Annotated in this window: 57 protein-coding genes (1 of these 57 running past the window's edge); 11 read left to right on the forward strand and 46 right to left on the reverse strand. The window is 36.0% G+C overall.

Features of this window, described 5'->3' with window-relative positions; translation table 11 throughout:
* The 4 genes from B3L86_RS08920 to B3L86_RS08935 all read left to right on the forward strand — a co-directional run.
* Positions 1–952 (forward strand): CBS domain-containing protein (locus B3L86_RS08920; protein ID WP_349679488.1); only part of this gene is annotated, 952 nt, incomplete at its 5' end.
* A gap of 6 nt (positions 953–958) precedes the next feature.
* Positions 959–3958 carry a type I restriction endonuclease subunit R gene (locus B3L86_RS08925; protein WP_291117887.1) on the forward strand — a complete coding sequence of 1000 codons (3000 nt, stop codon included), beginning with the start codon at positions 959–961 and terminating at the stop codon, positions 3956–3958.
* The gene (locus B3L86_RS08930; protein WP_291117889.1) at positions 3942–4580 is read left to right on the forward strand and encodes a hypothetical protein; all 639 of its coding nucleotides are present in this window, start codon (positions 3942–3944) and stop codon (positions 4578–4580) included. The genes B3L86_RS08925 and B3L86_RS08930 overlap by 17 nt, the downstream gene beginning before the upstream one ends.
* A gap of 74 nt (positions 4581–4654) precedes the next feature.
* Entirely contained in the window at positions 4655–5776 is a 1122-nt protein-coding gene (locus B3L86_RS08935) for a DUF4268 domain-containing protein (RefSeq protein ID WP_291117892.1), read from the forward strand.
* A 355-nt stretch (positions 5777–6131) separates the two neighbouring features.
* On the opposite strand, the gene B3L86_RS08940 is transcribed toward B3L86_RS08935, so the two are convergent.
* Together B3L86_RS08940 and B3L86_RS08945 are read right to left on the reverse strand one after the other, a co-directional pair.
* Positions 6132–9128, reverse strand: a complete 2997-nt coding sequence (locus B3L86_RS08940) for a DEAD/DEAH box helicase (protein ID WP_291117894.1) — start codon at positions 9126–9128, stop codon at positions 6132–6134.
* A gap of 154 nt (positions 9129–9282) precedes the next feature.
* The gene (locus B3L86_RS08945) at positions 9283–9861 is read right to left on the reverse strand and encodes a hypothetical protein (RefSeq protein WP_291117897.1); all 579 of its coding nucleotides are present in this window, start codon (positions 9859–9861) and stop codon (positions 9283–9285) included.
* A 321-nt stretch (positions 9862–10182) separates the two neighbouring features.
* Between B3L86_RS08945 and B3L86_RS08950 the strand changes: the two genes are divergently transcribed.
* On the forward strand, positions 10183–10794 hold the full coding sequence (locus tag B3L86_RS08950; protein ID WP_291117900.1) for a hypothetical protein: 612 nt from the start codon (positions 10183–10185) through the stop codon (positions 10792–10794).
* A gap of 51 nt (positions 10795–10845) precedes the next feature.
* On the opposite strand, the gene B3L86_RS08955 is transcribed toward B3L86_RS08950, so the two are convergent.
* The 9 genes from B3L86_RS08955 to B3L86_RS08995 all read right to left on the reverse strand — a co-directional run bounded on the left by B3L86_RS08955 (position 10846) and on the right by B3L86_RS08995 (position 16621).
* Positions 10846–11037: a hypothetical protein gene (locus tag B3L86_RS08955; protein ID WP_291117903.1), complete on the reverse strand. Its 192-nt coding sequence runs from the start codon at positions 11035–11037 to the stop codon at positions 10846–10848.
* Between the two features lie 186 nt (positions 11038–11223).
* Complete coding sequence (locus B3L86_RS08960) at positions 11224–12006, reverse strand: hypothetical protein (protein ID WP_291117906.1); 783 nt, start codon at positions 12004–12006, stop codon at positions 11224–11226.
* A 190-nt stretch (positions 12007–12196) separates the two neighbouring features.
* Entirely contained in the window at positions 12197–12970 is a 774-nt protein-coding gene (locus B3L86_RS08965; protein ID WP_291117908.1) for an XAC2610-related protein, read from the reverse strand.
* A 295-nt stretch (positions 12971–13265) separates the two neighbouring features.
* Positions 13266–13643 carry a TonB family protein gene (locus B3L86_RS08970; protein ID WP_291117911.1) on the reverse strand — a complete coding sequence of 126 codons (378 nt, stop codon included), beginning with the start codon at positions 13641–13643 and terminating at the stop codon, positions 13266–13268.
* A 438-nt stretch (positions 13644–14081) separates the two neighbouring features.
* A complete protein-coding gene (locus tag B3L86_RS08975; protein WP_291117913.1) occupies positions 14082–14498 on the reverse strand; it encodes a hypothetical protein in 417 nt (138 codons plus the stop codon).
* Between the two features lie 69 nt (positions 14499–14567).
* The gene (locus tag B3L86_RS08980; protein WP_291117915.1) at positions 14568–14690 is read right to left on the reverse strand and encodes a hypothetical protein; all 123 of its coding nucleotides are present in this window, start codon (positions 14688–14690) and stop codon (positions 14568–14570) included.
* Positions 14691–14704: 14 nt separating this feature from the next.
* Positions 14705–15325: a hypothetical protein gene (locus tag B3L86_RS08985; RefSeq protein ID WP_291117917.1), complete on the reverse strand. Its 621-nt coding sequence runs from the start codon at positions 15323–15325 to the stop codon at positions 14705–14707.
* Between the two features lie 162 nt (positions 15326–15487).
* Entirely contained in the window at positions 15488–16225 is a 738-nt protein-coding gene (locus B3L86_RS08990) for a hypothetical protein (protein ID WP_291117920.1), read from the reverse strand.
* Between the two features lie 168 nt (positions 16226–16393).
* Positions 16394–16621, reverse strand: coding sequence for a hypothetical protein (locus B3L86_RS08995; protein ID WP_291117923.1), 228 nt, complete (start codon positions 16619–16621; stop codon positions 16394–16396).
* Between the two features lie 728 nt (positions 16622–17349).
* Between B3L86_RS08995 and B3L86_RS09000 the strand changes: the two genes are divergently transcribed.
* The 6 genes from B3L86_RS09000 (at position 17350) to B3L86_RS09025 (ending at position 23318) form a co-directional block, all read left to right on the forward strand.
* On the forward strand, positions 17350–17556 hold the full coding sequence (locus B3L86_RS09000) for a YqaE/Pmp3 family membrane protein (RefSeq protein ID WP_291117926.1): 207 nt from the start codon (positions 17350–17352) through the stop codon (positions 17554–17556).
* A 59-nt stretch (positions 17557–17615) separates the two neighbouring features.
* Complete coding sequence (locus B3L86_RS09005; RefSeq protein WP_291117928.1) at positions 17616–18644, forward strand: hypothetical protein; 1029 nt, start codon at positions 17616–17618, stop codon at positions 18642–18644.
* A 249-nt stretch (positions 18645–18893) separates the two neighbouring features.
* A complete protein-coding gene (locus B3L86_RS09010; RefSeq protein WP_291117931.1) occupies positions 18894–19490 on the forward strand; it encodes a Crp/Fnr family transcriptional regulator in 597 nt (198 codons plus the stop codon).
* Complete coding sequence (locus B3L86_RS09015; RefSeq protein WP_291117934.1) at positions 19490–20704, forward strand: hypothetical protein; 1215 nt, start codon at positions 19490–19492, stop codon at positions 20702–20704. The genes B3L86_RS09010 and B3L86_RS09015 overlap by 1 nt, the downstream gene beginning before the upstream one ends.
* 85 nt (positions 20705–20789) lie before the next feature.
* Positions 20790–21344, forward strand: coding sequence for a fasciclin domain-containing protein (locus B3L86_RS09020; RefSeq protein WP_188362989.1), 555 nt, complete (start codon positions 20790–20792; stop codon positions 21342–21344).
* A gap of 171 nt (positions 21345–21515) precedes the next feature.
* Positions 21516–23318, forward strand: a complete 1803-nt coding sequence (locus B3L86_RS09025; RefSeq protein ID WP_291117938.1) for a hypothetical protein — start codon at positions 21516–21518, stop codon at positions 23316–23318.
* 4 nt (positions 23319–23322) lie between these two features.
* Here the strand turns inward: B3L86_RS09025 and B3L86_RS09030 are convergent, their stop codons facing one another.
* The 35 genes from B3L86_RS09030 to B3L86_RS09200 form a co-directional block, all read right to left on the reverse strand.
* Complete coding sequence (locus tag B3L86_RS09030; RefSeq protein WP_291117941.1) at positions 23323–23757, reverse strand: RrF2 family transcriptional regulator; 435 nt, start codon at positions 23755–23757, stop codon at positions 23323–23325.
* 59 nt (positions 23758–23816) lie between these two features.
* On the reverse strand, positions 23817–24257 hold the full coding sequence (locus B3L86_RS09035) for a hypothetical protein (RefSeq protein ID WP_291117944.1): 441 nt from the start codon (positions 24255–24257) through the stop codon (positions 23817–23819).
* A gap of 77 nt (positions 24258–24334) precedes the next feature.
* Positions 24335–25060, reverse strand: a complete 726-nt coding sequence (gene ric / locus B3L86_RS09040) for an iron-sulfur cluster repair di-iron protein (protein WP_414655129.1) — start codon at positions 25058–25060, stop codon at positions 24335–24337.
* Between the two features lie 93 nt (positions 25061–25153).
* On the reverse strand, positions 25154–28267 hold the full coding sequence (ccsA, locus tag B3L86_RS09045) for a cytochrome c biogenesis protein (RefSeq protein WP_291117947.1): 3114 nt from the start codon (positions 28265–28267) through the stop codon (positions 25154–25156).
* 22 nt (positions 28268–28289) lie between these two features.
* Positions 28290–29600 carry an alginate export family protein gene (locus tag B3L86_RS09050; protein WP_291117950.1) on the reverse strand — a complete coding sequence of 437 codons (1311 nt, stop codon included), beginning with the start codon at positions 29598–29600 and terminating at the stop codon, positions 28290–28292.
* Positions 29601–29618: 18 nt separating this feature from the next.
* Positions 29619–31106, reverse strand: a complete 1488-nt coding sequence (gene nrfA, locus B3L86_RS09055) for an ammonia-forming cytochrome c nitrite reductase (protein WP_291117954.1) — start codon at positions 31104–31106, stop codon at positions 29619–29621.
* Positions 31107–31113: 7 nt separating this feature from the next.
* A complete protein-coding gene (nrfH, locus tag B3L86_RS09060) occupies positions 31114–31767 on the reverse strand; it encodes a cytochrome c nitrite reductase small subunit (protein ID WP_291117957.1) in 654 nt (217 codons plus the stop codon).
* 71 nt (positions 31768–31838) lie between these two features.
* On the reverse strand, positions 31839–32753 hold the full coding sequence (moaCB, locus tag B3L86_RS09065; RefSeq protein WP_291117960.1) for a bifunctional molybdenum cofactor biosynthesis protein MoaC/MoaB: 915 nt from the start codon (positions 32751–32753) through the stop codon (positions 31839–31841).
* Positions 32754–32755: 2 nt separating this feature from the next.
* Entirely contained in the window at positions 32756–33196 is a 441-nt protein-coding gene (locus B3L86_RS09070; protein WP_291117963.1) for a molybdenum cofactor biosynthesis protein MoaE, read from the reverse strand.
* The gene (locus B3L86_RS09075) at positions 33189–34271 is read right to left on the reverse strand and encodes a HesA/MoeB/ThiF family protein (RefSeq protein ID WP_291117966.1); all 1083 of its coding nucleotides are present in this window, start codon (positions 34269–34271) and stop codon (positions 33189–33191) included. Before B3L86_RS09075 ends, B3L86_RS09070 begins: the two co-directional genes overlap by 8 nt.
* 1 nt (position 34272) lies before the next feature.
* Entirely contained in the window at positions 34273–34500 is a 228-nt protein-coding gene (locus B3L86_RS09080) for a MoaD/ThiS family protein (RefSeq protein ID WP_035655384.1), read from the reverse strand.
* A gap of 87 nt (positions 34501–34587) precedes the next feature.
* Entirely contained in the window at positions 34588–35178 is a 591-nt protein-coding gene (gene mobA / locus B3L86_RS09085) for a molybdenum cofactor guanylyltransferase (protein WP_291117972.1), read from the reverse strand.
* A complete protein-coding gene (locus B3L86_RS09090; protein WP_291117975.1) occupies positions 35169–35894 on the reverse strand; it encodes a sulfite exporter TauE/SafE family protein in 726 nt (241 codons plus the stop codon). Before B3L86_RS09090 ends, mobA begins: the two co-directional genes overlap by 10 nt.
* Positions 35895–35896: 2 nt before the next feature.
* Positions 35897–37084: a molybdopterin molybdotransferase MoeA gene (locus tag B3L86_RS09095; RefSeq protein ID WP_291117978.1), complete on the reverse strand. Its 1188-nt coding sequence runs from the start codon at positions 37082–37084 to the stop codon at positions 35897–35899.
* On the reverse strand, positions 37084–38064 hold the full coding sequence (gene moaA / locus B3L86_RS09100) for a GTP 3',8-cyclase MoaA (protein ID WP_291117980.1): 981 nt from the start codon (positions 38062–38064) through the stop codon (positions 37084–37086). Before moaA ends, B3L86_RS09095 begins: the two co-directional genes overlap by 1 nt.
* Complete coding sequence (locus tag B3L86_RS09105) at positions 38051–38320, reverse strand: DUF6755 family protein (RefSeq protein ID WP_026710009.1); 270 nt, start codon at positions 38318–38320, stop codon at positions 38051–38053. Before B3L86_RS09105 ends, moaA begins: the two co-directional genes overlap by 14 nt.
* Positions 38321–38331: 11 nt before the next feature.
* Positions 38332–38847 (reverse strand): Rieske (2Fe-2S) protein, encoded by a 516-nt coding sequence (locus B3L86_RS09110; protein ID WP_291117985.1) that lies wholly within the window; start codon positions 38845–38847, stop codon positions 38332–38334.
* Between the two features lie 9 nt (positions 38848–38856).
* A complete protein-coding gene (locus tag B3L86_RS09115) occupies positions 38857–39429 on the reverse strand; it encodes a 4Fe-4S dicluster domain-containing protein (protein ID WP_026710007.1) in 573 nt (190 codons plus the stop codon).
* A gap of 11 nt (positions 39430–39440) precedes the next feature.
* Complete coding sequence (locus B3L86_RS09120; RefSeq protein ID WP_291117989.1) at positions 39441–41657, reverse strand: molybdopterin oxidoreductase family protein; 2217 nt, start codon at positions 41655–41657, stop codon at positions 39441–39443.
* Positions 41658–41668: 11 nt separating this feature from the next.
* Entirely contained in the window at positions 41669–42724 is a 1056-nt protein-coding gene (locus tag B3L86_RS09125; protein ID WP_291117992.1) for an MFS transporter, read from the reverse strand.
* Positions 42725–42763: 39 nt separating this feature from the next.
* Positions 42764–44089: an MFS transporter gene (locus B3L86_RS09130; protein ID WP_291117995.1), complete on the reverse strand. Its 1326-nt coding sequence runs from the start codon at positions 44087–44089 to the stop codon at positions 42764–42766.
* Positions 44090–44117: 28 nt separating this feature from the next.
* Complete coding sequence (locus tag B3L86_RS09135; RefSeq protein ID WP_291117997.1) at positions 44118–45578, reverse strand: MFS transporter; 1461 nt, start codon at positions 45576–45578, stop codon at positions 44118–44120.
* Positions 45579–45659: 81 nt separating this feature from the next.
* The gene (locus tag B3L86_RS09140; protein ID WP_291117999.1) at positions 45660–46031 is read right to left on the reverse strand and encodes a group III truncated hemoglobin; all 372 of its coding nucleotides are present in this window, start codon (positions 46029–46031) and stop codon (positions 45660–45662) included.
* 19 nt (positions 46032–46050) lie between these two features.
* Positions 46051–46818: an ABC transporter permease subunit gene (locus B3L86_RS09145; protein WP_291118002.1), complete on the reverse strand. Its 768-nt coding sequence runs from the start codon at positions 46816–46818 to the stop codon at positions 46051–46053.
* Positions 46815–47522 (reverse strand): ABC transporter ATP-binding protein, encoded by a 708-nt coding sequence (locus B3L86_RS09150; protein WP_291118005.1) that lies wholly within the window; start codon positions 47520–47522, stop codon positions 46815–46817. The genes B3L86_RS09145 and B3L86_RS09150 overlap by 4 nt, the downstream gene beginning before the upstream one ends.
* Complete coding sequence (locus B3L86_RS09155) at positions 47519–48748, reverse strand: nitrous oxide reductase family maturation protein NosD (protein WP_291118008.1); 1230 nt, start codon at positions 48746–48748, stop codon at positions 47519–47521. The genes B3L86_RS09150 and B3L86_RS09155 overlap by 4 nt, the downstream gene beginning before the upstream one ends.
* A gap of 8 nt (positions 48749–48756) precedes the next feature.
* Positions 48757–49767, reverse strand: a complete 1011-nt coding sequence (locus B3L86_RS09160) for a nitrous oxide reductase accessory protein NosL (protein WP_291118011.1) — start codon at positions 49765–49767, stop codon at positions 48757–48759.
* A 50-nt stretch (positions 49768–49817) separates the two neighbouring features.
* Positions 49818–51794 carry a Sec-dependent nitrous-oxide reductase gene (gene nosZ / locus B3L86_RS09165; protein WP_291118013.1) on the reverse strand — a complete coding sequence of 659 codons (1977 nt, stop codon included), beginning with the start codon at positions 51792–51794 and terminating at the stop codon, positions 49818–49820.
* Positions 51795–51831: 37 nt separating this feature from the next.
* The gene (locus tag B3L86_RS09170) at positions 51832–52302 is read right to left on the reverse strand and encodes a c-type cytochrome (protein ID WP_291118017.1); all 471 of its coding nucleotides are present in this window, start codon (positions 52300–52302) and stop codon (positions 51832–51834) included.
* Positions 52303–52865: 563 nt separating this feature from the next.
* Positions 52866–54197, reverse strand: a complete 1332-nt coding sequence (locus B3L86_RS09175; RefSeq protein WP_291118019.1) for a cbb3-type cytochrome c oxidase subunit I — start codon at positions 54195–54197, stop codon at positions 52866–52868.
* A 2-nt stretch (positions 54198–54199) separates the two neighbouring features.
* Positions 54200–54628 (reverse strand): c-type cytochrome, encoded by a 429-nt coding sequence (locus B3L86_RS09180; RefSeq protein ID WP_291118022.1) that lies wholly within the window; start codon positions 54626–54628, stop codon positions 54200–54202.
* Positions 54615–56156, reverse strand: a complete 1542-nt coding sequence (gene nadB, locus B3L86_RS09185) for an L-aspartate oxidase (protein WP_291118025.1) — start codon at positions 56154–56156, stop codon at positions 54615–54617. The genes B3L86_RS09180 and nadB overlap by 14 nt, the downstream gene beginning before the upstream one ends.
* Positions 56157–56160: 4 nt before the next feature.
* Positions 56161–57093 carry a quinolinate synthase NadA gene (gene nadA, locus B3L86_RS09190; RefSeq protein WP_291118026.1) on the reverse strand — a complete coding sequence of 311 codons (933 nt, stop codon included), beginning with the start codon at positions 57091–57093 and terminating at the stop codon, positions 56161–56163.
* 39 nt (positions 57094–57132) lie between these two features.
* Positions 57133–57567 (reverse strand): RrF2 family transcriptional regulator, encoded by a 435-nt coding sequence (locus B3L86_RS09195; RefSeq protein WP_291118029.1) that lies wholly within the window; start codon positions 57565–57567, stop codon positions 57133–57135.
* 88 nt (positions 57568–57655) lie between these two features.
* Positions 57656–57671 carry the 3' end of an anaerobic ribonucleoside-triphosphate reductase activating protein gene (locus B3L86_RS09200; protein WP_291118032.1) on the reverse strand. The gene runs 668 nt beyond the window's last position, so only the last 16 of its 684 coding nucleotides appear in the window; its start codon lies off the right edge, out of view — the gene reads right to left on this strand; its stop codon occupies positions 57656–57658.

Genomic DNA, 57671 nt, shown 5'->3' on the forward strand with positions numbered 1-57671 from the left:
CCAATTTAGTTTGAAGATATACAGTAAAGAGTTTGAAATTACACCAAGAGAATTATTGAATTTTTTTGGATGTGAAAAACGAACTACAGGCAATGTTGCTTATATAAATAGATTCCTTAATGAAAATCAATTAGAAACAGAACCAAATTTTGTAAATGGATGGATTGATGGGGATATCGTAATTAAGCATAAAAAAAAGGCAACAACAAAAAATGAAGTTGACCCAATTCAAAGAATTAAATTACTTCCATCTTCAAACAGAGAACCAATTTCAATTACAAAAGAAGCATCACTAAAAGAAGCTATTACATTGATGATGATGCATAATTATTCTCAACTACCAGTAATGAGTGGTTCACGAAACGTTATTGGGTTTATTAGTTGGGAAACAATCGGTTATGCTTTAACAAATGGATGTAAATCTGACGACGCAAAAGATTATATCAATACAAATATTTCACTTCTTAGTTATGAAACACCTTTAATGGAAGCTATTAACATAGTCATTGATAAAGAATTTGTTTTGGTATATAAAAGTGATAAAACTATAACCGGAATAGTTACAATTGCAGATATCAGCTCACAATTTTTATCTGTTACTGAGCCTTTTCTATTGTTAGAACAAATTGAAAATCACATTAGACAAATCTTAAATAACAAGTTTTTAATTGCTGACTTAATTGATTTTTGTAAAACTGAAGAATACGATAGAAATATTGAGTTTATTGACGATTTAAATTTTGGTGACTATATTAGAATTGTTGGTAAACCTGAAAATTGGGAAAAACTTAATTTATCAATAGAAAGGACTCCTTTTATCAAACAACTAGACAAAATTAGAATAATTAGAAATGATGTAATGCACTTTGATCCTGAAGGTATAACTCAAGAACAAAGAAAAGATTTAGTTAAAATGGCAAAATTCTTAATGGAATTGAGAAAATTCAACTAACTATTTATGACAACAGAAGCAGTGATAGAACAGGCCACCATTGAATGGCTAACCGATTTGGGCTATACGCACGTTAAAGGAACCGATCTTCCTGAAAATGGCGTGGGTGTCATTTTACGTGAACAACTCAAGGCTTTTATCTTAAAACAATACGGTCATGTACCGGAAGAAATACAGGAATTAGCCATTGCCGATTTTTGTAATAATCCCGGAGCTGAACTTGACTACCGCAACCGCAGTTTTCATTTAAAGTTAACCAAAGGCTTAGACTATGAATACAAAGACGCCGATGGAAACGAAAAAGCGGTTCATATCTATCCGATCGATTTTGAAAACGCAACCAACAACACCTTTTGGTGTGTCAACCAATTTAGCATCGTAGGCAAAAACAAACGACGACCCGATATTATTATCTATATCAACGGAATTCCTTTGGTTCTTTTTGAACTCAAAAATTGGTTTGATGAAAATACTACCATAGCCGAGGCGTTTAACCAACTACAACATTATCAAAAAGACATTCCGCTGTTGTTTGAATACAATGCCTTAACCATTGTTAGCGACGGTAACGAAGCACAACACGGTATGTTTAACAGCAACGCCGAATGGTTTGCCGCTTGGAAAAGCATCGACGGTACAACCATTATTGAAGATGATTTTCAAATGCATACGTTGCTGCATGGATTGTTTGTGAAAGAACGATTGCTTAATTATATCAAAAACTTTATCTTTTTTGAAGACCATAATGGTACTTTAATCAAAAAAGGAGCTAAATACCATCAATATTTCGGGGTAAACTTTGCGGTGGAAGCCGCCAAAAAAGCCATTAAACCTTATGGTGATGGTCGCATCGGTGTCATTTGGCACACCCAAGGTAGTGGCAAAAGTATATCGATGGCCATCTATGCCGGAATTTTACGAAGCTTACCCGAATTGAAAAATCCAACCATAGTAGTGCAAGTGGACCGAAGTGATTTGGATTTTCAGTTGTATGAAAACTTTGTCTTGGCAAAAGATTTAGTGGGCGATGTGCAACATGCCGATTCAACAGATGATTTACGACGTTTACTTTCTACCGGAAGCGGTGGCGTTATATTTACCACCATTGAGAAATTCCGTTTAAAAGGCGGAACAGATAATCAACTGGGCGAAATTGAGCATCCGATACTTTCGGAACGGGAAAACATCATCGTAATGGCAGATGAAGCCCACAGAACCCAATATGGGTTGTTGGATGGCTTTGCGTCCAACCTCCGAAAAGCATTACCCAATGCGTCTTTTATTGGATTTACGGGAACACCAGTTGACAGTAAAGATGCCGATACACAAGCCGTTTTTGGCGAGACTATTCACATTTATGACATCAAACAAGCGGTGGATGATAAAGCCACTGTACCGATTTATTACGAACCCCGCTTGGCAAAACTCCATTTGTGGAACGAAAATATTGACGCCGAAGTAGATGCTATCACTGCAGATGTTGAAGATGACAGCAGTTTGAAATGGGCCGCTATTGAAGATGCCGCAGGTTCTGAAGAACGAGTAGCTAAAATAGCAAAAGACATCTTGCAACATTTTACCAACCGCACGGAAACCTTACCCGGAAAAGCGATGATTGTTTGTATGAGTCGCCGTAACAGTGTGAAAATGTTTGATGCGTTAAAAGCCTTGCCGGGTTGTCCGGAAATTGCGGTGGTAATGACCGGAAATATATCCACTGACCCCATCGCTTGGAATGAGCACCTGCGAACACAAGACGCAACGGAGGCTTTAAAAAAACGTTTCCGAAATCCGAAAGACCCTTTGGAAATTGTCATTGTTCGCGATATGTGGTTAACCGGATTTGATGCACCTTGTGTGCATACGATGTATGTAGATAAAATCATGCGAGGGCATAGTTTGATGCAAGCAATCACCCGAACCAATCGTGTTTTTAAAGACAAACCTTCGGGAGTGATTGTGGATTATATCGGTATTGGAGATCAATTAAAATCGGCAACCTCAAAATACACCGGCGGTGGCGGAAAAGGAAGACCTACGATTGATATCCAACAAGCATTGGAAATGTTTTACAACCAAGTCGCTATTTGTCAAAACTTATTACCTGAAGGAACCGAATATGAAAATTGGAAAGGTTTACGAGATAGTGATAAAATACTGTTGGTAAAAAAAGCTCTGAACAACATTATTAAAAATGATGAAACCTCCAACCAATTCATGTTGGAAGAAAAAAAACTGACCGGTTTACTATCGATTGTTAAATCGCAACCTGAAATACAGGAATACAGTGTCGATGTGTTGTTTATGCAACATTTATCAAAAGCCATCCGCAATGCCAAATCGGTAAAAAGCAGTAAAGGCAATCAGAAAGAACAAATCAAAGAGTTAATCAGTCGCAGTATTGAGTCGGATGACATTGTTGATGTATTTGCAATGGCAGGATTGGAGCGAGCCGATATTTCCATCTTAAATGAAGATTTTTTACTAGGAGCCAAACAAGAAAAAGACAGTATCGACATCAAAATTGCTTTGCTGCGTTCCATTTTGTTAGACGAAGTAAAATTGCGTTTGCACAAAAACATCAAAAAATATACTTCCTTGAAAGAAGAATTGGAAAAAGTAATTGAACGTTACCATACCAATGCTATTGATTCGTATACCACCATTGCCGAATTAATTGAACGAGCCAAACAATTACAGGAGGAAGACCACCGCACCAAGGAATTGGGACTTAGTGATGAGGAATTGGCTTTTTATGATATTCTTTCTTCCAAAAAAGAATTGATTAATGAGAGTGGCTTAATTCAAGACATCGTTCACGGTGTGGTCAATGCCGTCAAAAGCAATTTACAAATTGACTGGATGAAAAAAGAAGATGCCAAAGCCGCTATTCGACTAGCCGTAAAAAAAGAGCTGCGTGGTAAAGTCAGCATGGCAGACCTAAATAGTATTTTATTGGAAATTATGGAACAAGCGGAAGGACAATTTAGTGAATGGAGGGCTTAGTATGCAGGATGATTTTATAAAAGCAGAATTAAACAAGTATAAGCAAGTGCTTGAAGCACAAGTTGAGAAATTATCAATTCAACATCCAATAAAAATTGATGAACATTTTCTATTCAATAAAGAAAGTAAATCAACAGAAGAAAAGGCATCCATGATTGCCAAAAACAGATTGGAAAAGATCAAAAATAGTCCTGCATTGTATTGGATAACTTTTGAAAATAAGGAATATGATAAAGCTACGATTTATGATTTATATTGTAAAAAGGTTGAAAATAATTTACTTGAAGAATTTAAAACCGGAAAAGAATTTTATAGTGATAATGAATTAAAATGTAGACGAGTTTTTTCATCCTATAAATCAAAAAACGAGCAAGATTTTGGTACTCAAACATTGTATGTTGGTAAAGTAGAAAATAATTTATGGGGTCGCTTGGCGGTTCATTCCGGTTGGGGAACAAGCCCAAAAACAGCAGGTTTGCAACTGCGGTATTGGTATGATTTTCATTCCTTTGGAGACTTAACTTTTAATTACATCGTTTTTGATAATCAACTAAAATATTTTGTAGAGGTGTTGGAAAAAGAATTAAGAAATAAACTAAATCCTTTGCTGGGGAAAAAATAATTACAATGAAAAATACACTAGGCTTTCTCTGAAAACTCCTGTGACTATTAAACCAACAAAAAACAAAAGAGAATATGTATATAATTGATCGAGAAAAAAATAGAATAAGTAAAATAGATAAAATTAAGTTTTCAGATCTAGAATTTACAGAACGTTATCATTTACAAGAATGGATTGCAAATGACCCAACATCTCTTGGCGAAGACTTACTTATTATTCAAAAAGAATTTAGTGGTTTCAGTGAAACTAATGAAAGACTCGATTTACTGGCATTAGATAAATTTGGAAATTTGGTTGTAATTGAAAATAAACTCGATGACAGTGGAAAAGATGTTACCTGGCAAATAATAAAATATTGTTCTTATTGCTCAAGTTTATCTAAAAAAGACATTATAAAAATATATCAAGATTACCTTGGAAAAAGTGGTGTAGCAGAAGATAATATTTCGGAATTTTTTGATGGTAAAGATATAGAAGAAATAAATTTAAATACTGGGTTAACATCTCAAAGGTTAATATTGGTAGCAGCAAACTTTAGAAAAGAAGTAACCTCTTCTATTTTATGGCTATTAAATTTTAACATGCGTATTCAATGTTTTGAAGTAACTCCTTTTTCATTTGGTGACCAACTCCTGTTAACTTTTGAGCAAATTCTACCAATTAAAAGTAGCGAAAATTATGCTATAAGTATGGCGACAAAAGCTCAAGATGAAATAAAAGTACAAGAAACTACCAAGAACCGACACAACGTTAGACAAGAATTTTGGCAACAATTTATTACTGAAAATTATAAAAGAAATGGAATATTTAAAGATAACTCTCCAGCAAAAGAAAATTGGATTTGCAAGGGAATTGGATTGAGTGGCGTAAATTTAAATGTTGTTGTAAGTAATAAATATTGTAGATGTGAAATAACATTTAATACAGGTGATAAAGAAAACAATGAAAAACTATTTGATTTTGTATATAATTCAAAAGACAAAATTGAGACCATTTTTGGAGATTCCTTGACATGGGAAAGAATGGATGAAAATGTGACTTGTAGAATTAAATATCAAAAAGATGATTTATCATATTTTGAAAAGAATGATTGGAATGCTATAAATGATTTCTTGATCGAAAACTCTTTAAATATGGAAAAAGCTTTCTCTGAAGTATTGAAAAATTTAATAAAATATTCAAAGCAAAATAAATAATAAAATCAGCCGAAACCCTATACAACTATCCAAGTCTATTATTTAGCAAGGTAGTCAGTGTATTGCATGACCTTGTATAAAAAATAAAATTTATATGAAAAATGTGAAACGATACGGACTTAAGATATTTCCATAAAAAGCAGAAGCCAAACGATTGTTTGGCTTCTGTTCGACCGGGGACACCCCAATCCTTTTATCATTGATTTTGATTCTCAATTTGATAGTACAAAGATATTAAAATATTTTCTAATTACAAATAAACACTAATTGAAAGCTAACAATAGCTACTACTTTTAAAAAATAGAAACCCAATCTTAAAACTATTTTAATTTAAAAAGATACTCTTTTTAATTATTTAACCAATACTATCGTATCCATCAAACAACGTTTTTTGAAACACATTCCCATTAAACTTATTAATTAATTCTCTAATAAATTCGTAGTGCTTCACATATTGATTGGGGATCGGTAGTAAATGTATTTTTTTTCTATCAAGTAAATCCTTTTTTATTTTATCTGATTGAATGGTCTTTTTGTTTTGGTAATGTTCTCGGCCATTTAATTCAAAAACCACTTTTGGGATGTTGTTTTGATAAAGTACGCCATCAAATTCTTTTTTATTGACCAGTGGGTTGTTGCTTTCTTCCGGAAATAAAGCAGCTACCTTTATATTTCTCGCAAACTTGGCATCTTTTGAGGAACAAAAATGTTGCATGGTTATGTAGAATTCATCCTCAAACTTGGAATTGTTGGAGAAGCCTATGGTAAACTTATTGACGGTACTTTTCGCTATTTCAGTGGTTCCGTTTTTAGCGGCATATTCTATTAAGGCATACAAATCATCGTCTTTTCGGGATAAACTATCTATTGCTTTTTTGTCGGTGACCACAATTAAATTTTCTTTTGCTCTGGTAACACCCACATTGATTAATTGGCTGTTGTTTTTAATCCAGTCGTAGGTTCTAGGTGTTGTTTTCGTTGAAATAGCGGTGGATATGATGATGGTTTTATTTTCTTGTCCTTGTACTTTGTGTATTGTACCGCAACTTACTGAACTAGCTATCGCCCCTACTCCTTTTGCTTCAGCTAAATAATGATTGATAACCTCTTCCTGATTTCTAAATGGCGTCAGTATGAAAACATCTGTTAGGTTATTGTCTTTTATATACTTTACAATTTCCGTTGCTTCTTCTATCTGTGCATTTTTTTTCTTCTGATTGGCGTTATTTACTTCCAGCAATTTCAACGTACCGTTTGCTGTAATAGCGGTGAGGTTAAGTTTTTGTTCATAAAAACGCCTGTTAGAATAATCGATAATTTTCTTGCCACAGCGGTAATGGTAACTTAATAAAATTTCCCTTGAAATGCTGTCAATATTTTTATAAACGGACAGTATGGAGTTGTTGTAATAATCATACTCTTTACTGATATTGAATTGCTGCATTAATTTTTCGTTCTTGCTTTCTTCAAAAATGATGATGGGTTTTAGTTGGTTGGTATCCCCTATCAACACCATGTTTTTACATTTAGAAATCGGAATTAAGCTGGTTGGAATGTCGCATTGACCCGCTTCATCAATCGTCAACAAATCAAATTTAAATTTGTATCCCAATCGACGGCTTGAAATATTGGTTGTTAGTATGATTGGGAATACTTTGGTGAACTTTTCTAGGTTTTTGTCGCTTCCCATCCATGCATTGAACTCTTTTACTTGTTCGTCTTCGGACAGATAGAGTATTTCAATTAATTCATGGTAGTCTTTGCTTTTTAAGCGTTTGATGTATTTTAAGGATTCATAGTAGAAAAATTGAAGGAGCTTGTGATTGCCTTGTATGCTTTCAAAGATTCCTTTTACATTATCATCGGTAGTTTCGGGAATGGAATTTATTTTCTTTATCAGTTTCTCCTTTTCTTGTTCGAGTAGCCAATAGTTTCCTTTTTTCAACAGCTCATTTATAAATTCCAGATTTTGCTCTAAGTCCGTTCTTTCTTCGTAGTTGTGTAATTTATCCAGTAATTGTTGGTTTTTCTCTTTTGAGTTTTCTTTTAGATTGAGTAATAAGGACTCTTTTGGAACGTCTGTTGTTTCGAACTCATAGAGCTTTTTAATTGTTGCTAATGCCTCTAGGGTGCATTGTTTATTCCCAAGTCGAATAAAGGGTAACAAAATCTCTTTATCTCTATACTTTCCCAATACCAATTTATCTTTAATTCCATCGATTGGGATGTTGTTGTTAGACGTAATCAAAAGTGTTTTGTTGTTTGTCAAACAGTTGACTACGATATTTAAAATGGTTTGTGTTTTTCCTGTTCCTGGTGGTCCTTGAACGTAGGTAATGGGGTATTTTAACGCATTATAAATCGTACGAAGTTGGTCGATATTTACATTGTTGTCATAGAGCACGATGTGTGGTTCTTTTCTGTTTTTTCTGTCTAATAAGGACGTGTTTCTAAAGAATGCCTTCAAAGGAATTTGCATTTCATCGTTTTTGTGCTCCGAATTTATACCCTCGTAAATAGCCGTGATGTCTATTCGTGCATAGCCTAAAATGACCACTTCGGGTCGGGTGTTGGGTAACTCCCCTGATTTAAAATTATCCTGTAGCATTTCGATAGTGCCGGCTCGGTCATTCAAATAAGACTTTTCAAAATCTGCACTGCTTATATCCGTATAATAGGACAAGGTGTATTTTACATCTTTTACAAAAAAATTGGGGTTAAAATGCGTTTTTTCACTGATTTGAATGGTTCTTTTTACGGGGTCGTAGGTTAATTCCCTGTACGCTACCACAAATTTTCCTTTGGATTCTAAATCAATTGAAAATTCACATAGAGCGAGTTTGTAATCGTGGAATTTGCTGTACTCATTTTGATATATCTCCTTGATCATGTGCCGTTGTTGCTCTAAGGATAGCTGGTACGGGTTCTGCTTGACCAACTCTGTTACATCAATTTCAGGAATTAAATGGGATCTATGAAGAAAGGGGTCTTTATTGGCTTTGTAGCATTCTAAGTAGTAGTTTACTATGTTGTTGTCGTATTGGTCAAATTCGTAGTGTTGTAAACTTTCATCCTCTTCTATTTTTTTTATCAGTTTATCCGGAACATCGTAATGGGAGAACTTTAGTAGTTCCGCCGTTTGGATTGCAGAAATGGAAATGGGCGTGTTTAGTATGGGCTCGTCTTTCATGACGTTGAACATGTCGACTACTATTTTGTCATTAGCGGTAATGTCCGTAATGCAAATCCAAAAAGGTTTTATCTCCCCTTGCTTGTTTTTGTAGTGGATGCTTAGGTATTTACCTTCTCTAATGGCGGCTCCTATACTTGCTGTAATTTTTTTGTTGCTCATTTGAATTGGTTTGCGAGGGGTTTGGGTGGCTTATAGAGAGGAATATCAAATATACGAGATTATCTTTGAATTTGAACCCTCGAAGGGTGTTGAACCCTTCGAGGGTGGAGATGCTGAAACAAGTTCAGCAGGACAGAGAGGGAGTTAATTGGGCTTATTTTACTATTTCAATCAAATAAACAATTCCGAATATCCAACCCACATAGCATATCGTGTAAGTCAGCGAGTAAACAAATGAAATTCCGATATCCCCTTTTGTGTCCTTTGATTTGCTAAAAACCATTTTTAACGCTCTAAAGAAAACCCAATACATCATTGCTAAAATTATAAAAAGCGAAAACCAAAAAACAGCTTCCAAAACGATTAGCAAAATTAGAATCAAAATAGTCATTCCAATCCAGAGTAAAATTGATAAAACCAGTCCTCCAATTCCATCTCCAACTGAAATACTTGGTGTGTCAAAAGTAGGTGTTGCATTTGCCATTACCTCTCCCCTTTTAAAATTACGATATTTTGGAAAATTGTCAATTAGTCCAATTCCGTAATAAAGTCCGTAAGTCATAAAAAGAAATAATGCAGTAGCAATAATTCCGAGAGACAAATAAAGGTTTGATGTCAGACTTCGGTTGTAATTAATACCGGACAGGTAAACAGTCAGTATTGTAATTCCGATTACGAGTAATGAAACAATGAAAACGGATTTTCCTTTTAAATAATACTGTTTACTTTTCAATTCAGAGGTTTTTGTTAGTTTGATGATAACTTATAAATATATTCAAAAATATAGAACTCTTTTAACACATCCCAAGGTTGGTTTTTCCATTTCATTCTAATTCTACCAAATTTCTCTCGGTTGGTCGGTTTTCGTTCACCCTCGAAGGTTTCTCCCACCCTCGAAGGGTTTTGAACCCTTCGAGGGTGGGAGAACTTCTTCGAATCGAAAAAAATTTCTTTGAAAAGTTCAGAATCTTTATTAGTTTTGATTTGTTAATCTAAAAAGTTTCCAAAACTTTTAAGTAATTAACAATTATCTATACGCCAAACAAAACTAATTATGGAAGTAAAAACACCTTTACTCCACGGACATTATTATCACATCTATAACCGTGGAAACAACAGCTCTCCCATTTTCTTTGAAAATGAAAACTATTACCATTTTCTTCGCTTGTATGCCAAGTATATCGACCCCATCGCAGAAACGTATGCCTGGTGTTTACTGAAAAATCACTTTCACATTTTGGTCAGAATCAAAGAAAAAAATGAAATTATTGAAAGTGATTTGACTTACAATACTACTGCAAAACCAAAGACAATTGAACCGTATCGGCAGTTTTCGCATTTGTTTAATGCCTATACGCAGTCCATAAACAAACGCCACCAACGCACGGGTAGCTTATTTGAAAACAAATTTGAACGAAAAATGGTCACTTCTGAAAACTATTTTCAACAATTGATTTTTTACATTCACAACAATCCTGTTCATCATGGTTTGGTAAAACAAATGAGTTTGTATCCCTGGTCCTCCTTTGAATCCATGCTTTCCCAAAAACCCACCATGCTGAAAAGAGAGGAGGTTATGGAACTGTTTGGTGATAGAGAACATTTTATTGACTATCACAATCAGGAACAAACTGAGGATGGGATTTTGGATTTGATTATCGAATGACTTGAAGGGGGTAACCCTCGAAGGGTTTAAAACCCTTCGAGGGTTGAGGGTTTAGCCTAATTTATTGATGTAACTGCTGTATAAATCTTTGAATTGATAACCCTCTGCTACTCTATCTTTGCTTAGTTTATTGTATTCAACTAATCCCCAAAGCAGTAACTCTTTCAGGAAATACTTGTCTTCTTTGGAAAACTCAGGTTGGTATTTTTGAATGAGGTCTTCTAAGGGTTGAATGACATCCAATTGCTTTTGGTAGGTTTCGTCTGTTGCTTCATCTATAAATTTTTATAGTCTAAGTACTTATCAAATTCCTCATCATTCATCTTGAACAGAATCTTAGAATATTCCCTTGAATTAAAAATTCCAATCTCCAAAGTGTGCACTGTGCTCTGCGAATGTCTCTGACTCGGCTTTTTTATTCATCGTTTGTTAGTTTTTATCATTATGGTTTGCTCTGGAAATTACTTTAACATGTTCTTTTTCAAAAACAAATTGTCCATTGACGTATTTAAGTTGCCCTTGTCTTATTGTGTCATTATCAATCCCTTGAGAATAAGCATAATTATTCCCATAATGATAAGTAAGTAATTTTTTGTCTGCGTTATACTTTATATAAGGACTTTCATCCATTTCAACGCCATTTTCTTGGCAAAAACCAAAATACGTTTCTTGTTTTGATGTACCAATGGCATGGGTTATCATAGCATCCGAAGAAAACGAAATGAGATGTGCTCTTTCGCAGTAAACAGTCAGTACAGATGCCGGTCTTCTCCCACTTTTATCTATAATCAAGTAGTTATGATCCGGAAGTTTGTAGATAGTGTCAATGGTTGTAAAATCAACTTCTTCACTATTTTCTTTACCTGTAAGGTTGTAATGAATCCAAGATTTCCATTCTGAATTACAATAAGCACCGCATCCTTCAATTTCTATTGTAAAAATTTTAAAAGAATGGTCCGGTGCATAAAAAACCTTACTGTTTGCAATGCTAATTCTACTTTCATATAGAACACTGTCTATTTGTTCTGTTGTCAATGCCTCGGCATCTTCAACATAGTCTTTTAGTATTTCGTATTTATATTTTGCTAAAAGTAAAGAGTCTGATGGATTCGTAGAAGATGTATTGTCTTGAAAAATGGGAACTGATGTTGAGGAACATTTCAAAAGAGTAACGGCAAGTGTCAAAATGAATATTTTCAAAGATGTTGTCATGGTTTACGGGTCTGTTTTTGTGTCTATGTCTTTTTCATTGCTCTTTAAGCTTGTGACTAACGGCAGTTCATCAAAAAAACCGCGATTAGAGGTGTGCATACTGCTTAGCTTGCGTACACTCGGTGGTGTAAAAGGCTCTCCTTGTCAGTTTCTGGCAGGGCAGTCTTCCCGCCTATAGCCAGTACTTCTGTTAGTAACCTTCAAATTTGATAGTGTCAATTTCTGTTTTACTTGTTTTCCCATTAACAATTTTTTTGTAAGTTGTTTGAAGTAAACTTGCTGTATCTCCGGCAATTACTTCCCGAGTTGTAATTTCAGTAAATTTTATTTCCCCGTTTTTATCGAAATGATGAACCCGACTTGAGTTCCAACCTACACCCATTTTCCAATAAGTGGAAACCGTTTTGTCTGTTTCGTTTATTTCAAATTCGCCACCCGATAATTCATCTGATAATTCAAATATATTTTTCTTTTTGTTGAACAAATAAACATTAAACGCACTGCCCCCACTTCCTGAACCTGTCCTGTTATAAACAATGAAATCTTTAAGTCCGTCAAAATTAGCGTCTTTAAATTCTCCGTTAAAGTCAAAATTCTTTTTATCAATTGAATTAAAAAGGGCTAAATCGAAATAGTCTTCATTTAACAATAAAACTTTGTTTGTGCTATGATTTTTTAATCTGTTTATTCCATTCCCACCTGTAGCACCTTCGTAAACGGTCAATTCAAATTCCCAAAAACACTTGATTCCATTTATTAAAAATGGTTCACTAACCTTGACGAGCGTAGCTGATTTATCCCAATTTATTTCTGTCTTTTTGTATTCAGGTACTTTTTGGACAAGTGTATCTGTTATGATGTTTTCTTTATCAATAGTATTTTGATCCGAAACTGTATTGTCTTTAGCATTTTGACAACTTAAAACAATCAGAATCAAAAACGATACGTAAATTAGGTTTTTCATTATTTTTTAATTTCTGTTCTTTGCCAATGTATAGAATCTTTTAAACCCTTTTTTGTTTCTTCATTCATCTCGTAGCGAGAAATAAAGCGACCCTGACACAACTAAAAAACATCGTTTAGAAAGTTGTTTATATTGCTGTGAATTGCGTCATAAATATAGTGATTACTAAACAAATAACTTGTACAACTTTCAAGCCGTATGGGAGTCAGGCAAGCCCTTAGTTTTTTGTTGTAAGACGTTTAAAGTCTGTAAATTAGCCGGCATTAAGCAAAATAGTGGTTAGCACCGGTTTTCTCTAGCCTTCAACTATGCGAAATACTACAGGGACAGTAAAATTAAACTTACAGCAGTCTACTCTTTTCTCCATAATGTCCTTTCCGAGAGCTGTAACAATGGCAATCTCGTCTAAACCATAACCTAGGCCCTTCACTACTTTAATATTTGTCACACTACATTTTTCTGAAACATTAAAAGATACCAGTACGCTTCCTTGGATATTGTTTAGCAATGCTGTTTTGGGATATTCAAAGTCATTCGAGTAACGTTTTAAACTAAATAAACAAAATCCGGAGGCAGTATCAACGTCAAAACTATAGTCAAAATTGAAAGCTATCTCTTTTTTCGGACTTATTTGTCCAAATGACGGGTTGAAACCGGTAAGTAGCATGGCCATGACTAATAAGGTTGAATGTTTCATAGATGATGTCAAAAATTGGTGCTAAAGTTCTGATGCTTGCTTTCAGTGGTGTTGCACCAACACCAAGCCATTACAAATATATCAAAACATTCCGTTAAGCACCTGATTTTCACATAGGAAAATCCGGAAGAAGCCATTGTAGCAAACCGCGGTTTGTAATTGGCGTTTATACTATGTTTAACCCGTTGGGTGTAATTAAATTTTCAAATAATTTTACCACTAATTTACTTCGTCTGTTCGCTACGCTCGGGCCACCAATTTTTTTGACTAATTATTCGATTAAATTCGAATTTTCATCAAAGATGAACAAATTATTGCATTTACTAAATTTATAATTTGTGAATTCGTGGCAAAAATATCCAGAATACTATTGAATTAAATAATTACACCCAACGGGTTATGTTTATCTTTCTTTTAGATTTTTTTTACAAAGTTTATTAAGTCATTTAATAGATTACTTTTTGTTTCACTTAAACTTTTTTCCGTTTCTAAAATTTCCAATTCCCTTTTTGGTATTAAGAAATTTCCATTATCTATTGTTACTAAAGAAATAAAAAAATAGTTTATAGAAAATATTTTTAAAAAAATGAGTGCCTTCGAAATGAAATTGAGGCTCTTTTTTGATTTTTTTTCAAGATAACATTTCCTTGAGAAAAAAATTAAAAGAAGTATATTAAAAAAAAGTATAATGTATACATTATCTCGACTTTGTTTTAGAATAAAGAGTTGAAATAAAAAGAATACAAATGATAAAATAAATGAATATAAAAAATAATAACTTCCCCATTTTAATTCTGCTTCACATTTTTCTTTTATTTCTTCTATTTCCATCTGTATAATCTATCTTTTTTTTAAACTTTACTATTGAAGATGTTTTTGTAACATACTTGTTGCTAACTCTTAAACATCACCAAATATATACAACTTTTTCACCACTTCCCAAAACAACCCAACAGTTTTCTTATCTTGTGGTTCCACGAAGTCCCCCGCTATTGCCACATATACGCTGTTTTGGGTTGCCATTTTCACATCCATTTTTATATTAAAATTGAAATTGTCCACACGATATAAAACCATACAAAGCCTATCCAACTGATTTTATGGATTTTCTTCAGTGTAAGCCAGTCATACACAAACAGAGAAATAAACAGTCCATTCCATACAATGGCAATAAATGCTTCGACATTATCAATATGTAGATTTCCACTTACTCTACTCAATATAGGTTCGAGAATCAGCAAAGAAGCCATGTAAATAAACCGTTTGTGTTTGGTTCCGTTTTGTCTGTTTAGATAACCGAGCACCACTAAAACTGCAAAACTCAGCATAAAAAATCGATTAGCTTTTGCGAAATATGGCATTGAATCCAATCCTTTATAAACTGTAATGAATACATATACAGTACTTAGAAATACTCCGATGGCTACCAACATTCCGGCAATCCCCCATTTCATATGAGCTTTGTAATCTCCTTTTCGAATAAAATTGGATTGGAAAACGAATATGATGAACCAAGCAAACATAAACAGTCCGTGGATAATGAATTTTGGGTCGCTGTTGCTTTCTTGACCTACATCAGTAATCAAGTTGTCAGAAAAGGCAATCAGAGATAATAAGAGTAATAAGATGCTGACAATAGAGAAGTAATGTTTTTTCATTTTGCTCAGTTTTTATGGTTGCTCACAACGTTTCGGGCTTTGCGTACGGGCGGGTTTCGGAGCACAAAACTGTCAGCCGAGCACAAACTGTGATAGAAGCACAAAGCTTGATTTAACCACTGAACCGCCACTTTTGGGTAGGTGCTATTATGGTGCGTTTTTCTATTCATTTTCAAGTCGTTGCAATAAGTTTTTCAAGTCTGAAAAAGGTGCTGAATCGTCAGTTTCCCATTCTTTCTTGATATTAATTCTGTTCTTAACTGCTTCAATACTATGTGGTCTGCTGTCCTTTAAGATTCTAAAAATTTCGGGAATGTCTGGATAGTCCGTTGGGTCGTAATACATCCATACATTTATTAAAAGGTCTAAATCGTCTTTGTCTATTACAGTTGTTAGTGTTTTCAGACTTTTGGTCATTAAGTCTTTGTCGGCTTGTGAATCGGTAGATTCTTGATACTGTATATAATCTTCAAAAACATATCGAATATTCTTAATGTGGTTAACATTCAATTCGTTCCATACCGTCTCAATAAGCTTACTGTCGCCCAAGTCAAAGCTGTAATCGTTGTTTTCCTTTATGTATTTTCCGTTTATTCTAAAACTTCTTTTAGTTCCGTCCTTGAAATGAACGTCAATAAAATAAAGTGAAATTGATTTTCTTAGTCCATTTGACTTTGAACTATTAAATTTCTCAACAAATAGTTTCTTTTGGTCGTATGTCAGGCGTTTTGTATGGTTCTTTAATGTGTCGGATTGTCCAACTGTGTTTTTTATTTCAATAAAGTCAACTGTTTCAATTTCGATAATTATTTTCTCAAAATTCGATTTAGACTTTGTCTGTCCACAAGCTGTAAAAGTTGTCGAAATGATAAGGGTCAATGTGAATGTTAGTTGTCTCATTGTCGGCTTTTTAAAATGCACCATAACGGTTTGCAGCTACAAGAAGTTGGCGATTTCGGAGACGAAAGTTGTCTGCCAGCACCAAACTTGATACGAAGCACAAAGCTTCATTTAACCACTGAACCGCCAATTTCTTGTAGGTGCTTAGCGGTTCGGCTTTCTTGCTGTTTAAATAGTTTCATTTGTTTTTTTAAGTCGTCTGCGTTCTAATAAATATGTCGTCAACAAGTAAGCAATAGCAGTTGTCAAACTTATTATAAAATACTTGTCGTATGTAAGTTGATTGAAAGGCAATCGTATAATTCCGTCATCACAAGCGGTGCATTCTAAAATAAGTCGTTTGCTGTCCAATGCTGTTATTGAAATTGTCATAGCAAAGAATATAAAAACTGTCACGCAGGTTCTTTTTAGCCTGTTAGGTCGAGATGAAAACCTTAATAACAAAAATGTCCACGAAGTGAAAAGTCCAAAGGAAATAACAAAAATGTCGCTTGCAAACAAGTGAAAGTTTTTGCCAATAAATTGAATGTTGTCACCGTTAAAAAACTTGAATGAAAACCTAACAAGTTGTCGGTAATAGTCCTCAAATAAAAATGCAAACACAATTCCCGCAAGTAGAAGTCCTACTAACGTCAAAATGGTTTTGTAATTATTTTTTATTGTCGTCCACATTTATTTGTCTGTTGTGTTGTCGTCTTTTAAGCTGACCGCTAACTAGTAAATATCATCAAATATATACAACTTTTTTAACACCTCCTAAAACACCCCATGCGTTTTCTTATCCTCATTAGTAACAAATAATCCAAAAAGTAAAAAGTGTAAAATCAAAAAACTAAAAAATTAAGAGAACTAAAAATCAAAAACTAAAAAAACGAAAAGAATCAATAGACTAAAATAATTAAAAAATCAATAATCGCCTCGGAAGTACACACAAAACCCCACCCACTCCCAAATCACCACCCATAGTTACAATTCCTAAAACACAATTCCCATTTGCGAGCGTGTAAATCTCGTTTGCTAAAGTGTAAATGCCATTTGCAAAGGTGTAAATCCCTTTAGTCTTCGAAGGTTACTAAAAATTTGCTTTCTTTGTATGAATCAATCCATTAAAAACAGCATCCATCATGCGTTACGTCATCGCCTTCTTCCTCCCCTGGCTATCTTTGATGCTTCAAGGTAAAATTTTGTCAGGTATCATCTGTTTGATTTTACAAATCACCATCATCGGTTGGGTTCCTGCCGTCATTTGGGCTTTTACCGCCTTAAATCGCATGTATGCCGACAGAAGAACAAACAAGATTATTAAAGAGATGAAAGCTAGTAAGGGGTAGCTAGTCATTTTTGTTACCCATTTAATTCCTTACTTTTAGCACCTAAAACAAAACAACCCATGATACGACTACTCTATCTTCATTTACTCTTACTGGTTCTCCCAGTTCAAGGCCAAACCGATTTTTCAAAAGGCACCTACACCACACTCGATGGTGTTGCTACGGACGCCTATATCGCCTCCCGCAACTGGAACCAACCGTTTGAAAGCATTCAAGTAAAAACCAATTTGAACGATAGCCCCATAACCATTGCAACCGAGCAATTGCAAAAATTGTTCGTTTCCCCCGAGCATCAATTTGTTCGCCAAAAGATATGGAAAGCCCCGGTTTGGGTACCCGATCACACGGAATTAAATTATACTAAAAATGAAGTCGTCTTTTTGAAACTCGTAGGTTATGGCAAAGTCAGTCTCTATACCTATTATGAAGGCACATCACAACGAATCGTATACAAAGCCAAGACCAATCGCTTTATGGAATTTGTACCGCCAAATGGAACCGCTACCAAAACCGGAAAGCCTTTGGATTATAAAGACCAGATAAAAGCAGATTTTAACAGCTCCCTGTATCAGGAAAGCGATTTGAAACAACTCACCTATTCTCTACTAACCATTACCGAATTCGTTAGAAATTATAACAGTTACATCATGGATGATATCCAAGTGGCCCATTCTGAAGTGGTTCGTGCTGTAACCGTTCCAAGAGAGGATCATGACGAAGAAGCCAACTTTGAAGTGCCTTTTGTCGTGTTAGAAAAAAGTCCGGTGTATCCCGGTTGTGAAAAACTGGCCACTGAAGAAGAAGTCAGAATCTGTTTTAGCACCCAATTGGAAGCTCTTTTTGACAAGCACTTTAAATATCCGAAAGAAGCAGCTCCGGAAGATAAAGACAAAAAAATGTTTCTGCAGTTTCTCATTGAGAAAGACGGTACTATTCAAATGAAAGCAATGCGGGTTGCCCATCCGTCTATTGAAGTGGAATTGCAACGTGTATTTGGGAAAATGCAAAAAGTAAAACCCGGCATGATGCGGAATAAAGCAGTTACGGTGAATTATATGCAGGTGTTTAAGGTGAAGGAGAAAAAGTAGGTTGAGCAGCTGAAACAAGTTCAGCATGACAGGTGGTGCTTAAGTGCAACAAGACCGAGTTTGGGTTCAGCAGGACGGGGTAATGAACCTCATCTTGATAAGGTTGAAATCCTGTACTCTTCCCATAACAAAAGGTTGCGACAAACAACCAATTTCATATAAAAATTACCAAAAAAGAAAGTTTATGATAATTATCATTTACGCTTTCAATATAATTAAAGATATTTACATCTTTAATTGTTTCTTACTATGCAAATCGATTTGGATTTACTCTTCACTTGGGGGGCTGTAGCAAAAAAATACAAAAAAAATGACATCATTTTCTATGAAGATGACAGGGCTCTATTTTACTATCAAATCCTGGAAGGCTCCGTTAGGATGTACAATTCAAATGATGAGGGCAAAGAATTTACCCAAGGTGTTTTTTGTGAAGGTCGTAGTTTTGGAGAACCGCCTTTATTTATCAATGAAGTATATCCCACCACTGCAGTAGCCTCACAAGACAGTGTAATAATTAAACTGTCAAAAGATAAATTGATGCGTATTTTAGAAGAGTATCCTACAGTGAAATTAGCATTTTTGGAATTGATGGCAAAACGCATTTATGACAAAACCATTTCGACCAAACAAATTATCAATCAAAAGCCGGAACATCGCATTAAATCCTTTTTAGAAAACTATAAAAAGCAAAACCAATTTTGTGTTGATGATAAAACGTACATTCCTTATACAAGGCAAGAAATTGCAGACTTTACCGGTTTACGGGTTGAAACGGTTATTCGCACACTTTCAGAAATGAATAAATCCAATAAGGTACGTATTGATAAACATAAATTATTTTTTTGATGAAGTCCCTCTCGCTACTCCAATGGATAAAAATCACACTTTTCAGCTTATTTCTAGTGGCTCTCATGGGGCTTTTAATGCGGTATAAGATTGCTTTTGAATTGCCCTTTTTAGCTCAAAAGAACCTACAGCATGCCCACTCTCATTTTGCTTTTTCAGGATGGGTCACACAGCTCTTGATGGTTTTAATGGTTCGCTATTTATCGCAATACACCTCGGAAACAAAAATCAAAAAATACAACCACCTCTTTTGGGTCAACATTATTGTAGCCTACAGCATGCTCATTAGTTTTGTCATTCAAGGATATGGCTTTGTTTCTATTTTGTTTTCAACCCTCAGTATTTTTGTATTTGTCTGGTTTGCCTTTTGGTTTTATAAGGACGCTAAAGAAATTCCCTCCCATTCTTTAAGTAAAAAATGGTTTTTGCTATCCCTGTTTTTTGGGGTGCTTTCTTCCCTAGGCACCTTTGCTTTAGCGTATATGATGGCTACAAAAAATGTACCCCAAGATTGGTATTTGTCTTCTATTTATTTCTATTTGCATTTTCAGTACAACGGCTGGTTTTGGTTTGCCTGCACCGGATTGTTTGTGAGTTTATTACAACCCACCCTGAAATTGACCCGAGATAATACCTTTGCATATCGCCTTTTTGCTTGGAGTTGCCTTCCCGCCTATTTGTTGTCGGTTTTGTGGATGCAATTACCTGTTTGGGTGTATGGATTAGCTGTACTTGCGGCACTTGTACAAGTGTACGCCTGGTGGAAACTGGCATGGGCATCACTTGCTGTGTTCAAAACCAATCCCACCATCACCCCATTTTTAAAAATAGTATTTCAAGGAATTGCTTTTTGTGTCACACTCAAACTACTCTTGCAGTTGGGTTCCGTTTTTCCTGTGGTAAGCCAATTGGCATTTGGCTTTAGACCGATTGTAATTGCCTATATGCATTTGGTTTTATTGGCCATCATTTCCGGTTTTTTATTGGCTTATCTCTATACGAATCATTTGGTATATCGCTCTGTTAAAACTCAATTCTTCTTATTCCTATTTACTATCGGTATTTTTTTAAACGAATTACTATTGGCACTTCAAGGTATTTTTTCTTTTGCTTATGTATTAATTCCGTATGCCAATGAGCTGCTTTTTGTAGTGGCTATTATTTTAGTAACCGGTATATTAGGGATTGTATATTTTAATCATAAAAAATATTGAAAAAGGCATTTCTTATGATTACACTCATAAAATAGTTTTTACAAAACAAGGAACTTTGATTCTGAAATTTTAAAGCACCCTAATTATGAAAAAAACAATTCAACTTCTCGTTTTAGCCGGTTGCATACTGGTGTTAAGTTGCAAGCAAAACAATGAAACTCCTCCAGCTGCCACATCAGAAAACGGTGTGGATTTAAGTGTTGGACAAGAAGGAGTTGTAGATGAAACGTCCAATCCGAATATTGTTCAAGTTGCCTCGGGCAGTAAAGATCACACCACCTTGGTTGCCGCTGTTAAAGCTGCAGGATTAGTCACTTCTTTGAGCAATGCAGGACCTTTTACCGTTTTTGCCCCTACTAATGCCGCTTTTGATCAACTTCCGGCAGGCACTGTTGAAGGTTTACTTAAACCCGAGAAAAAAGGCGATTTAGAAAATATTTTAGGGTACCACACCTATGTTGGTTCCCTAAAAACAGAATACATGCAAGACGGCCAAGAGTTTGATATGGTTTTTGGAGGAAAAGTTACCATTACAAAAGAGGGAGATAAAACGTTTGTTAATGGTTCAGAAATTGTAGCCAGCATCCCTACATCAAATGGCATTATCCATGTGATTGGAGCGGTTTTACTGCCTAAATAAAAGTATTTTTTGTTTTAATTATTAATTCGGAAAAAGCGTGAACGGTCGTATTCACGCTTTTTCTATTACTGCCATTTATAATTTTGTTAAATATGAATGAACATGATTAAAATCATATGTTACTCTTTATACAAAAAGCATCTTTGCGACTTTATACTAAAACACCATTTAATGACAACCCAACTTTCTACACATACGTTTCACATCCCTGTAATGGGATTAGCCTTTACTATTGACAGTCCGATTCGCGTAGCACAATATGGCATCGATTCGGTTATTTCCATAGCAGATGATGAATTAATTGAAAAAATGAATGCCTTTTATGCTGAAAAATTCCAACTCCCTTATCAGGAGATTTCAAAAAAAATGCAGGATTACAGGGCCAAAAGAATCACCTCCTATTTGAATTTGGTCGATTTAGTTGTAAAAGAAAAATTTGAACATTACAAAACAGAGTTAGCTCACAGCAAAGCTAAATTGGATCATTTTATGGCAATGCTCCCCACCAAATCAGAATTAAAAACCAAATTAACTACCTTTTTATCTGAGGGTGTCTTCTGCCCCACCCAAATAAAAAGCTTTTTAGAAAAAAATCTCTCGCCGGGAAGCATTGATGTCAATATTATGACCAAATTGGATAAAGATAATTTTGATGGAAAGGAACAATTGCCGGTTGAATTTAATGATGCCCACGCGGCTTTACGTGGGTTTGCCAACAGCACTGTTGCCTCTTCACTTGTTCTTTCTGCCGGAATGAATCCGCGGTTATTTAGTTATATGGAACAGTTTGATGTGTTTATTCCCTCAACGGAAGGAAAACGGAACAAAAAAATCACCTTAAAAGTGAGTGATTATCGCTCGGCTTTAATCCAAGGCAATTTATTGGCAAAAAAAGGAATCTGGGTTTCTGAATACCGAATAGAATCGGGATTAAATTGTGGCGGACATGCTTTTGCTACAGACGGCTTTTTGCTGGGTCCGATTTTAGAAGAATTCAAACAGAAGAAAACAGAATTACTACAATCTACTACCGATTTGCTCAACAAAGCTCTGTTGACCAAAGGCAAAGCGGTACCGGAACAACCTTTACCCTTAAAAATCACAGTGCAAGGAGGCGTTGGAACAGCCGAAGAGCATCAGTTTTTATTGGATTATTACGAGGTAGATTCCGTAGGTTGGGGTTCTCCCTTTTTATTGGTTCCCGAGGCCACCTCTTTAGATCAAGAAACCCGTGATTTGTTGGCAAATGCCAAAGAAGCCGATTTCTATTTAAGCAACATATCGCCTTTGGGAGTTCCGTTTAACACCTTAAAAGGAACTACCAACGACTTTTTTAAAACGCAACGTATCCAGGCAGCAAAAGCCGGGAGTTCGTGTCCTAAAAAGTTTTTGGCCTTGAGTAAGGAGTACGATCCAACGGGAAGTTGCACGGCTTCAAAAAAATACCAAGATATCAAATTAGCATTGTTGCAGGAACGTAAGAATGAAATCTCTGGCGAGCAATTTGAAAAAGAATTCCATCAAATTACCGAAAAATCGTGTCTATGTGTTGGTTTGGCCAATTCCAGTTATCTGGAAATGGACATTCCTATAAAAGGTCAGTCACAAGGCGTTGTGGTGTGTCCGGGGCCCAATTTAGCCTATTTTGACAAGGAAGTTTCGCTGCTTCAAATGGTGCAACACATTTACGGCACCACCAACGATTTAGTAGCCGCCAACCGTCCCCACTTTTTCATCAAAGAATTGTCGTTATATGTTGCTTATTATAATAAAGAAATTGCCGTTTTAGAAGCAGCGTCTGCTCAACAATTAAAAAAAGCAAATCAGTTCAGAATGAATTTATTGGATGGTATTCTTTACTATAAAAAGATGTTTGAAAGCACCCCTTACTTTAAAGCGATGCAAACTGCTATTTCTGAAGCATTAGACCGTTTTGAAACGGAATTGAAACTGGAACAAGAAGTAGTCTATTAGAGGATTATCGTTTTAGAAACGATTCCCCCGATTTTAAACCCAGTGCTAATTCTTCCAAATTGGTTGTTTCCAGCATTTGTCGCAAGTCATTGCGAATGGACATGAATTTGTCATGCAAGGGGCACGGATGCTTGGCATTGCATCTTTCCATGCCTAATCCGCAACCATTAAAGACAGCATCCCCATCAATCGCTTGAACGATATGGGCTAATTTTACCTTTGAAACGAACATTTTAGGAATAAAAAAACCACCATTCACACCTCTGACGGACTGAATGATACTCTCTTTTGCCAATTTTTGAAGGATTTTTGCGGTAAAAGCTTCCGGGGAATCGATTTCCTTGGCAATGTCAACAAATCCTACTTTCACATCTTGAAGTGAATTGGTAGCAATAAAAATTGCTGCCTTAATTGCATATTCACATGATTTTGAAAACATAGCTTTGTTTTTTTGTGCAATATTAACTATTTAACAGCAAATAATTTGAACAAATATAATTATTGAAAATAATAAAAAAAGTCTTCCAAGTACATTTTCAAATCAGCGGTATTTTTGATGGTAACCTCCTCTTCAAGATTATCAATTCTTGTTTTTAACGGAAGTAGGTAATTGTGTAGTTGGTCATGGGCTTCACCGGTCATCGTGCATTTTTTAAAAATCATTGCAAATTCGGCTTTTAAATCAGCAATTAACTTTTCAGCATCGCCATTCTGAATAGTAAAATCATCCATTAGGTGTTGCATGTTTTTAATACCTTGTACCGTTGCGTCATTAGCTTCCCACAACCTACCGTTATTTAGAGTGACAGGCGGGAATTGAAAATCGTCTTCTTGTGCTACTTCCGGTTTTTCAGTGTTTTCCGGTTGTTTTTCTTTTTGTTGACACGATAACAATCCTACTAAACCTAGCATTATTAACCATTTATAACTTGTTTTCATGTTGTTTACATTTTTTAAATTGAAAAATGACTGCCTTAAAAAGGCAGCCAAATTTCGTATCTTGGCATTGGATTTTGTTATTGCAATTGCGATTGAAGTGCTATAGCTTTTGGAAACAAAATGTTATTCTCCAAATGGATATGCTTGTGCAAATCTTGCTCAAACTCTTTCAACAGTTGAAAGGTTACTCTGTAAGTTGTACAAGCATCTTCGGGAGGTGCGAATCCATCTGTGAGCGTAGCTATAGTAGCAAAACGATCTCCTTCTACAGTATGTTCGTCTTTCATCATAGCAATTGGATTTTCAACCGTGCCAAAATGGGGTTGTTCAATGGTTAGCTTTTCATTTTGGGCTTTTACCATTTTTTGAATAAAAGGAAAAAGGATCAATTCCTCTTTTTTCATGTGTTGTGTTAAATCGCCGGCAGAGGATCGAAATAAATCATAAATATCATGCAATTCCGGATGGCGACCACCATGCACTTTACATAATTTTTCTAAAAATTGAAGCAGTACCGGAATCTGTTCTTCCACATAGCGATGGTGTGTTTTTTCAATGTAAGAAATCAACAAATCCAATGGCCATGTTTTAAAATCTATTGCATTATCCAATGGTTTCTGCATCACGGTATCCAATTCATTTTGAATCTGTTCCTTTGAGAAACCTTTTTTCTCACAGGCTTCCTGAAGGGTTCTATGTCCCTTACAACAAAAATCAATACCATGTTTTCCAAAAACGGATGCGGCTCTGTAATCTTGGGCTACCATTTCTCCTATAGTAGTTTCGGGTGTCATTGTAATCATAACTTTAAGTTTAATAATGATACAATAGTACGGTGAAACTTTACCTTATAGTATGACCCTAATCATAAAGGTGTTTATTTGTGATTCTTTTAATTAATTTAAAGCTTGTTTTTCTTGCAATGGTAGTTTTTTATAGTTGTATATAGCAAAAAAAGTAATGATTAAAAGCACAAAAACAGTATAATACACCCAAGTGGGAACCGGAACCGGATCTCCTTTGGCATAGGAATGCAAACCCGACAAATAGTAATTCACACCAAAAGAAGTCATCACGATGGTAGAAAAACCCCATAGCGACACGATATTGAATAGCAAAACATTTCGCAGGGCAGGAATCAACCGGAAGTGTAAAATAATCGCATAAACTATTATCGATATCAGAGCCCAAGTTTCTTTAGGATCCCAAGCCCAATAGCGACCCCAACTTTCATTGGCCCAAACGCCTCCTAAAAATGTACCAACAGTGAGTAAAAACAAACCTATCATCATGGCCATTTCATTGACAATAACCAGTTCCTTTACTCCTTTCAACCATTTTTTAGGTGCATGCTTGGGTTTGAAAAGCAGCAATAACAAACTCAGCAATCCTAGAACAGCTGATAGTGCTAGGGGTGCATAACCGCTCACAATAACCGCCACATGAATTTTGAGCCAATAAGAATGCAATACGGGCATCAGGTTTGTAATTTCAGGATTGAGCCAATCGAGGAAACCCACAAACAACAAAGTTCCTGAGAACAACAATCCCATAGGCAAGGTAAATTTAGATTTTTTTGAGAAAGCAATTCCAAATAGCAACACGCCCCAGGCAACAAAAACCAACATTTCAAAACCATCACTCCAGGGAGGATGTTTAGCGATGTACCATCTGAGCAATAAATGAAACGTAAAGAGCAGCAACCCCAGCCATGAGAGGAGGGCACCAAAATTCCAGAGTACTTCCAAAATTTTTGACTCTTTAAAAATTTTCACCAACGCGACCACTAGCAAGAGTATCCCTAAAATCCAAAACAAGCCAAACAAGCGATTGCCTATTTGAAGACGATTATAGAGCAGCTCCGCACTAATTTGAGTTGCGGAAGGATAGACTTCTGCTCCGGCTTTTTGCTGGTACAAATGAAGATAGTCAAGTGCCTTTACGGCTTCGCTGAAATCCTGTTTTTCTAAGCCATTTTCGATGGCTGTGAGGAACATCGGCGTAATATTTTGCACAAAATAAGCGTCTTCTTCCTCAAAACCTTGCTGACTTTGTTGCATAGTAAACCAGGTGTTTTGTGTATCGTTTCGATTGGGGAAAATCCGAAGAAAATCACCGGTAATCAATCCGTAAAAAACGTTGAATCGCTCATCCAATTTCAGTATTTCATTGTGGCTTTCATTTCTTTCTGAAGGTTTTAAGCGATTTGCTTCTTCAACCAAAGCTTGAATTAAGTAGCCCCCTTCACGATCTACCAAATCTTGGAAAGCCAGATAGGGTGTTGGTTTTTTTGAAATGACTTCATACACCTTTGACAACTTGCGATGGTCATTTTTAATAATGGGCAACAACATAAATCCCTGAGGATCGAGTTGCAAGGCCAACAAAAATTGCTCTGCCGTTAAATGTAAGGTCTCCAGCTCACCGGGTAACCGAAGTGTTGACTTTCCGTGTATTTTTCGTGTAATTTCATTGGCCAACGTATTGAGGGGTTTCATCCTTCCGTCGATATCTTGTACAATCAAAGTGCCGTAATTCTTAGCCAAATCATCAGGAACCACTACCATCTCCCGAGAAGGCGTTTGAGCCACCGCCCAAGTAGTACTCATTAACAACAACAAAATAACTGTTGTTTTTTGTAACGATTGTAGTTGGCGATTTAAAGTACGTAATCTTCCTGTTTTGCTGAAGAATGCCAAAAACATACCCATTGAAAGGAAAAAATAACCCAAATAAGTCAAAATTGTTCCCGGACGGTCTTGATTTATAGACAGTACTGAGCCTTTTTCATCCGTATCGTACGAAGATTGATAAAAACGAAAACCGAGGTAATCCAATACATTATTCATAAAAATGCGGTAGGGGAATTTTTCATCACCATCTATCACTTGTACCTGACTGGCATAACTTGACGGACTTTGACTCCCGGGATATCGCTCCAGTTCAAATTTCTTAAGTTGCAAAGCAAAAGGTAGAACAATTGGTTTGGAACCGAAGGTTACTTTATACTTAGTTCCTTCGTGTTCAAAATACTTCCAATCTGATTGAAAACTGACCATTTTTACAAAATGCTCCACGAGTTCTTTACCTTGACTGTCTAGTAAACTAAAATGTATGATATCCGGTAAATCATCGCGGTCTTCTTCGTTACTTTGGTAGTGCAATTGAATTTGTTCGTGTATTTGTTTGACCACAAAAGCTCCCCCTTCCCACTGATATAAGGTGCGTTGAAACAACACTTGTTCTTCACCCGCATGTAAGAAACTCATTTTTTGCGTAGCCATTTCCATCATCTGCAAAGCAACCTTAGACTTGATTATCCAAGTGGAATCGCGTTTATAAATTTGTATATCACCCTCTTTGTTGGCATTCAGACTCAAGGTTTGATTTTTTAGGGTAACGGTCTCTCCTACTTCGAGCATCACATCTTCTCTACCGTCTTGTCCGAGAGCCACGGCAATTTCGAAATAATCTTTATTCCCGGGCTGCGGGTCTAGTACTGCTTTTGGATAAAAGCCTTTAAATTGAACTTTCCACGATTCTTCTTTCCAACCAATGTTTTTTTCAAAAGGTTTAAAACCCTGTGGAATCAAGGTAAAAGGCTGTTGGTAAATAACCGGATTGCCTTGCACTGTTTGTAGTTGCAAATATTTATTTTGAGTAAAAAAAGTATCATTAGTTTGTCCTTCTCGCAAGTGCATCAATCCTTCGGTACTAAAATAACGCGTTACTCCCGCACCTATCAAAATAAGTATAAATGCCAAATGAAACATACCAATAGGCCAGCTGAATTTGTTCAGCATTTGGTATTGTGATAAATGCAATAAAAAATTAACGGACAGCCACAACAAAAGTAGCTCAAACCACCAGGCTTCATAAAACCAAGCTCTTGCAGTGGGTGTTCCAAAATCATTTTCAACAAAAGTTGCTACCGCCATGGCTGTGGCCAAAAGCAGTAATAACACCAAGGCCATTTTTGTGGAGAACACAAACGAAAGAGCTTTTAACATAACTTTGAATTATTCCTTACAATTAAAATAAAATTCCGATAAATTTTTGTGGCATGTTAGGTCTGAAAATCAACATAACATAGGCCCAGTTTTGTGTAGGTTGTAAATTGCCCCCCTTGATAAAGTCGTACGTGTCGGTTTGAAATAAATGGCTGTATCCACCTTGAATGGAGAAAGCGGGGCTCACTATATAGCCCAAACTCAAATCAATTTCTGAACCCAAGCCTGAACTCAAATTTTCCATACCATTATTCACCTTGGCATTCGCCTGAAAGTAATGATAATCCAACTGGGAGAAAAATTTCTTAGAGAATTCATAGCGACCTTTGAGGTAATAATCATTTAGTCCAACAGAGTTTAGGTGACGATTGGCTACATAAAACACGTCCATATAACCATTAAATAAATGGTTTGTGCCATACAGCGGATTGAAGGAATAATTATTCTCAGTTTCGGCGGTGTTAGTACCGCTTATTAATTCGAATCCGGCAATCATACGAAATCGCTTTCCGCCCGTTTCATCATGAAAAAACGTACGCTGGTACTGCCCACTTACATCGTAAGCTGACAGTGATTTACCCACAAAATCCTTTCCGGTTTGATAATAAGCAAATCCGGAAAACTGATTTTTTCCAATCGTATAGAGCAATGTTGGTAAACCAACCGTTAGATTATCAAAGTGTGGATTTCCTTCTAACAAAGCATTTTGACGGGATTCATTCCAAGCTAAAAAAGAATAGTGCCAGTTTCCGCCCTTATTTTCATAGCGAAGCATCTGAGCACTTTTATATTGATTTGGTACCACAAAAGGAGCTTCTGCCACCGGTAAATTTCCACCGTTTTGATTGTATCCCCCACCAATGTGCAATTTTCGGTTGCCTTTTTCGTAACGAATCATGGCAAAATCGTGGGCTCTAGCTTGCATGAACCAATCCAGATTTCCCAAAAAGCGAGCATTATCATAGTTCAATTCTTGGCGACCAACTTTGATGGACCATTCGTTGTCAAATTTATAATGAGCCCAAGCTTCGTGTAGCGACAGGTTGTTATCATCTCGTTTTACCTGCGGACTGTCTCCCCAAGTTCGAATGTCTTGAACCGACATAAACAGCGTTACATTTTCAAAGGAATATTGAGCCTGCAAACGGGCACGTTGCGTAATAAATTTGGCGGCCTCTTGGTCTTCGGAAAGAGGTTGGATGTGTCCGTGGCGGTATTCTGCCCGTTGTAGCAACTGACCATCTATGATGAATTTTCCTTTTTCCGGCTCTTGAGCCAAAGCAATAATAGGGATTAGGCAGGATATGCACATCCCCCTCCAATTGGTATTCATGAGAGTTGAATTTAAAAATTAATTGACTTTAGTAATCGTTTTTTTTGATTCTCTAGCTTTACCGTCACGAATCCATTGTGGAACTATTTGCGATAAATACACTTGTTTTTCTGCTTTTTCTTTGGGAATATCCAAACCGATATACTTTTGCAACGCATCTTTGCTTGTAAAATCAGGCATAGGAACAGCTTGGTTGAAATTTTTAGAAGCCAGCAGTCGGGCTAACTTTAATCGGGCTTCTTGAATTTTATCGGTTGCGGATGTAATCATGCGACTGGTTTCCAAAGGAGCATGAAAGGCAGCTCCGTGAGATGCTACTGAAAAATCCCAACGCCATTGTGCGTGACGAATCAGCGTTAAAACATCCTTCATCTGGGCTTCGGTTGCTCCCAATTCCCATGCTTTTGCTGCTTCGATATGAGCCATGGCAATCAGTTTTTGCAATTTTGAAGACCCTTCTTTGATTTTTTGTTGTCGTTCGTAGACATCACCGATTAAGCTTTCTTTTTTCTCTCGATGACACACAAAACAAGAGTTTTCTACATTGGCCAATGGGGAGCCAATATGATGGTCAGTAAACTTTTGTCCGCCTTCTGATTTGTAAGGCATATGACAATCGGCACAAGACACCCCTCTTTTGGCATGAACCCCCATCATATATAACTCGTAGTCGGGATGTTGTGCTTTTAGCATTTTTGCTTTACTAATGGGATGCACCCAATCAGCAAAATCGATGGTATCATAATACCGTTCCATATCTTCAACGGTCATCCCGTCTTTCCAAGGAAACACCAAATAGGCGGCTCCTTCTTTTCCCGGAATATTTTTATTGAAATAATATTCCACGTGGCATTGGGCACACACCAGCGAACGCATTTCCTGATGAGAGGCTTTACTAATATCTTTACCCATGGCCTCAAAGGCTTCAATCAAGGCAGGCCGGGTTATGGTTAAATTCATGGTTTTGGCATCGTGACAGTCAGCACAACCAATAGGGTTGATTACTTCAGAACCAAAATCAGACAATTTTTTGCTATAATATTCAGTGATGCCCATCTCATTCATAAGTCTAGGCACATCGGTACTCTTGCAGGTCCAACACGTGGAAGGCATCACTCCATCACCGGCTTTCATGGGAGAACCAATTCTCAGACTGTTATGAACATCTGTAATGGCGTGGGCGTGTCCGCGAGGCTGGTTATAATCTTTACTAAAAGCATATCCAGCCCAAAGAATGACTAATTCAGGTTGTTCTTTTAATGCATCTTTAAAACCACTGGTTGACACATAACCTCTAAAAGTTGTATCTGCTGTTTTCAAGTAAGATTGATACTGACGTGGATAATTCAATCCCCACACAGAATCACGTGATTCAATACCTTCCAAAAGCACTTTGGGTTGGTAAGCAAAACGGGCTTCTGTTTTTCTATCCATTATGGAATACGATAACATGCCGAGTAAAAAAACGACTATAGCTGTGATGATGAAAAGCACCCAATTTTTCATAGTTTCTTTATTTAATTGGTTCTATTGATTTAGTTTGGTTTTTATTCATTTCTTTCTGCAACCAAGCAGGAATGATTTGTTGCCCTTCTCGAAGGTGGGTTTCAATTGGTTCAATTTGATGCCCCACAGCCGAAAGGCTTTTTACTTTACCGTGGGGCACTTCTTTATGGCAATCCCAACACAGGCGATCGGTGCGATGTTCTTGATGGTTATCTACAAAAGCCGCCATTTTAGCATCAGTCACCTGATCTTGGTGGCAACGCACGCAGTTGCTTTGAATCACTCGAATGGAAGGTTCCAGAGCTCTGATTACCTCAGGTTCGGCTCTCAAAGTAAAAATTGAGGCATGGTAGAGTCCGTCTTTTGCTTTAAAGTAGTATTTATTGAAAACATTGTCATGAGGAACGTGGCAATCGTTACAATGAGCCACCTCTCTGTGAGACGAGTGCGTCCAAGTGAGGTATTGAGGAGTCATGATATGACAATTCACACAAGCTTGAGGGTCATCAGAAAGATAGGAAGCAGCATTGCTTAGTCGTACTACATAGAGTCCGATTCCTACAATGCAAGCCATTAAAAAAGTGGCAGGCATACGCCATTTTTTAGTGGGCACCAAACTGTATTTAAATAAAAAACGTTTGAACTTCTGAAAAACTGCCATGGCGTTATTTTAACAAAATTTAAACAATTGTAAAGATACAAAAATGCAAGTAAAACAAAAACTGATAAATATCATTCTTCGTTATGTTTAAAATGATTTCTTACACGAAAGACATGAAACAATGCAGGAAAAACGGCATCAATTGATTCTGAGACACCATTGGTTGAACCTGGGAGGGCTATGACAAGCATATCATTTTTGAAACCTGCCACACTTCGTGATAACATGGAATAGGGTGTTCTTTGTTGTCCATAGTTTCTAATTGCTTCAACAATTCCCGGGATTTCTTTATCTAACAGAGGTTTTATGGCTTCTGGAGTTACATCTTTCGGAGAAAGACCGGTGCCACCGGTGATTAAAATTAAATTGCATCCTTCAGATTCCATAGCATTTATATTCTCTTGAATTTGTTGAATCTCATCGGGTATGACTTTATAATCAACAATTTCAGCGTCAAACGCCTTCATTTTCTCTATGATAATTTTTCCTGAGCGATCCGTTTTTTCTCCGGCAGAAATACTGTCTGAGCAAACAATTACCCCAATCTTTACCTGCGAAGCTATTTTTTGATAATCCGTTTTACCCCCAGTTTTTTGAATTAACTTAATAGTTGAAACTTCTATAGATTTATCAACAGGCTTTAACATATCATACATTGTGATGGCTACAACGGATGAGGCATACATCGCTTCTACCTCAACACCCGTTTTATATATCGTATGAATTTCGGTTTGAATTATAATCTCTAATCCGTTAATTTCAAAGCTGATTTTGGTATATTCAATCGGTAATGGATGACAATCAGGTATAACGTCGCTGGTTTTTTTAGCAGCAAACAAACCCGCTGTTTTAGCCATTTCAAATACGTCTCCTTTTGGAATTTGCTTTTGAATAATCTTATCAATTGTTTCCTGACTACTTACTTTGACTATGGCTTGGGCAACAGCTTTTCTAAGCGTACTATTTTTGTGTGTAATATCGACCATGATTAGTTTAGATTAGTTTTCCATTGGTGATTGCTATCTGAAAAAAGTTCTTTGCCCCATAGGGGTACTTCCTTTTTGATTCTTTCTACAAGATATTCACAGGCATCTATGGCTATTTTTCTGTGTTTTGAAGAAGTGAACACAAACAAACAAATTTCTCCAGCCTTAACTTCTCCCAAACTATGGTAAATATGCAAGCATGTTAAGTCGAATTGTACGAAAGCTTGTTCTCTGATTTGAAATAACTTCTCTTCGGCCATAGTTTCATGCGTTGTATACTCAATTGCAGTTACTTGATTGGACTCAACTTCATCGGCTCTAACTTGTCCTAAAAAAATAGAATGTGCACCAATATTCGTTTTTACACTATGATGTGCAATGGATTGAGCGATAAAATCAGGAGTGATAGCTCCGTTTATAAAAACTTTCTTTTTTTTATGCATGATGGTGATTTTTAATAAATAGTTCAATATTGTATGGATAATAATCCACTATTGATTGAGGAAGCAATGTCTTATAGAGCTCATAAGCAACCTTACTTCTTTTTCCTGTTTGACACACAAACAGAATTTTATTGGCGGTTAATTCTTGTATTCGATCCGGTAATTGATGTAAAGGAATTTCGAGGCATTTTAATGGAAGTCTTGGTACTTCTTCCTTATTTCGTACATCTACAATCAATGTGTCTTTATCCAATATAGTTACAATTCCTTCTTTATCTTTTTCGGTTTTGTAGCCACAATAATAGCTATAATCAAAATCTAAAATATCCTTTGCGGTCAAAGGTGTTTTGATTGTTTCACTTCTTGGTACTATACCTAAACTCTGAAAACTGTTTTTCAAAAAATGAAAATACATCAAACTGTTTGACTTTAATTCCTTTGGGTAGAGCAACATTTTTATCAATTCATTGGCCATAAAATACCCAACGATTTGTGGTACTGTTGCAAATACTCCCTGAACATTACAATCAGGAATTAAATTGGCTTTTGGCGGTATAGGAAACAAGTCTCTGTAGGTTGTTTTTTCTGCATCATTAACAGAAAAGTTCCAAACAGCCCATTGTCCTTCCCATTGAAAAACAGCACCATATACCCAAGGTTTATTGAACAATACACACGCATCATTAATTAAATAACGGGCATCAAAACGATCGGTTGCATCTACAATTACATCGTAGGACTTAAATAGTTCCAGTGCCTTCTCGGCATTTAGAAAAAAAGGGTATTTAATAATATTGACTTCGGAATTCATCAATTGGAGTCTTTGTGCCGCTACTGCTACCTTAGCTTTTCCCACATCTTGTTCTGTATACAACACTTGACGTGGCAAGTTGGAGATTTCTATTGTATCGCCATCCATAATTCCAATGGTACCTATACCACAAGCAGTTAATTGTTGCATTACGGGCACTCCTAACCCCCCCGCACCTATAATTAAAACAGAGGTATTTTTTATTGTTTCTTGACCTTTGTTGCCAAAACCTGCCAATGCGATATGTCTTTGGTAACGTTCCATTTTATCCTCCTGAAAATGGTGGCATCAAAGCCAATTCTTTTACATCCTCTACTACAAAATTAGCAGAAGCCATTTGATGGTTAACTGCGAATTGAATAGGAATATCCTTTAACAAAGGGAATTGATTCCTCAAAAAAACCTCCATATCTCCAATAGTTTGAAATGAATCCCATGGAACTTGATCCTTGTCAATGTATTCTGATAAAATTCCAAAAAGTAAAATAGTCATAAAATATTGTTTGTTAAGTTGGTTTTCTTGACCAAATTTAATTCTTCAAATATGGTTGGTGGAGAACACTATAAGGTTCATATTAATTTAGTCCGGAGATTTGTTCTCCATAACAAAGTAAGCTTTCAATTTCTCTAAATCTTCAGGCTTGTTGCAATTTAGTAAAATTTCGTCATGAATCCATGCATCTACAGGATAGATTTGCTTATTTATTTTCTCTAAAAAATCCATCATTTTGTAATTTCCATTTTGAATTTGATTTGTAATCACCGGTAAAATACACTTATGATAAATACCAATGAGAGGATACAACCGCTCTTTAAAACTCACAACAGTACATGGTAGCCCTTTTGCATGATTCGCAAGTGCTTGTAGCACCTGAGTCGGAAACAGAGGAATGTCACAAGACAAATAACACACATAGGAAGTTGGAGCATGTTTCAATGACTGATAAAGGCCTCCCAATGGTCCTATTTGTGGGTTATTGTCCGAAATAGAGTGTAGCCCATATTTTGTGTTTTCACTCTCTTTTGTAACCAGAATGGGGCTATATCCTATTTTTTTAATAGCATGTGTCATCCGCTCTAAGAATGTATATTCTCCCAAAGCTAGATTTGCTTTATCGTATTTCATACGCGAACTATTTCCTGCTACGGTAATATAAAAAGTTATGTCCATATCAGTTTTATTACAGCAATTAAAAGTACCAATGCTAAAATCTTTTTTAGTAAAGATTCATTAAAACGATTGGCTCCAAAATACGACCCTAAAAATCCACCTACCAAAGTTACTCCAAGTATATTCAAAAAACTATCGGGAATATAAATTTGATTTTTCCACAACCCTATTAACCCTGAAATAGAATTTACAACAATAAACAAAGCACTTACTATAGCTGCTTGTTTTACGTTTGACCATGAAAACCAGAGCAAAACTGGAGTTAAAAGAATTCCTCCCCCTATTCCTATTAATCCTGAAATAAAACCAATAATAGCTCCAGTAAACCATAAAATCCAAAAGGAAGTCACTTTGATTTCATGGATTTTTATGTTGTCATTTCTTATAAATCGCACAATCGGAATCAATAGTACGGTTGCTAAAAGCCATTTAAATGCTATTGATGGCATGTTGATACTTCCCCCCAAAAATGCCATGGGAACTGAGCCTAAAAATAAGGGCATAAGTAATGATAGATCAGGCTTTATTTTTCTTCTGAAATTTAAAAAAGCTACAGATGCCACTACTATATTTAGCAAAAGAGCATTGGTTCTAATATCTAAAGGCAATAATGCCATTAGTGTCATCACTGCTATATAACCACTTGCACCACCATGACCAATTCCTGCATATAGAAATGCGACCAAAAAAAATAACAAAGACCAATACACTTCCATGGTTACAAGTCTACATAATTAAGTTCAATACCTTCAGAACATTGTTCCATAAAATCAGGTAAACAAACCAAAGCATTCGCTCTTGAAAAAGCATCCATCCGATAGCTTTCTTGTCCTTGTAAAAAGTAAAGTTTGTTCTGCTCTTGATAGGCCTTGACCCAATGAGTAAGCCCTTGTTTCTTTTGATAAGGCGTTAACAAAGTTCCTTTTTTGAAGGTTATAAAATCCCCTTCAGGTTGCATATATTTCCTTAGAAATGGTTTTACATAAGTATGAAAGCAACTAAAAACCGCAGCTGGATTTCCTGGCAAAGCAAAAACATATTGTGAAATTTTGCTTCCAAAAAAAATAGGCTTACCCGGTTTTTGTTGAACTTTATAAAACAATTTATTTATTCCAATAGACTGAAGTGATGCTTGCACAAAATCGAAATCTCCTACGGAAATCCCACCGGTTATTAACACTACATCAGAACATTCAAGTGCTGCCTTGATGCTCTCTGAAGTGGCACTGTAGGTGTCTTTGGTATAAAACAATTTCACAATTTCTATTCCTAAATCGTCTAACAGTGTAGTTAATGTAATACCATTTGACTCATAAATCTGTCCAAACTTTAGTGTTTCTCCAGGAGCAATTAATTCATCTCCGGTAATAACCAAGCTTACTTTTGGTTTTGTATATACATCGAGATGTGTTATTCCGAATGTTGATAGAAATGAAATTACACCACTACTTATTTTGGTTCCTTTATTTAAAATTAAAGTGTTTTTTTGGGTTTGAGAGCCCAAAGTCCGAATGTGATCCCCTTTTTGAATGGGTTTATCCAGGAATTTCATCTGATTGTCATCACTCAAAATCCATTCTTTCATCACAACTGTATCTGCCCCTTCTGGTATTGGTGCACCGGTAAATATCTTGTAAGCTTCACCCGGAGATAACTGATAACATTGGGTGTCGCCAGCTTTAACTATGCCAGAACATATGATGGTTTTGTTTTCATGCCAATCACTCCAACGAATAGCATAACCGTCCATTGCTGCATTTGTAAAAGGAGGCACAGCGATGGGAGCAAAAATATCTGAAGCTACAAAAGCGTCTTTTGCAGCTAAAAGCGGCAACGTTTGTACTGTGGGAAGAGGTATTTGTTTTTCAAGAATTTCAAATGCCTTTTGAACTGTTATAAAATCCATCAGCCACCTATTTTGATCATACTTCTATTATCGATTAATTCCGGATTTAGCTTAGTAAAATCACCTTGCATTTGTCCACCTAAAGCTTGGTGTTTTAAGAATAACGCTTTACGAATAATGGGTTCAATGGGTGCACTACTTCTCAATGCTGTAAGTAAATCTAATTCGTCTTTTCCAAAAAGGCAATTTTTCATTTTACCATCAGCAGTCAGTCGCATTCTGTTACAATCACTACAAAAAGGCTGGCTCATTGTAGTAATGAAAGCAAAAGTTCCTTCGAAACCAATCACTTTAAACTTTTTTGCTGTATCGTGTTTTTTATCTTTAAGTTTAACCACATCAAACTGAGATGAAATTTGTTGAAGCATTACGTCAAATGGAACTACTTTTAGAGAGTTCCATTGGTTTTTATCGAAAGGCATAAATTCGATGAATCGCACATGTAGGGGTAATTTTTGAGTAAGTTGGACGAAATTCACAACCTCATCTTGATTTACACCATTCATAACAACTACGTTTAGCTTGACCGAAAATTTATGTTTAATCAATAACAAAATATTTTCCCAAACCTGATTAAAAGAATTTCTTTTGGTGAGTTCATGGAATTTTTTTGGACACATCGTGTCTAAGCTAACATTGAGCGATTTTATACCGGAATCTTTAAACGTTTGAATAAATTGATGTACCAAAAAGCCATTAGTTGTAAGCGTGAGTTCAACAGGTAAACCAGACAAGTCCTTAATAATATTTTGGGAGTCTTTTCTAACCAAGGGTTCGCCTCCGGTTAATCGTATTTTAGTAACACCTAAACTGCTGAATGTTTTTGCTATTTCAAAAATCTCATCCCTTTGCATCAAGTGACGTTGGGGCATAAAAGTAATGTCTTCATTGGGCATACAGTATAAACAACGGAAGTTGCAACTATCTGTCAATGAGACCCTCAAATAATCATGTTTTCGTTGAAATTTATCGTATAGCACTTCTTTTGGCTGTTTTAGTTTTTTTGCCCATTGGAATATAGTATAATAATCCAAGACAAATTAAAAAGATGACAACAGAGGCATAAAATGCAATGGTTGCGACATTTTGATCATTGTCCAATGTATAGTTCAGAGCCGTGTAAAGTAGCCAAATTTGTAATCCAACGTTCATAACCAAGATAACAATAACTGTAGATAATATTACATTAAGTTTGTTTGTATTGGCATTATTCTGATTGGTTCTAAAATTACTCATAGTGTTTGTATTTATACCGAAGTATTCACCTCAGGACCCGTTACAAATATCTCATTATTTCTTACAATCACCTCTAAATGAGGCAATTTACGAGGTGGTGGCCCTGCAATTACTGAACCGTTGTTGGCATCAAAAAAACCATTATGACAAGGGCAAATAATTTGTCCGGAACCCGGTTGGTAATAAACGGAACAAGACAAATGGGTGCATTTTTGTTCGTAAGCTTTGAAAGACCCGTCTTCCAAATGAATAAGAATATAAGGTATGGTACTTCCTTCAATGACAAACGATTTGGTTCCTCCCAAGGGAACGTCTTCAACAGTACAAATAAAATGTTCGCCTTCAACCGGACTCTTCGGGAAAAAATTAGCTTTTGCAGCCACTAATCCGCTACCAAAGGCCAAACCACCTGAAACGAGTGTCAGCATTTTGGCAAATTCACGTCTACCTACCAAAGCGGCATTTTGCTTGTGATAAGGAAAATCTTGTTTCCAATTTTCTTCTTCTTGATTATTTTTCTGACTCATAGTTTTATTCTAATAAATTCGTAATTCGTTGCTGCCTTTTGGCATCATGATGTTCACTTTAGTATTGACTATTTCTTCTCCGAAAATAAAAGTATTTACCGGGGTGCTGTTGGGTCTCATCTCTGCAATCTCTTCTCGAGTGCCAAAAAACAAGGCTCCACTCGGACATACCGTTGCACACATCGGTTTTTTTCCGATACTGGTTCGGTCATAACACATGGTGCATTTCATCATCAAATCATATTCTTCCACTTTTTTAGGGACTCCAAACGGACAAGCTTGTACACAATTGGAACAACCAATACAACGTTCAGTGTTTGCTGTATGAACAATTCCAAATTCGTCCTTAGAAATGGCGTCAGCAGGACAGACATTGGCACAAACCGGGTCTTCACAATGCATACAAACTTGTACCGTGGTTTGAATTGTCGTTGCACGATCCACATAATTTACGTGAATCATGGATTCATGACCGTTGGTTTCGCATTCAGCACACGCCATTTCACAGGCTTTGCATCCGATACAACGTTGCATGTCTACAAAAAACTCTAAGTTAGGATTATACATATTTTCTATACTCATAGTAATTTTTTTTAGGTACTTTGATATGCTTTTACCATTTCTGAAGCCGGAGCTATTTCTCCTAATGGTTCTAATTTACATGCTGACACTTTAAATTCCGGAATTTTAGAGATTGGATCTAAGGTTCCAGGAGTTAATTGGTTTGCTGATTTTTTTCCCGGCCAATGGTAGGGAATAAAAACGGTATCTGTTCTGATCGTGTCTACGATGTTTGCCGGAAATATTGCTTCTCCCCGACGGGTAGAAACTTTTACCAATTCTCTTTGTTTAATACCAAATTTGGAAGCCATATCCGGATGAATTTCCAACAATGGTTCTGGGTATTGATTAACTAGTTTTCCTATTCTTCTGGTTTGCGTACCACTAAGGTATTGTGAAACCACTCTACCTGTAGTTAGGATTACAGGATATTCTTCATCTGTAATTTCGCCTGGTAATTTATAAGGAACCGCATTAAAATGAGCTTTCCCATCGGGCGTTTTAAATTTACGATCTTCCCAAAGACGTGGCGTGCCGGGATGTCCTTCAGTTGGACATGGCCAAAATACACCCATTTCATCAACTATTCGCTTATATGTAATACCATAATAATCAGCAGTACCTCCTTTGGATGCAACTCTTAATTCATTAAAAATAGCTTCACTATTCTCATAGGTAAATTTATCTTTTACACCTAATCTTTCTGCTAACTCGAGAATGATGGAAGTATCTGTTCGAGCGTTTCCTGGAGGGTTAACTGCTTTATTAATTTTAATTACTCTCCCTTCTGCTGAAGTAGTGGTTCCTTCTTCTTCCTCTTGCAACGAACCCGGTAAGACGATATTAGCATGTCTGGCAGTTTCATTTAAAAAGAAGTCAATACAGACGTAATATTCCAGTTTTTCTAGAGCTTCGCGGACGTAGTTACTGTTGGGCAATGACACTAATGGGTTAAAACATATCGATATCAACCCTTTGATTTCCCCGCGGTGTATGGCTTCAATTATTTCGTAGGCAGAAAGTCCCTTACCGGGCATCTCTTCTTCTTTGATTCCCCAAACATCTGCAATATATTTTCGATGTTCCGGGTTTTCAATATCTCTGTTTCCAGGAAGCTGATCGCACTTATGACCGTGTTCTCTTCCGCCTTGCCCATTTCCTTGACCGGTTATGGTTGCATAACCACAATAAGGTTTACCAATTCTTCCGGTTGCTAAAACCAAATTAATACACCCTAAAACATTATCTACACCTTTGGAATGGTGTTCTATTCCGCGTGCATGTAATAAAAAACTGGTGTTGGCTTTGCCCCACCATTCTGCTGCTAATTTAATTTTTTCTTTATCTATGCCTGTTATTTCTTCGGCCCATTCGAGCGAATAATCTTTGACAGAAGCTATTGTTTGTTCAAAGCCTGAGGTATGATTATCAATAAAATCGTGATCCAACATATCGTGTTGCACGAGGTAATTTAACATAGCACCATATAAAGCCGAATCGGTACCCGGTCTAACATCTAAATGTAAATCAGCTGTTCTTGCTAAAGGTATTACTCTTGGATCTATAACTATAAGTTTGGCTCCTCTATCTCTGGCTTTCCAAATCCAATGCGTCAACGTTGGAAAAGTTTCACTCACATTGGCACCAGCAACTATGATTACTTCTGCCTTTTCGAGGTCTGAGTAGTTGTTTGAGCCGCGATCTAATCCAAATGCTTTTTTATTTCCTGCCCCAGCACTTACCATGCATAAACGACCGTTATAATCGAGGTTTTTAGTTTTTAATGCTACACGAGCAAACTTTCCAACTAAATAACTCTTTTCATTGGTCAAAGAAACCCCTGAAAGCATGGCAAAAGCATCATTGCCATAGGTATTCTGAATTCTTTTGATTTCGGAAACTGTTTCAGCCATTGCATCTTCCCAAGAAACAGTAACAAAACCTTTTCCGGGTATGCTTTTTATCGGATCCATTAATCGATCCGGATGATTGTTTTGCAAATATCGCTGAACTCCTTTTGGACACAATCTCCCTTCATTGAAAGGGAATTCCATCCAAGGATCAAAGCCAACCACTTTATCATTTTTAACCAAAAGTTTAATACCACATTGCATGCCACAAAAACAACAATGTGTTTTTACCACTTCATCAGGCTCGTCTCTTCCGGGAAAACCTTCTTTTGGAGGATAATTTAATGTAGGACCATATTGGTCTATAATTTTTTCTATTTCAACAGGTAATTTTGCCATAACTTATTTTTTTATCCAAATAAATTTCCACCTTTAAGCCTTGCTTCCAGGTGAGCTTTTGCTAATAATGATCTTTTTCCTTCCGGACTTAAATCTAAGTGTGACGTGCCATCAGGTTTCTCAAAATTAAACCCTAATTCTTTGGTCACTTCTTTTAAATCGTTTACGTGCATTTGGGTATCAAATTCATTTCCGGTATGCGGACAAACAGCCATTCCAAGTCTAACACCTTCTTCTTTATAAATGTGAGCACCAATTTGAGCCGGTCTTTGAATGATGTGGAAAAACTTTCCAAAAGGAATCCAAATCAAAAAGACAATTACTGATATGGCATGCAGTACTGCCAGAAAATCAAATGCAAAACCCTTCATGAACTGGTAGGAATAAGTTAATCCTAAACCGGTTACTGAAATGACAATCAATAATATTAATGGTAATAAATCACTTTCAAAATTTTGAGTAGCAATAAGTCCGGGCTGGGTTAAACGTTTACGAAGGAAATACAAAGAACCAAAAATTACCATATAAGAAGACCAATTTAATGCATGAAAAGTCATAAAGGCAACTAGGGAACCTAATTTAAAATTAAAAACAGTAAAACCGAAAAAGTGAGCTTCATAGATATCAATACCTCCAGGTGCAAGCGTAAAGTGTACCCATCCAAAAGTTAGTGGCAAGGTAATGGCAAAAGCAGTCATACAACCAAAAGCAATCAGAAAGTGGGCCAACCAACGGTACTTCCCTCTCGGGTATACAAATTTTTGAAGACCAATATTTAAAACGCTTTTTTTAAAGAAAAGTCCAAAATGATATAATATTCTTCCTTTAAAAAACAATTGAAAACCTCTTTTAAAGTACATCCACGTTGGAGGTCGTTGTATCCAAACGGTATAACGATATGTCACTCCAAAGAGGGCAAATATGGTTCCGAATAAATAAGTAATCAATGCTGCATCAAAATTTTGCAAATCTCTGGAACCATAAAAGATGAGTATCAACAACAATACCGTTGTGAATGAAGCTATCAATAAAGCTTTTCTATTAATATTTCTTACAAGGTTTAACATATTTTTTTTTTTAAATATACGAATTTAATTTAAAATCAACTAACTAGGTCGCTCACAACCTTTACGAGTATAATAATACCAATTCGTCCAAGTTGCCCATACAGAAATAATTCCAATCAAAGAAAAGAAGGGAATTGCTGTTCCAGTAATCTCAATAGACTGACCTATTAGGATGTTGTAAATGAAAGGTCCAAATGCGGCAACGGCAGCTGTCCAACCGATTACTCCGGCAGCTTTTCTTGGTGAATCAGAAAAAATAATAGGAAATTGTCTAAAAGTTGCTGCATTACCCACACCGGTAAAAAAGAAGATCACCATGACTAAACCAACAAACCATGGAAATTGTTCCATAGAAGTAGGCGTTAAGACACCCATAAAAATCATTAATGCGATGCAGCTAACAATTGCTATTCCGGTGATCTGTGTTAATATTGCTCCTCCTGTTTTATCTGCTATTTTTCCAAAAACCACTCTTACAGCAGAACCAATTAAAGGCCCATAGAAAGCATATTTCAAAGGGTCTGGTGCCTCAGGAAATTCACCATACAAAATTCTTATCAGCAATGGAAATGCTGCAGACATCCCGGCAAAAGTTCCAAAGGTCATAAAATAAGTCAACGTGCAATACCATGTATGCTTAGAACCAAAAATATCTAATTGTTCTTTGAAAGAAGCAACCACCGGTACGCTTCTAAGTTTTATCCAAGAAATAATCCCCATGATAAACAATGGAATTACATAAAAGAAGGCTATATTTTGAAGATAAATGACTTGCCCTGAATCCACTACAGTTTGGCCTCCACCCCATACAGCAACGATACTCACTCCAAGTAAAATAGGCGAAATTAATTGTACCAAACTCACTCCAAAGTTTCCAATACCCGCCTGTATTCCCAAGGCAGTTCCGATAAGTCTTTTAGGGAAAAAAGTACTTGTACTAGGCATAAAAGAAGAGAAATCACCTCCGCCCATACCCATTAAAAAAGCGATCACCATAAAATATCCAAATGATGAATTAGGATCACTAACGGCGAAACCAAGCATTAACAGAGGAATAATTTTAATTAGCGTAGCTACTGTAACAACCAATCGGGTACCGAACATTGGTATAAGGAAGGTGTGCAAAATTCTGAATAAACCACCGGCTAAACCCGGCATTGCCGCCAACCAGAAAAGTTGCATTTTGGTAAAACTAAATCCAATCACTGGAAGTTTAATCACCATTACACTGAACAAAAACCATGTTGCAAATGACATTACCAAACTGATGGTAGTTATTGTTAGGGTGTTCCATGCTATTTTTTTTCCTGTAGATTCCCAGAAAATCTCATCTTCCGGATTCCAATTTTTTATCCAACTACTCATAGGTTTAAAATTAAATTTTTAAAAAATATTATTCTTCGGCAAAAGATCCTTTTGGTTCTTTTAAAAAAATCAAACAAAACAAAAAACTGAACGCTGCTCCAGCTGCAATAATATAGAAGAAAGTCTGTGCATCAACCATTGAAAATATAACCAAATATACTACGGCACCCACATTACCATACGCTCCAGCCATACCGGAAATTTGTCCTGTCATTTTTTTATTTACAAACGGAATTACGGCAAAAGTAGCTCCCTCGGCACCTTGAACAAATAGCGAACAAATTATAGTGACTGCTACTGCCAACCCTAGCGACCAAGTAGCGTTTATAAAAGACATAGAGAAAAAACCTAAGGCAATACCGACCATATAAATTAACATTGTTCTTTTTCGGTTGCCTAATTTATCAGACAACCAGCCTCCTAAAGGTCTGGCAAATAAATTCACGAAAGCAAATGAACCCGCAACCATTCCAGCTAGTGTTGGAGATATGCTGAAGGTTTCCTGAAAGAAAAAGGGTAACATGGAAACAACTGCCAACTCAGCACCAAAATTTGCAAAATAAGTAGTATTTAAAGCTGCAACACTGCTAAACGAATATCTATCTTCTTTTGCTATGCCCTTCTTTAACAATGGGATGTTTATCTTGAGTGTCTTTATGATATGCATTACGAAGAAGAGAGCTAAAATTATCCAAATCGCATATAACCATTCCTCGGTTAAGAATTTTTCGGTACTCCCATTTGAAATTTGAACATTACTCAACCGCCAGGCCAATAATCCAAGAGCTCCCATCAACGGAAAAGACCAAATGATTAGTTGTACTAAATCACCCCACGAGGTTGCTATCAAAGGTTGTGTCTTTTTTATTCCTTGAAATTTTTTACCTTCGGGTGTATCTCTTACGACGATATAAAAAATGATTCCGTAAACAAAAGAAACTACCGCATTTAATGCAAGGGCATAACGCCAGCCATTCTCGTATTGTCCAAAAAATTCTAAAGCTATCCAAGGCAAAGTCATTGCTGCAAAAGCAGAACCAAAGTTACCCCACCCTGCATACAAACCTTCGGCTCTACCTACCATATTGGGTGGGAACCAATCGGCAACCAAACGAATTCCAATTACGAATCCTGCACCAATGCAACTTAAAAATAATCTGGCAATCAGCAATTGCATGAAACTTGTTCCAAATGCAAAAAATAAAATCGGTATTGTCATCACCATCAAAAGAATACTAAATACCTTTCTAGGTCCGAACCGATCTATTAATGATCCAATCACAATTCGAGCCGGAATAGTCAATGCTACGTTAGCTATTGCAAGAATCTTTATGTGATCCGGAGTTAACCAATTTAACTTTTCTAACATGGTACTAGCAATTGGTGCCATGTTAAACCATATATAAAAAGTTATAAAAAATGCTATCCAAGTATAGTGCAATAGCTTGATTCTCGGTTGTGAGAAATCGAGGAATTCTGGTTTGCCCATAATGTAAGTCCTAAAAGTTACCGCAAAGTAACTATTCTATAATTTAATAAAAACTGATAAATATCATTTAAACAAAAATTATTAATTTATGGTTTTGTACATAATGACATCCGAAATATTCTTAGCTCTCCTTTTAATTTCTTCGGCCTTTTCACCTTCAAAAAGTTCATCTACGGTTTGTCTGAAAACTATATTCCAATGCTCAAAATGAGTATGAGAAAGGGGGCATTTACTGTGTAATTCTTTGTGTTTCTGCATTGGATTCCCATCGAAGTTTCCCGTAAAAAAGAGAACATTCTCCCAAAAATCATACATCTTAGGCAAATGATTTTGCCAGTTTACTTTAGCCACATCATTGAACAAAAAACCAATGATGGCATCTGTTTTTATTTTCTCGTAAAACGCATCCACTAAACGGATAATGTCTGTTCTGTTATGTATATCTCTTTTCATCACAAATCAGTTGAAGTTGTTATAAATCTTTTCGGATGAATTTTCGCAGTGATAAATAGAAAGGAATTACCACCCAAAGTAGTAACAATCCAAACGAAGCAAAAAGACCAATAGTTGTTCCAAAAAAATCTTTAAAAATAGCTCCGGTATACCCCATCATTGCCGAAACATCTAAATGTAATAATATTTGAATTCGAGCCAAATCAATCGGACTTAAAGCCGTTACTCCCACCATTGCTTTTTCGATAGGATATTCAGACAGTTGAAATAAAAGAAAGAGTACCAAGCCATCAAAAATCAAAGCAAAATAAAGCCAGGTCATGATGGCAATTCCGATTCCTTTGGCTTTATCTCGCGTTACAATTGAACATAAAAAAGCTAAGGCAATAAACACGACAGAAATTAAAGAACCTACCAAAATCATCATCAAACCGACAGCATTTGGAGCATTGACTAACAACGGTATTCCCGCTCCAATAAAAAAAGCCAAGACCATGGAAGCACTCAATCCAAAAAATAAACTTTGCCAAATTTTGTTTCGTTTGATGGGCTGACTCAAAAGCAGTTCAATAAACTCAGAACTGTTATATAAATAAATGGTTGTGAATAAAATGGACACTAACGGAACGGTAAATAAAATGACATTTAAAATAGTTAAAAGCCCTTTGGCACTATTGTCTTCTAAACCAAAAGCACTCCAGGATAAGAGACTTAAAACAATTGTATAGATAACTACAATTTTGTTTTTTAAGATATCGGTCAATATAATTTTGATGATTCTGTTCATTGTTTTTGTTTTAGAATACTTGCAATGGCTTTTGATAATTTCGTTTCATTGGTTTCCGATTTCAAATCATCTACCTTTTTATGAAAATGAACCCTACCTTCTTGCATAAAGATAATTTCGGTAACCAAATCGTCTAATTCGCTCAACAAATGAGAGGTGATTAAAATCAATTTCCCTTTTTCTTTTTCTTTGATGATTTTATCTTTCAAAATTTCAGAAGCCAACGGGTCTAATCCCGCTGTAGGTTCGTCTAAGATTAAAACATCGGGATTAAATAAAAAAGCCAGTGTGGCACTTACTTTTTGGGTGGTTCCGCCGGAAAGTGTTCGCATTTGTTTATCGGCCATTGTATCCAGTTCAAAACTGTGCCACAATTCTTCGTCCAATTCTTGATTTGAATTTCGAATTGCTTTAATCATTTCTACAACGCCACCAATGGTCATTGTATCGGGATATCTTCCTATTTGAGGCATATAACCAATAGTTGCACGGTATAAATACTCTTTGACAATACTTTTTTTATTGAATTTTACAGAACCATTATCAGGCAAAACCATCCCTAAAATCGTTTTGATCAAGGTGGTTTTTCCGCAACCGTTTGGACCAATCAACGCAATACATTCTCCTTTTTTACAGGAAAGAGAAACATCACTAAGCACGTTTAACTTTCCGAATTTTTTATTTAAATTTTTAATTTCTATCATAACTTCAGTGGTTTCATGAGTGGTGCTTTGTCTACAAAATTGTCGGGTGTGATACTGGGCAAAACCTTTTCGGATTTATCCAATAATGTGATCATGAAACTTCGAAACAATAACATGGCGGAAGGATTTTTTTCTACCAAAACCGCAAACAAACTTAGCGGATGATAGGGCACATCGCCCAAACCATCTCTGTTAATATCATAACCTTCATATTTATCCCAATAGTTATTATTAAACGTGTTTAATACTAAACTTCCATTGGTTCCCATATCAAAAGTATTCCCTTGAAAATTGTTGTTTACAATTTCATTATCCATGCAACTGGCTTGAATCTTCATGGCCCAACCGTTGCCCTGAAAGCTGTTTTTTTCAATTTTGATGCGGTTGGTTCCTTCCATGTAAATGCCTGACGTATTGTTTTTAAAATGATTGGAATGAATATAACTATCTGAAATTTCTTTTAATAAAAGTCCGTAAGAAGAGGCTCCCCAGTTTTCGTCAAAATAATTATTGATCATCGTTACCTTTTTAGAAAACATCACGGCCACTCCTGCTCCATTATTTCTGAAAATATTGGTGATATAGGAATCGTTAGACGAAAACATAAAATGCAATCCGTAGCGAATATTATGCGTTGCGATGTTTCTCCAAATGACTGAATCGTATACAAATTCCAAATAAATGCCGTCACGATGTCCTTTGATTGTATTTCCAATAATTTGCAAATCATTACTTTTCCAAGCATGAATACCATTACCTATTTGTTGTTCTTCTTTTCCGTAAGCAATAATGGTATTGTTTTTAACGATACAGTTTCTACCGTTTTGAATGTAAATACCAAAGAAATTATCATCCAACTGATTTCCTTCAATGAGAACAAAAGTTTTATTGTAAACTTTTATTCCACATGGATCTTCTAAAGCTGCAAATCCGGAATTGATTACTTTAAATCCTTTAACCACCACACTATCGGCATGAATGGAAAGTACTTCCACTTTTTTTTGACCGTCTAAAATCGGAAAATCCTTTCCTAAAAAAACAATTTTTTTATCGATACGAATATTTCCTTCTTTATAAATCCCTTTATGCACCATAACAGTATCGCCCACCTCCGCTTTTTTTAGAGCTTGCTTGATGGTTTTGAAGGGTTTGTTTGTTCCCACCTCAAGCACTTGAGCCTGAAAAGAGGCAACAAAAAACAAAAAAAGAAGGCAGAATCTGTTCATGATCTTTTTTACTTATTTAAAATTTCATTCCAACTAATGGCTTGGGCTTTTAGTTTATCCCCAAAATTTTGGGCGTCCGAAAATGTGGTAAAAGCGGCAATGTTTCCATGCATAGGACTATTAATTTCACCATCTTTAATGAAGAACGCTTTAGTTGCATCAATCAATTGGTTGTTTTGGGTATAGTCATGTACATAATAACTTTTCACTTTTGTAGCACTGTTTTCTTCACAGTAATTCACCAAGCAGGAGATGTCATCGAACATATAAAAACGTCCTTTTTGGGTTTGAATTTGGGCTCCGAATTTCCCATCGGATACCGGCATTTTACAAAATTCGCAGGCATCACTATTCAATCTTATGGGTTGAGCCTCATTGCTTACACAAGCTGTAAGGAAACAAATGGGCACTAGTAACATTGCCATTTTTGGTTTCATAAAACGTTGGTACCACTTATATTCTATGGTCAACACGATAAAGATGAGTAACCCGCTACAAATCAACATCCACCCACCAATATCCGGCACCGAATAAGCTCCAAAATTCAACAATTGTTTGTAGCCAATTAACGGCGGTTGATAAGACATTCCCGGTACTTTAATCGCGGCATTGGGGTCTAAATTGTGTCCGTATTCATAGTTCCATCGGTAAAAATCGACACCCGCTACAATGGTAAAAAGTAGAAACGCACTGAATAATACAACAACCCCTTTTCTTTTGGCAATTAGAGCCATTGCTAAAGCAAACAGACCAAAAAAACCAATGATATAAGGCAGTATTTTAAATTCAATGAAATTTTCTGTATGTAAAGTCGCCATCCCAATATAATGGTTTAAGCCATTGATAATTTCCACATCACCACCAATTTTATGAGCGTGTAATTTTAACACCAATCCTTCCGGATATTGCGGTGCATCTAAATCAATTTGCCACATGGGAAAATAAAGTGAACCCAAAAACAAGCCTGCTACCACCAAAAGTAAAACTCTTGAGAGTAAAGCTATTTTTACTTTTTTCATTTTTTTTTGAATTAAGGGAGCATCAAGAAACTGACGCTCCCTTTGAATTATTATTTACTAGCCGGCACATTTGTGCCTAAACTATAATGAAGAGGAACATTAGCCCCTTTAGGAGATACGCGAATATAACCTTGCATTTCCTGATGTAAGGCACTACAGAAGTCGGTACAGTAGAATGGGAATGTACCCACTCTGTCCGGAACCCATTTTAGAGTTGTGGTTTCACCCGGCATGATTAGCAATTCGCCATTATTAGCCCCTTTTACAGCAAAGCCATGTGGCACATCCCAATCTTGTTCTAAATTGGTTACATGGAAATACACCTCATCACCCAAGAAGACCCCTTCAATATTATCCGGAGCAAAATGCGAACGCATAGAAGTCATGTAAACATGTACTTTATTCCCTTCGCGAACCACTTTAGCTTCTTTCTCCCCTTTTGCAACATACGGGTGTTTATTGTCTTCTAATTTATAGAATTTCAATTGTCCGTTGTTTCGAATCAAATCTGCGGGTGCTGCTTGAGCATAATGAGGTTCACCAATGGTTGGGAAATCTAAAATTAATTGCATTTTATCACCACTGATGTCATAAATCTGAGCACTCTGACACAATTCGGGTCCGGTTGGCAAATAACGGTCTTTGGTTATTTTATTATAAGCTACTAAATATTTACCGAAAGGTTTTTTACTGTCACCCCCTGGAATACATAAGTGACCCACTGAATAATAAGTAGGGACTCTATCCAACACTTGAAGTGTTTTGATATCCCATTTCACTACTTCTGAGGAAACGAACATGGTTGTATATGCATTCCCTTTTCCATCAAATTCGGTATGTAACGGACCAAGACCCGGTTTTTTAACTTCTCCATGTAAAACCGATTCGTATTTAAGCACCGGAATTCCACTATAATCACCTTCGTATGCTTTGTCTTTAATTGCTTTTTGTAGTTTATCAAAACTGAATACAGGAATCAATGCGGCTAATTTACCTGAACCAACAATATATTCTCCGGTAGGATCCACATCACAACCATGAGGCGACTTAGGACAAGGAATCATGTAGCATATATCTTTTAGCTCAGAAGCATCCAGCACTAAAACTTCTGTTTTAATAACCGATTTACCTGTGTGTGTATGTTCGTCCCAAGTGTTATGAGCATAACGTACTTTCTGTTTTTTTCCTTTTCCGGCTCGTACATATTCTTCGGCTTTTTTCCAATTTACCGCCATGATAAAATCTTTGTCTTTTTGTGAAGCGTTAACCTCTAAAAGAGTGTTAGCTTGTTCTGTGTTATAGCATGAAAAGAAAAACCATCCGTGTGATTTGCCTTTTCCGGCATGAGACAAGTCAAAATTTACGCCCGGAGTCATGATTTGAAAAGCAATATCCATTTCGCCATTTTTACCAACGCTCACAAAACTAATGTGTCCTTTGTAATTTTCTTTATAGGTGTTGATTGGTACGTCACCATTTTCATAATCACCAGGTACACTAAAACGAGTTCCGGCCACCACATATTCGGTGTTTTCAGTTATGAAAGGCGACGAGTGATTTCCGCCACTGTTAGGTAGTTCAATAATTTCTGCTGTTTTAAATGTTTTTAAATCGATACGAGCAATTCTTGGTGTATTATTGGCATTACCAAACACCCAGCGTCCATCTACCTCGCCATTGGTTTGAGAAAGTTCTGTGTGATGTAAATCATCCCAGGGCACAAATCCGTGTGATGTATTTAACATGGGTTTTGTTTCTTCGCTATATCCCCATCCTTTTTCAGGGTCAACAGAGAAAACCGGAATGACTCTGAACAATCTTCCGCTTGGAAGCCCGTAAACACTTAATTGTCCACTGAATCCACCGGAAACAAAATTATAAAACTCGTCATATTTCCCAGGAGCCACATAGGCTTTTTGAGCCGCGTCTCCACTAACCGTATCACTTGTGTTTTTGGGTTTACAGGAACCCATGAAAGCTGCAATAAGTACTATTACAGTAGTCATTTTTAAAAATTTTGTTTTCATATACTTTCGCTTTATATTATTATTTATTATTTTTTTATTACTTCACACCATCGTTTTGACGCATGTATTCCAACACATTTCTGGCATCGTCGTCTGAAAGTGCTTGATTGGGCATTCTCACTAAACACAATTCCAATTGAGCTTGTAATTCAGGGTCTTTGTCTATCATTGGATCCGGATTTATTGCAAAATTCATAAGCCATTGTGGTGTTCTTCGTTCTGTCACCCCTTTCCATCCTGGACCAACTAAACGTTCGTCGGTTAATTTGTGACATGACATACATTTAACTCCTGCTATTTTTTCTCCTTCAGCAGCCATGGCTACATCCAATCCGACACCTAAGTCTACTGTAGAATATTTACCTTCACCTCGGTTTGGATCATAGGAAGATGGATCTGAAGTTTCTGTTGAAGAAGACTTTGAAAAATCCTCTCCTGCATTGGTTTTATCTTTACCACACGAAATGAATAAGAGTAAACCAAGTGCTAGTGCATACATTTTGTTCATATTAATTTAGGTTAAAATTATGATACAAATTTCTATCCTAATTATTCGAAAATTTATGATTGCAATCATACCTATGACATTTTTTTAGCTTTTATCATTGCCTTACAAACAAAACGTCTGAATGGATAAACTATGGATTACCAATATCATGTATTTGTTCTCAATTAATTGTAGTAGTGGGAGCAATACATTATATCTGAAAAAATCAGTAAGCTTTGAATTTAACAGTAAACACTATTGAAAACAAAAAAGAATTGGATGGAAAAAGTGTACTTTCAAGGAGTAAAATGCAACTGTTTTACAGAAATATTATTTTAACCCGTTGGGTGTAATTNNTTCATCTTTGATGAAAATTCGAATTTAATCGAATAATTATTATAAAAAATTAGTGAATTAGTGGCAAAATTATTTCCAAAATTTAATTACACCCAACGGGTTATTTTAATTTCCTATGGGTTTTTAATCGTTGAAAAAACCTTAGTTGAAAACAACCAAGTAGCTAAAACTGTATTAAGCAATTACCTTGTGCATAACCACTCAAAGTCTATTTTGAGCTGCATTTATTAAATGCTCTTAAACAATCGAAAACGTGCCCTTTGCCTGAAGGAGTAAAAAAGTAAATACAATACCACACATGCTAAACTTACAAACAAGATTGTTCCGGTGATGATGAATCCAATCATCCACGGACGACTTCTTAGCATCATTTGACCAAAAACACCTTCTGAGATTCCTGCTTGCCATAAAGCTCTTTGAATGCCCATTCCGGTTAATGTTATTAAAAAAAGTAGTAATGCAATTTGAGAACTCCAGAAAACAAACGTCATTCTTTTTAAAGCTTTTATACTATCAAATGTAGGTTTGATAAAATAAAAAGCTCCAGCCAACACAATCATTGTATTTATTCCAATGGTAGTTCCCATAGCATGAGCAACGGTAATTTGTGTGCCATGAGTATATAAATTAAAAGCAGGTATTGACATTAATAAAGCAATCGCCAAGTTAATCATCACCCAATAATCAGCTGCCATTAAAAATCGATAGGGGAAAAAATAATAATGTGTTCTGTTTTCCATCAGTTGTTGATTCCAATTATAAAAAATACGAAGTAGAATAATCCATTCTGTCATACTTACGATATAAGAGATGTGGTGAATGTATCGATCTGTTGGAAGAATGTAGATATGATGTCCCCAATTGAACATTAAATTAAACAACCCTAAAAAATACATAGCAAAAGCTAATTTACTTTGACCCATTTTTTCATCTCCTGAAATTTTTACCATTAAATAAAAAGCCAAACCGTAAATCATTTGATTTATGGCTCCCACAATCGATCCGTTAACTTTCCATTGCAAAGTCATATCGGTGATTAAATGTTCTTTAAAATAAGGAAAAATCCAGAGGTAGTTTTCTATAAAAATAAAAGCAAAAAATACAAGTCCGGTGAACCACATCCATTTATAAACCGGCCATTTTTTATAGGAACCTGCGTTTTTTAAATAAAATAGTAGAAAAATGAAATAAGAAATCAGAATGGGTAATGCCCAAATTGGTTTGAATTCCCAATACTCTCTTCCTCCAAAATCGCCGGTGAAATAGCTGTAAAAAATTCCAACTAAAGCAATCAGCCATAACGACAAATGAATGTTTAAAAGATTGTATGAAAGGGGCTTGATGGTCTCTTTTTGAAGAGCAAAAGTTACACAAGCCAATCCCCCTACAACTACACCAAAATAGGCACTGGTTACATGCAACGGCCGTAGCGTTAAAAAACCAATAAATTCAGATTTGGCATCTGACAAACGATATGCAAATGAGGCTAAAAATCCAAAAAGTAATCCTAAGAAAAGTAATAACAATGCCAATCGTAGCAGCCAAGTTCCTGATTTCATTTTTAATGATCTAAAGTAAATGTTCCGTTTAATTGAGGCGAGTAATGTTGCGGATTTGCAGTACCGGTTTCGTTCATGGATTGTAAAAAAACGAGTATATCCTCCATTTCCTGATTTGTCAAATCAAAAGCGGGCATTAGTCCCATTCCATTACTGATGACTGTTTTTAAAAACACATTCGAATATCCGGGTTTAGCAATTACGTTGGTTAAATCAGGTCCCAAATAGCCTCCTAAACCATATAATTGATGACAAGTATGGCAGTTGTGTTTTTGCCAAACATCCTTACCAGCGGCAGCCTGCTTAAGTAATGTTGCTTTTTGGGGGTCTTTTTCCCGCATCGGTTTCAGATAAATAGAAAAGGAAAAGATTATAAATAATACACTTAGCGTTATAAAAATCGTAATCGGTGTAAATTTAACTGAAGGCATATTCATTCATTTTGTTTGTTTCTAAATGAAGGGCGTGTGACGATTGATTGATGATAATCATGGCGGTTTGTAGCATGTTTTCCAGTTCGCAGCAATTTTTACATCGGTAATAATAATCAACACATTCCATCAAATCGGTATGAATTTTAATCAATTGGGTCAGTGCTTTCATCTTTTCCTCCTGGTTTCCATGTAAAACCCGATAAGTCATTATCTGTTTCACTTGGCATTTGAAATTGTACAGCACTTTTGGGAAAATAACTGCATCAGCTTTTGCTTTACTGTTTTGGAGAATAGTTTTTCTAGGAACAATTAGATGGGTGTCGTCTATTATTTGTTTTGAAGCATTATAGGAAAAAACTAAGGCTTCCAAAAGCGAATTAGAAGCTAAGCGATTGGCTCCATGCAGACCTGTGCAGGAGCATTCTCCCAATGCATACAAATTTTTCACCGATGTTTGGCCACAATCATTTACTTCAATACCCCCACATTGGTAATGAGCAACCGGTACAATAGGTATTAAATCGGTCTCCGGATTGCCTCCAATTTCTTTACATTTATTAAAAATAGTTGGGAACTGGTTTTTGAAGTCTTCCTGATTTAAATGACGAACATCCAAATAGACACAATCTTCTTTGGAATGGTTGATTTCTTTGGTAATAGCTTCAGAAACAATATCTCTTGTAGCCAATTCACCTCTAATATCATAATCAAACAAAAATCTTTTTCCATTTGAATTTATTAAATGCCCTCCAAAACCTCTGACCGCTTCCGAAATCAAAAACAAATTGCTCTTTCCTTTTTCATATAAAGCTGTAGGATGATACTGAATGTATTGCATATCGGCAATAGTTGCTCCTGCTCTAAATGCCATTGCAATTCCATCACCTGTTGCAATTTCAGGATTTGAAGTGTAGTTAAACAATTGTCCACTGCCCCCTGTAGCTAATACTATTGCTTGTGCAAAAATAGTTTTCTCTTCGTTATCAGTTCCAGTCATATAACTCATCCCAATAGCAACATTCTCATCCGATTCATTATCTGTAATGACATCCACACAAAAAGCATTGGCTAGTACTTTAATGTTTTTTGCTGCTGCAATTTTAGCCCACAAAACCTCTTGTATATGGAAGCCTGTTTTGTCTTTGTAATGCACGACTCTATTTTGACTGTGTCCCCCTTCTAAAGCTAGATCCAACTTGCCGTTTGTGGTGGTGTCAAATTCAGCACCCCAATTAATTAGTTCATTCAAACGTTGCGGTGCTTGTTTAATGACCATTTCCACTACATTTTTATTGCATTTTCCTTGACCTGCACTCAAAGTATCTTTGATATGTTGTTCAAAACTATCTGTAATTTGATTATAAACCGTTGCAATACCTCCTTGTGCTAAAGAAGTATTTGTCACTTCGGGTTCGCTTTTAGTCAATACAACAATCTTTAGATTTGGTTTTCTTTCATTGAGTTGAATAGCCAAAGAAAGTCCTGCTATGCCGGTTCCGGATATTACTACATCACATGTTTTCATTATATTACATTTTAAGCATTCGTTGAATGGGTTTTTGAGCTTTGCCTATGAGCTCATCTGCAAGTAGCACTTCCGGAGATTCTTCCAAAAGACACTGATACAGTTTTTCTAAAGAATTCATTTTCATAAAAGCACATTCGCTACAAGCACAGGTGTTATCTTCTTTTGATGGTGCAGGAATAAGTATTTTATGAGGAACTTCTTGTTGCATTTTGTGCAAAATTCCATTTTCGGTTGCGATAATAAATTTTGTTTCCGGAGACGCTTTTATATAATTAATCATACCGGAAGTAGAACCAATATATTGAGCCGTTTTTAAAATATGGGCCTCAGATTCCGGGTGAGCCACAATCACGGCATCCGGATTTTTTTGGTATAAATCAATTAATTTTTCCAATGAAAAAGCTTCGTGAACCACACAAGAACCCTCCCATAAAACCATATCTCTTCCTGTTTCTTTAATGAGGTATTTCCCTAGATTTTTATCCGGTGCAAAAACAATATTCTCCTCTTTTGGAATTGCATTAATCACCTTAACAGCATTTGACGAAGTACAAACATAGTCGCTCATGGTTTTAATTTCAGCAGAACAGTTAATGTAAGTAACCACTTTATGATTTGGGTAGTTTTTTAAAAAATCTCTAAACTTATCCGGTGGACATCCATCCGCCAGAGAACATCCGGCATTTACATCAGGCACTAACACTACTTTATTAGGATTCAAAACTTTAGCCGTTTCAGCCATAAAATAAACCCCTGCAAAAACAATAATTTCTGCATTAGTTGTGGCTGCTTTTCTTGATAATTCTAAACTATCCCCCACAAAATCGGCTATTTCTTGTATTTCCGGTGATTGATAGTAATGAGCTAAAATGACTGCTTTCTTTTGCTGCTTGAGAGCAAAAATTTTTTGTTGTAATACGTTTTTTTCTTTCATTGTAATAGGACTTTTTTGTCTTATTAAAAGTCAAACTTTTTAAATTTTTAAAAAGGTTTCATTTTCTGCTAAACCAGCAATTAAATCGGCCAAGGTAGTATTGTCGAATGCCTTTTTCAACTGTTCTCTAATTGGTTTGTATTGATTATGAAACGGACAAGGTTTTACTTCAGAACAATCATTTAGACCAAGACTACAACGTTTATAAACCGAATCACCATCAATTGCTACAATAATAGCTCCCAATTTAATGCTTGCTAGTTTTTCTTTAGCAATAAAAAAACCGCCGCCATTTCCTTTAAGCGAATCGACGATTTTATTTTTTGCTAACTTTTGAAGAATTTTAGCCGTAAACGACTCCGGGGAATCAATTTTTCTGGCAATTTCCCGCAAACTAATTCGATCACCCTGCTGTGTTTCTGCCGCAATAATAATGGTAGCTCTAACAGCGTATTCACAAGTTTTAGATAACATTTTTTATTTCAAAAATAGCACTATTTTTTCACAATTCTACGAGCAAAATTATAAAGACATAAAGAAAGAAGGTATGATTTAAATCATATTACCTCATCGAAATT

The sequence above is a fragment of the Flavobacterium sp. UBA6135 genome, assembly GCF_002428305.1.
Taxonomy (GTDB): domain Bacteria; phylum Bacteroidota; class Bacteroidia; order Flavobacteriales; family Flavobacteriaceae; genus Flavobacterium.

Bases quoted from the DNA above. Each gene is read 5' to 3' on its own strand.
- B3L86_RS08965 (WP_291117908.1), bottom strand. From the start codon at position 12,970: ATGAAAAACCTAATTTACGTATCGTTTTTGATTCTGATTGTTTTAAGT.
- B3L86_RS09145 (WP_291118002.1), bottom strand. From the start codon at position 46,818: ATGAACAGAATCATCAAAATTATATTGACCGATATCTTAAAAAACAAA.
- B3L86_RS09015 (WP_291117934.1), top strand. From the start codon at position 19,490: ATGAAGTCCCTCTCGCTACTCCAATGGATAAAAATCACACTTTTCAGC.
- B3L86_RS09140 (WP_291117999.1), bottom strand. From the start codon at position 46,031: ATGAAAAGAGATATACATAACAGAACAGACATTATCCGTTTAGTGGAT.
- B3L86_RS09080 (WP_035655384.1), bottom strand. From the start codon at position 34,500: ATGACTATTTTACTTTTTGGAATTTTATCAGAATACATTGACAAGGAT.
- B3L86_RS09195 (WP_291118029.1), bottom strand. From the start codon at position 57,567: ATGTTATCTAAAACTTGTGAATACGCTGTTAGAGCTACCATTATTATT.
- nrfA (WP_291117954.1), bottom strand. From the start codon at position 31,106: ATGAAAAATTGGGTGCTTTTCATCATCACAGCTATAGTCGTTTTTTTA.
- B3L86_RS09150 (WP_291118005.1), bottom strand. From the start codon at position 47,522: ATGATAGAAATTAAAAATTTAAATAAAAAATTCGGAAAGTTAAACGTG.
- B3L86_RS09090 (WP_291117975.1), bottom strand. From the start codon at position 35,894: ATGGAAGTGTATTGGTCTTTGTTATTTTTTTTGGTCGCATTTCTATAT.
- nadB (WP_291118025.1), bottom strand. From the start codon at position 56,156: ATGAAAACATGTGATGTAGTAATATCCGGAACCGGCATAGCAGGACTT.
- B3L86_RS08940 (WP_291117894.1), bottom strand. From the start codon at position 9,128: ATGAGCAACAAAAAAATTACAGCAAGTATAGGAGCCGCCATTAGAGAA.
- B3L86_RS08970 (WP_291117911.1), bottom strand. From the start codon at position 13,643: ATGGCCATGCTACTTACCGGTTTCAACCCGTCATTTGGACAAATAAGT.
- B3L86_RS09170 (WP_291118017.1), bottom strand. From the start codon at position 52,302: ATGAACAAAATGTATGCACTAGCACTTGGTTTACTCTTATTCATTTCG.
- B3L86_RS09115 (WP_026710007.1), bottom strand. From the start codon at position 39,429: ATGAGTATAGAAAATATGTATAATCCTAACTTAGAGTTTTTTGTAGAC.
- B3L86_RS09035 (WP_291117944.1), bottom strand. From the start codon at position 24,257: ATGAAAACAAGTTATAAATGGTTAATAATGCTAGGTTTAGTAGGATTG.
- mobA (WP_291117972.1), bottom strand. From the start codon at position 35,178: ATGGACATAACTTTTTATATTACCGTAGCAGGAAATAGTTCGCGTATG.
- B3L86_RS09120 (WP_291117989.1), bottom strand. From the start codon at position 41,657: ATGGCAAAATTACCTGTTGAAATAGAAAAAATTATAGACCAATATGGT.
- B3L86_RS09125 (WP_291117992.1), bottom strand. From the start codon at position 42,724: ATGTTAAACCTTGTAAGAAATATTAATAGAAAAGCTTTATTGATAGCT.
- B3L86_RS09130 (WP_291117995.1), bottom strand. From the start codon at position 44,089: ATGAGTAGTTGGATAAAAAATTGGAATCCGGAAGATGAGATTTTCTGG.
- B3L86_RS08975 (WP_291117913.1), bottom strand. From the start codon at position 14,498: ATGGAAATAGAAGAAATAAAAGAAAAATGTGAAGCAGAATTAAAATGG.
- nosZ (WP_291118013.1), bottom strand. From the start codon at position 51,794: ATGAAAACAAAATTTTTAAAAATGACTACTGTAATAGTACTTATTGCA.
- B3L86_RS09110 (WP_291117985.1), bottom strand. From the start codon at position 38,847: ATGAGTCAGAAAAATAATCAAGAAGAAGAAAATTGGAAACAAGATTTT.
- ric (WP_414655129.1), bottom strand. From the start codon at position 25,060: ATGATTACAATGACACCCGAAACTACTATAGGAGAAATGGTAGCCCAA.
- nrfH (WP_291117957.1), bottom strand. From the start codon at position 31,767: ATGGCAGTTTTTCAGAAGTTCAAACGTTTTTTATTTAAATACAGTTTG.
- B3L86_RS09030 (WP_291117941.1), bottom strand. From the start codon at position 23,757: ATGTTTTCAAAATCATGTGAATATGCAATTAAGGCAGCAATTTTTATT.
- moaCB (WP_291117960.1), bottom strand. From the start codon at position 32,753: ATGGTCGATATTACACACAAAAATAGTACGCTTAGAAAAGCTGTTGCC.
- B3L86_RS09000 (WP_291117926.1), top strand. From the start codon at position 17,350: ATGCGTTACGTCATCGCCTTCTTCCTCCCCTGGCTATCTTTGATGCTT.
- B3L86_RS09070 (WP_291117963.1), bottom strand. From the start codon at position 33,196: ATGCATAAAAAAAAGAAAGTTTTTATAAACGGAGCTATCACTCCTGAT.
- ccsA (WP_291117947.1), bottom strand. From the start codon at position 28,267: ATGTTAAAAGCTCTTTCGTTTGTGTTCTCCACAAAAATGGCCTTGGTG.
- B3L86_RS09155 (WP_291118008.1), bottom strand. From the start codon at position 48,748: ATGAACAGATTCTGCCTTCTTTTTTTGTTTTTTGTTGCCTCTTTTCAG.
- B3L86_RS08950 (WP_291117900.1), top strand. From the start codon at position 10,183: ATGGAAGTAAAAACACCTTTACTCCACGGACATTATTATCACATCTAT.
- B3L86_RS08990 (WP_291117920.1), bottom strand. From the start codon at position 16,225: ATGAGACAACTAACATTCACATTGACCCTTATCATTTCGACAACTTTT.
- B3L86_RS09020 (WP_188362989.1), top strand. From the start codon at position 20,790: ATGAAAAAAACAATTCAACTTCTCGTTTTAGCCGGTTGCATACTGGTG.
- B3L86_RS08980 (WP_291117915.1), bottom strand. From the start codon at position 14,690: ATGGCAACCCAAAACAGCGTATATGTGGCAATAGCGGGGGACTTCGTG.
- B3L86_RS09010 (WP_291117931.1), top strand. From the start codon at position 18,894: ATGCAAATCGATTTGGATTTACTCTTCACTTGGGGGGCTGTAGCAAAA.
- B3L86_RS08985 (WP_291117917.1), bottom strand. From the start codon at position 15,325: ATGAAAAAACATTACTTCTCTATTGTCAGCATCTTATTACTCTTATTA.
- B3L86_RS09095 (WP_291117978.1), bottom strand. From the start codon at position 37,084: ATGGATTTTATAACAGTTCAAAAGGCATTTGAAATTCTTGAAAAACAA.
- B3L86_RS09180 (WP_291118022.1), bottom strand. From the start codon at position 54,628: ATGCCTTCAGTTAAATTTACACCGATTACGATTTTTATAACGCTAAGT.
- B3L86_RS08960 (WP_291117906.1), bottom strand. From the start codon at position 12,006: ATGACAACATCTTTGAAAATATTCATTTTGACACTTGCCGTTACTCTT.
- B3L86_RS08935 (WP_291117892.1), top strand. From the start codon at position 4,655: ATGTATATAATTGATCGAGAAAAAAATAGAATAAGTAAAATAGATAAA.
- nadA (WP_291118026.1), bottom strand. From the start codon at position 57,093: ATGAAAGAAAAAAACGTATTACAACAAAAAATTTTTGCTCTCAAGCAG.
- B3L86_RS09025 (WP_291117938.1), top strand. From the start codon at position 21,516: ATGACAACCCAACTTTCTACACATACGTTTCACATCCCTGTAATGGGA.
- B3L86_RS09160 (WP_291118011.1), bottom strand. From the start codon at position 49,767: ATGAAAAAAGTAAAAATAGCTTTACTCTCAAGAGTTTTACTTTTGGTG.
- B3L86_RS09135 (WP_291117997.1), bottom strand. From the start codon at position 45,578: ATGGGCAAACCAGAATTCCTCGATTTCTCACAACCGAGAATCAAGCTA.
- B3L86_RS09050 (WP_291117950.1), bottom strand. From the start codon at position 29,600: ATGAATACCAATTGGAGGGGGATGTGCATATCCTGCCTAATCCCTATT.
- B3L86_RS09075 (WP_291117966.1), bottom strand. From the start codon at position 34,271: ATGGAACGTTACCAAAGACATATCGCATTGGCAGGTTTTGGCAACAAA.
- B3L86_RS09175 (WP_291118019.1), bottom strand. From the start codon at position 54,197: ATGAAATCAGGAACTTGGCTGCTACGATTGGCATTGTTATTACTTTTC.
- B3L86_RS09005 (WP_291117928.1), top strand. From the start codon at position 17,616: ATGATACGACTACTCTATCTTCATTTACTCTTACTGGTTCTCCCAGTT.
- B3L86_RS09105 (WP_026710009.1), bottom strand. From the start codon at position 38,320: ATGAGTAATTTTAGAACCAATCAGAATAATGCCAATACAAACAAACTT.
- B3L86_RS08925 (WP_291117887.1), top strand. From the start codon at position 959: ATGACAACAGAAGCAGTGATAGAACAGGCCACCATTGAATGGCTAACC.